This window comes from Rhodococcus sp. TAF43 (assembly GCF_052113525.1).
Lineage (GTDB): Bacteria > Actinomycetota > Actinomycetes > Mycobacteriales > Mycobacteriaceae > Prescottella.
On record NZ_JBFRDL010000003.1, the window covers coordinates 1 to 55,742 of the forward strand.

Here is a 55,742-nt window from a genome sequence, read left to right on the forward strand (position 1 = left end):
CGCGTTCATGAAGCTCACCGGTGACGACGTGCAGTACCACGCTCAGGTCGCCGGACAGCCCGTCGACGCTGCGCAGAACATGGGAGGTGCGCTCCGATGAGCGTGTTGAATGCAGAACGCATCAAGCTGACGACCACGAAGTCACCGATCTGGTGCACGCTGATCGCGGTCGCCGCCAGCATCGGTTTCGCTGCGTTGGTCGGTGTCGGGTACAAGTCGTCCGCCGACTCGGGCGACAACCCGTTCGGCGAGTTCACCGCCTCCGCCACCCAGGTCGGAGCCGTCCAGTTCGGTTCGATGCTGGTGATGATCATGGCGGCCCTCGCCGTCACCACCGAGTACCGGTTCGGTGTCATCCGCACCACGTTCCAGGCGATCCCGAACCGGACGCAGGTGATCGCCGGCAAGGCGCTCCTGCTGGCGGGGTTCGCGGCAGTGCTGGGCATGGTCATCGCGCTGGCGTCCTTCTATCTAGGGCAGGCCACCTCCGGCGTGAGCTTGTCGATCAGTGAGGGCGACAATGCTCGCGAACTGTTCGGGGTGCCGATCTACTTCGCGCTGGTCTCGGTGCTCGCGGTGGGCGTTGGAACGCTGATCCGCCAGTCGGCGGGCGCGATCTCGCTGCTACTGCTGTGGCCGCTGGTGATCGAGAGTATGGCGACGCTGATTCCCAAGGTGGGCAAGTACATCAGCGAGTTCGGCCCGTTCAACAACATGAACCACTTCCTCGGAAACGGTGGCAGCGTTGACTTCCACTGGGGTCCGTGGGGTTCGCTGCTCTACTTCGCGGCATTCGTCGCGATCGTGTTCGGCGCGGCCCTGTTCCTGGTGAACAAGCGCGACGCCTGACCGTTCCCGCCTACGACGAGGGTCCCGCACCGATACCGGTGCGGGACCTTCGTCGCGTTCGGCGGCACGGGGCGGCCGCGGCGGTTACGCTTCGCCGCATGCGAATGAGGGCGGCGTTCGTGACGGGCCTGGCCGGTGTGCTGATGCTGTCGGGGTGCAGCGATCCCGACGACCTGAGCTCTCCGATCGACGGCCCCGGGCTGGCGGCAGCGATCGACACCGACGCGGTGATCGGCGACCTCGAACAGCTCGAGCTGATCGCCACCGAGAACGGCGGCAACCGCGCGGCCGGCACACCCGGCTACGGCGCGAGCGTCGACTACGTGGTGGGGCAGCTCGAGCAGGCCGGATTCGATGTGGAGACACCGGAATTCGACGTCGACATCTTTCAGGTGACCACGCAGACACTGCAGGTGTCGGGCCGGGACGTGCCGGTGAAGGCGCTGACGTACTCGCCGGCCACCCCGCCCGGGGGACTGCAGGCCCGGCTGGTGCCGGTGCCGTCGGACGACACCCCGGGCTGTGAGGCCACCGACTACGACGGTCTCGATGTCACGGGCGCGGTGGCGCTGGTGGATCGCGGTTCGTGCCCGTTCGCGCAGAAGCAGCAGGTGGCGGCCGATCGGGGTGCGGCGGCGATCCTGGTGGTCAACAACGAGGACGGCCCGCTGACCGGTGGCACGTTGGGCGACAAGGACGCCGCGCGGATCCCCGCCGGTGGCATCGGCAAGGCCGACGGGGCGGCACTGCGTCAGGGCGGCGACGCGACGCTGACGATCGACGCCACCGTCGAATCCTCCAAGTCCCGCAACGTGATTGCGCAGACGAAGACCGGCGCCGACGACAACGTCGTCATGGTGGGGGCGCACCTGGACAGCGTCCGGGAGGGGCCGGGTGTCAACGACAACGGTTCGGGCGTCGCGGCGCTGCTCGAGACGGCGCGGCAGCTCGGCGCGACGCCGAACGTCGACAACGCGGTGCGGTTCGCGTTCTGGGGCGGTGAGGAGATCGGACTGCTCGGCTCGGAGGCGTACGTGAACGGTCTCGACGCCGCCGCACGCGGCGACATCGCGATGTACTTGAACTTCGACATGGTCGGCTCGCACAATGCCGGCTACCTCGCGTACGACGGCGACAACTCCGACAAGGCGGGCGAGGGCCCGGGGCCGGAGGGGTCGGCGGGCATCGAGCGCACGTTCGACGCGATCCTGCTGCAACTGGGCATCTCGCCGGACGGCACCGACTTCGACGGCCGCTCCGACTACGGGCCGTTCATCGCTGTCGGAATCCCGGCGGGCGGGTTGTTCACCGGCGCCGACGAGAACAAGACCACAGCTCAGGCCGAGAAGTGGGGCGGTGAGGCCGACACTATGTTCGACCCGAACTACCACACGTCACAGGACACGCTCGCGAACGTCGATCGTCGGGCGCTGGCCCTCAACGCCGAGGCCGTGGGGTACGGCGTCGGGCACTACGCACAGTCGATCGACGGTCCGAACGGGGTGCCGGCGGCCGGTGACGCGCGGACGGCGGCCCGTGCCGATGCCGGGAAGTAGGCGCCGAAAGCGGCGTCACGCGGCAGTTCTGCGAGATGACCGGCCCGCGATTATTCTTGCCGGGGTGAGTGACGACCCGCAGGGAGACGGCGCCACACCGGAACCGGTCGAGACCGATTCCGGCGCCGTGAGTGGGCATGCCAAGGTGACGGGCTCGGTCGCGAAATGGGTCCGTGACGCCGACCGGCAGCCCCAGCTGGTCGATGCCGTCCGGCGGATCCGGCAGGCGCTTCCCGGGGATCCCGCGTTCGGTGATCCGCTGTCGACGGCCGGTCCGGGCGGGGCCCGGGCGGCGGCCCGCATGATCGACACCGGGCCGGGTGCGTCCCGCGAGGTGAGCATGGCGGCACTCCAGGTGCTGCAGGCGATGCTCGAGAAGGCATGGGGCGGTCCGGCGAACGGCGAGGTCACGATCGTCTTCACGGATCTGGTGGGGTTCTCGAGCTGGTCGCTGGGCGCCGGTGACGGCGCCACCCTGGGTCTGCTGCGGGAAGTGGCGGCCACGGTGGAGCCGCCGATGATCGAACGCGGCGGCCGGGTGGTCAAGCGGCTCGGCGACGGGCTGATGGTGGTGTTCGACCATCCGGACAAGGCGATGGAGGCGGTGTTCGCGGCCCGCGCGGCGCTCGCGACGCTGGACCACCACGGTTACCGCCCGCGCATGCGCGTCGGCCTGCACACCGGGCTGCCGCAGCCCATCGGCGCGGACTGGTTCGGCGTGGACGTCAATGTCGCAGCCCGGATGATGGAGCTCGGCGGCAACGGGAACGTCGTGATGTCCGGCAACACCTACGACGCGATCGGGGAGGAGCGGCTCGCCGAGCTGGGCCTGGTGGCCAAGCGGTACCGCCGCGGTCTGCTGGCGGCGCCGCAGCGTGGGGTGCCGGAGGACCTGCGGGTGTTCGTACTGCGACCTGCGCCCGCACCGTGGTGACGCCGCAGCCGGACGATTCCGACGAGTTCGGGAAACGGTTGCCGCCCCCGTCACCCGGCGCGCACACTGAGGACGTGGCCGAGTCCGAGCATCCACAGCGAACACCCTTCTACGGGGTGCTGATGATCATCGCGGCGTTAGCGGCGGCGATCGCGGTGAGCTACTACGGGCCCACGTGGTTCCGGATTACCGTCTACATCCTCGCGGTGCCGGTGGTGGCGGTCGGTTTCGTCATGACTTTGCGCGACTATTCGCGCTGATCAGGCGTTTTCTGGATCCAGTCGCCACAGCGGCGAGACCGGACCGTGTCCGGCGCCGAGGTCGTACGACGCCTCGAGGCACTTGGTGACCCACTCCTTGCCGAATGCGACCGCGTCGGGCATCGCGTAGCCGTTGGCGAGCGCGCACGCGACGGCCGCGGCGAGGGTGTCGCCGCCACCGTGGTCGTTGCCGGTATCGATCCGCGGGCTGGTGAACTCGTGGAAGGTGTCGCCGTCGAACAGCAGGTCGGTGCTCGACGTCGACGAGCGCAGGTGCCCGCCCTTGACCATCGACCACTGCGCGCCGAGTGCGTGCAGGGCCTCGGCGGCGCGGCGGGCGCTGGCGTCGTCGACCACCTCGATGCCGGTGATGAGGCGCACCTCGTCGAGATTCGGTGTCACGAGCGACGCGATGGGGATGAGGGTGTTGCGGACGGCGTCGAGCGCCTCGGCGTGCAGCAGCGGATCGCCGTGCATGGACGCGCACACCGGGTCCACCACCAGCGGGATGGAGCCGTCGCGGCCGATGCCGACCTCGGCGCACACCTGCGCGACGGCCTCGATGATCGCGGTGGACGCGAGCATGCCGGTCTTGGCGGCGGAGACGCCGATGTCCAGGGCGACGCAGCGCACCTGCGCGGCCACCGTCTCGGGCGGGATCTCGTGAAATTCGCTGACGCCCACCGAGTTCTGCACCGTGACCGCGGCGACCGCGACGCACGCGTGTACCCCGCACATCGCCATGGTGCGCGAATCGGCCTGGATGCCCGCGCCGCCGCCGGAGTCGGTGCCGGCGATGGTGAGGGCGCGGATCGGGGTCTGGCCGGTCGGCGTCAGGGGCAGGTAGTTCACGGCCTCGAGCCTACCCATGTGACCGGGTGCGACGGACGGTGGTGTGAGGGGCGCGGTGAAGCTCGAGTGCTGGGACGTCCACGACGTGACTCGTCCCGGTGCCGGAGGGATGCCGGCACCGGGACGAGGTCAGCGGTGGATCAAGATGATGCGGGTGGATCAGGGTTCGACCAGCTCCCAGCCGGCCACGTTGTAGACGGCGCTCGTGGTGGACAGGGAGTTGCCCGTACCAGCGGAAGGCAGACCCGCCCGCAGGTTGACGGCCCAGTTCAGCGAGCCGAGCGATCCGCAACCGGTGGCGCCGGGAACGGCGAAGTCGGTGATGGTTTCGGCGGGGATTTGGGGTCGCTCGGGTCAGGCTCAAAAATGAACTGCAGTACAACTATTGGAGCGGATCGGCATACGTGTGTGCCCGGGCGAATCGGTCCGTGCCGGCCACGGCCAGGTCTGTCATGCCCGGATCGCCGGAGAAGTGGCCGGCCTCGTCCACGAGATGCAACTCGGCATCGGGCCACGCTGCGGCCAGCGCGCGGACGCTGTCCGCGGGGCAGCTGATATCGCGCATGCCGTGCACCAGGACGCCGGGGATGCCGTGGAGTCGGTGCGCGTCGCGCAGGATCTGCCCGTCGGGGAGGAAAGCCGCATTGCTCCAGTAGTGGGTGACCAGGCGCGCGAAGCACATTCGGAACGTCGGGTCGTCGTAGCGCGGATCGGCGCGGTGCTCGGGACGCACCCGCACATGGGCATCCTCCCACGCGCACCAGTCCCGTGCCGCCTGCTCGCGCACGGCCGGATCGGAGCTCTCGAGCAGCCGGCTGTAGGCGGCGGCGAGGTCGCCGTCACGCCACTCGGCGGGCACGCCGTCGCGATAGCGCGCCCACTGCTCCGGAAAGTGCACGCCTACACCGCGGGTGACCCATTCGACCTCCGTGTGCGAGGTGGTGGCGACGGCACCGAGGACGATCCCACGGACATGTCCGGGGTGACTCTGGGCGTACGTCAATCCCAGCGTCGAACCCCACGACCAGCCGAACACCAGCCAGCGGTCGATGCCGAGGTGGGTCCGCAACCGCTCGATATCGGCGATCAGATGCTGGGTCGTGTTGCCGTGCAGACTCGTTGCGGGGTCGCTCGCGTGCGGAAGACTGCGGCCGCAACCTCGCTGGTCGAACAACACGATCCGGTAGGCCGACGGATCGAAGAAGCGCCGCCACCCCGGTGCACATCCCGAACCGGGGCCGCCGTGCAGGACCACCGCCGGAATGCCGTCCGGATTGCCGCAGCACTCCCAGTAGATCCGGTTGCCGTCACCGACCTCGAGCATGCCGTGCACGTACGGTTCGATCCGTGGATACAGGGCCGTCATGCCTCTGAAGGTACAGGGCCACTGCGTGTTCGGGACTCCGCGTTCTTTCAGGCGCCGTAGAGGGCACGCTCGAGAGCCGTGGTCGCGAGTAGCAGTGCGGTCCGCGCGGCGTGGGTGTCGGCGAGGGCGTTGAGCATCATGAAGTCGTGGATCATCCCCTGGAACCGCACCGCGGTCACCGGGACGCCCGCGGCGCGTAGCTTGTTCGCGTACGCCTCGCCCTCGTCGCGCAGCACGTCGGCCTCGCCGTTGATCACCAGAGCCGGGGGCAGCCCCGCCAACTGCTCGGTGGTGGCCCGCAGCGGCGAGCACGTGATCTCGGCCCGATGCGCCGTGTCGGTGGTGTACTGATCCCAGAACCAGCGCATCGCCTCCACGGTGAGGAAGTAGCCGTGCGCGAACTGGCGGTACGAGTCGGTGTCGAACTCGGCGTTGGTGACCGGATAGAACAGCACCTGGTGGCGGAACTGCGGGCCGCCGCGCTGCTTGGCCAGCAGCGTCAGCGCGATCGTCATGTTCCCACCCACGCTGTCGCCGGCCACCGCGATCCGCGTCGGATCCAGGTCGGCGTCCGTGCCGTGGTCCGCGATCCAGATCGAGGTGGCGTAGAGCTCCTCGATCGCCGTCGGATACTTCGCCTCCGGCGAGCGGGTGAAGCTCGGAAACACCACGGCTGCATTGGATCCCACGGCCAGCTCGCGGATCAGCCGGTCGTAGATGTCGGCATCGCCGAACACCCACCCGGCCCCGTGGTTGTACTGGATCACCGGCAGCGGGCCGGCCGCGGCGCGCGGGCGCACGATCCGGATCGGGATCTGCCCGGACGGACCGCCGTCCACCACCCGGTCCTCGATCTCCACGGACGGCTTGGCGATGTCGCCGGACTGCACCTCGTCGAACTGGGCCCGGCCCTCCTCGACCGGGAGCTCGTACAGGAACGGGGGTTCGGCGGTGGCGTCGGCGAACTCCTGCGCGGCGGGTTCGAGGACCGGTTCGAGCGGCATCGGAACATCCCTTCCGGCGTGCAACGCGGTGTCCCTCGATTGTCTGCCCGGGCGCACCGGCGGCCAACGGCATTTGCCGGGAATCCGATCGCAAAACTTTCGGTCAAACGCCTGACAGGTGGGCCGGCCCGGCTGTACTAATAGTGGCGTGGATCACATTATTGCACCGAAAGCGTCCCGAGGAGGTGTCGTGTTCGCGGATTCGCCCCGTGCCGACGTGACCGACAATGCCGACCAGAACCGTTTCGAGCTGTGGCTCAACGGGGATCTGGTGGGAATCGTCGGCTACTACGACACCTCGCCGGTCGCCAAGAAACGCGCCGGCGGACGCCGCGCCGTCTCCCCGGTCGTGTCGTTCATGCACACCGTCGTCGTGGAGGATTTCGGTCACCGCGGCCTCGCCGCCGTCATGGTCCGGCGCGCGCTCGACCAGGCGCGGAACTACGGCTGGCAGGTCCGGCCGGTGTGCACGTACGTGCAGAGGTTCGTCGAGGCCAACCCCGAGTATCGGGACCTCATGGTTCCGCTCGACTCGATCTCCCTCAACTGATCGACCTCCGGCCACGGCGCGGTCAAGGAACTGCATCGAACCGCCACACTCGTCCCGAAACGGACCCGGTGCCGGCGGTTCGGCCGGTTTCATGGGGAACGTGAACACCGAATCCCCACGAACTGCGGGTGCCGTCGCTGACGCCGTCCGCATCGTCGACAGCCCGCCACACGAGCGCTACGAGCTGTGGGTGCGCGACGACCTCGTCGGCATCCTCGGCTATCACCGCGACAGTGCCGGGCCGTCCGGTGACGTGCTCACCCTGCTGCACACCGTCGTCCGAGAGGATCGAAGCGGTCGCGGCTGGGCGGCGGTACTGGTGCGGGCCGTGCTCGACCGGGCCCGCAGTGAGGGCACCCGGATCCGCCCGGTGTGCACCTACGTCACGCGGTTCCTCGGCACCCACACCGAGTACCTGGACCTGCTCGACGAGCGGCCAGCCTGATCAGTCCAGGTCGACCACGACCGGCGCGTGATCGCTCGCGCCCTTGCCCTTGCGCTCGTCCCGATCGATGTGCGCGCCGGTGACCCGCGCCGCGAACGCCGCCGAACCCAGCACGTAGTCGATGCGCATGCCCTGACGCTTCGGGAACCGCAACTGCGTGTAATCCCAGTACGTGTAGACGCCCGGACCGGGCGCGTGCGGGCGCACCACATCCGCGAACCCGGCCTCGGCGAACGCGTCGAACGCGTCCCGCTCCGGCTGCGACGTGTGCGTCTTGCCCTCGAAGAACGCCGGGTCCCACACGTCCTCGTCGGTGGGCGCGACATTCCAGTCGCCGACCAGGGCGATCTGCGCGTCCGGGTTGCCGGCCAGCCAGCCTTCCGCGTCCGCGCGCAGCTTCGCCAGCCACTCCAGCTTGTAGACGTAGTGCGGATCCGTCAGCTCACGGCCGTTGGGCACGTACAGGCTCCACACCCGCACCCCGCCCACCGTCGCACCGATCGCGCGCGCCTCCTGCGCGGCCTCCGCCTCCGGATCCTTGTTGAACCCGGGCTGGTCCGCGAACCCGATCTGCACGTCCTCGAGCCCGATGCGCGACGCGATCGCGACGCCGTTCCACTGGCTCAACCCGACGTGCGCCACCTCGTAGCCGGCCTCGGTGAACCGCTCGTACGGGAACTGCTCGTCCTTGCACTTGGTTTCCTGCATCGCCAACACGTCGGTGTCGGTGCGGGCCAGCCAGTCCACGATCCGGTCGGTTCGGGCACGGACCGAGTTCACATTCCACGTCGCGAGTCGCACACCCGTGAGGGTAGTCAGCTGCCCCGACAGTCGTCGGACCCGGTCCCGGACCGGCGCACCGGCTTGGGGCCGAGGGCCTTCAGGCGCACCACATCGCCCCGATCCACCTCGACGACCCGGTCGTCGGCGGTGCGGACCACCACCGTCGGCTCGAGCTGCTCGAGGGTGCCGATCACGTCGGTGAGCGGGTGGGTGCCACCGGGTGGCAGGCGATACCGCACCACCACCCGGCCTCCGAGCGTCGGCTGACCCTGAGGAGGGTCAGTCCTCGTCATCGTCCTCGTCGTGACCGAACGGGTCGTCCACCGTGCCCGGCGTCCAGCTCAGGTCCGGCACACCCCAGCCCGCGCGCTTGATCGTCTTCTTCGCGGCCCGGGCGTTGCGGCCGATCAGCACGTCCACGTACAGGAAGCCGTCCAGGTGTCCCGTCTCGTGCTGCAGCATGCGCGCGAAGAAACCGTGGCCCTCGATCTCGATGGCGTTGCCCTCGGCGTCCGTGCCGGTGACCTTCGCCCAGTCGGCACGGCCCGTCGGGAACTGCTCGCCGGGCACCGACAGACAGCCCTCGACGTCGTCGTCCTCGTCCGGCATGGTCTCCGGAATCTCCGACGTCTCGAGCACCGGGTTGATCACCTCGCCGCGGCGGCGGATCGCCTTGCCGGTCGTGTCGACGTCGGGGCAGTCGTAGACGAACAGGCGCAGCGGCACACCCACCTGGTTCGCGGCCAGGCCGACGCCGTTGGCGGCGTCCATCGTGTCGTACATGTCGCCGATGAGTTCGGCGAGTTCGGCCGGCGACTGGGTCACCGGCTTGGTCGGCTCGTGCAGTACCGGGTCGCCGACGATCCGGATCGGAAGAATTGCCATGGTCACCAAGGATAATGGGCGTGCGAATCGCGGCGCGCCCCGGCGGAACCCGGCCGCCGCCGCCGCGATCGTGGTTCAATGACCAGGAAGAACATCGGTGTAATTCGTGGTCGGGGGGTCGTTCGGCCGAGCGCCCGAACACGACGTTCGGCCTGATCCGATCGGGCCCACCAGGGGGCACGAGGTTCGCCGAGGCCGGGCGAGACAGCAGTCGAGGAGTGAGATGGAYGGCGCAGCAGYCCGGAACCAGTCTGAACGCAGCGACGGCGCGTCGAGCAACGACGTCGGCGAGGACGGCCTCACCCGACGCGAGCACGACATTCTCTCCTTCGAGCGGCAGTGGTGGAAGTACGCCGGTGCCAAGGAAGAGGCCATCAAGGAGCTCTTCTCCATGTCGGCCACTCGCTACTACCAGGTGCTCAACGCGCTCGTCGATCGTCCCGAGGCTCTCGCGGCCGACCCGATGCTGGTCAAGCGCCTGCGTCGCCTGCGGGCCAGCCGACAGAAGGCCCGCGCCGCCCGCCGCCTGGGCTTCGACATCTCCACGTAAGCCGCCATTCAACCCCCGGTCGTCGTCACCTCGTTACGAGAACAGTCCGACGTGCCGATTAAGGTCGGAACAGTGACCACCCCGAACCCAGAGTCGTCAGGCCCCCCGCTGCGAGCCCTCGCGATGGTGCTRATCGCCCTCGCGATCCTCTTCGCCGGGCTGGGCGCCGCCTCCCTGGGTGGCTCGGACTCCGACGAGGCCGCACCCGAGACCGTGGCCACCACGACCTCTGCGCCCGCCGCGGCCCCCGCCGCCGTGCGTACCACCACCGCCGCGCCCGCCACCACCTCGGCGGCCGAGGCCACGACGACGACGGCCACCAGTTCCGCGCCGTCCGGGTCCGCCACCACCTCCGCGTCGGCCACGTCCGCCCGCGTCGACAAGTCGATTCCGGTGCGGGTGTTCAACAACAGCACCGTCTCCGGTCTCGCCGGCCAGACCGCGAGCGAACTCACGTCGAGCGGCTGGAACGTCTCCGAGACCGGCAACTACAGCTACGGCCTGATCCAGAACACCACCGTCTACTACGGCGACACCGCCGCCGAGAAGCAGGCCGCACAGGCCATCGCGGCGGAACTGGGCGTCACCGCGGAACCGCGTTTCGCCGGCATCTCCAGCGCCTCGCCCGGCGTGATCGTGATCGTCACCTCCAACTAGCCCGCGAAAACCCGCTGGTTATGATCATCGGCAGATTTCAACCATCTCGAAGGAGCGGTTCGATGGCCTCGCATTCCACCCGTCGCAAGTCCTGGCGCGTCGTGACCCCGTTGGTCGCGATCGCCGCTCTGGGGCTGACCGCGTGCTCCAACAACGAGGAGCCCACCGACGTCCCCGGCACCACCCCGCCGGTGTGGACCGGTTCCGCTGCCCCCAGCGGCTCGCACGCCGAGAGCGGCTCCGAGAACACCTCCGGCCCCGCCGTGTCCGACACCGTCTCGGTGCAGCTCAAGGACGCGAAGGGCACCTCGGTCGGCACCGCCRCCCTCGCGGAGACCGCCGGCTACGTCGAGATCACCGTCGACGCGCAGGGCCTCGAGCCAGGCTTCCACGGCCTGCACGTGCACTCGGTCGGCAAGTGCGAGCCCAACTCCGTCGCCCCCACCGGCGGCGAGCCCGGCAACTTCCTATCCGCCGGCGGCCACTTCCAGGTCGAGGGCCACACCGGGCACCCGGCCAGCGGCGATCTCACCTCCCTCGAGGTCCGCGAGGACGGCAAGGGCTACCTCGTCACCACCACCAACGCCTTCACCCTCGCGGACCTGAAGAACGGCGGCAAGGGCACCGCGCTGATGATCCACGCGGGCGCCGACAACTTCGCCAACATCCCCACCCGCTACACGCTGCCGGACAACGCTCCGGTGCCGGACCAGGCCACCCTGGCGACCGGCGACGCCGGCGGCCGCGTCGCCTGCGGCGTCATCGGCGGCTGATCACGTCCGACCGACGCGAGAACTGACAACGGCGGGGCCATCACGGCCCCGCCGTTTCGCGTCCTGCGGGCGCTCGGACGCTGTGGTTGGATCGGTGATGTGGGAGTCCCTTTCGCCGGTTCGCCGCGTCCGACCCTCGGGGTGGAATGGGAAATCGCGCTGGTCGACCGGACCACTCGCGATCTGTCCAACACCGCCGCAGCCGTCCTCGACGGCGTCGGTGAACTCGCCGAGAAACCTCGGGTCACCAAGGAGTTGCTGCGCAACACCGTCGAGTTCGTGACCGGCATCTGCGACAACGTCGGCGAGGCCATGGACGACCTGTCCGAGACCATGTCGCTGGTGCGCCGGGCAGCTGATCCGCTCGGGGTCGACCTGATGTGCGCAGGCACCCATCCGTTCGCACAGTGGTCCACGCAGCTGCTCACCCGCACCCCCCACTACGACGAGCTGATCGAACGCACGCAGTGGTGGGGCCGGCAGATGCTCATCTGGGGTGTGCACGTGCACGTCGGGATCTCGACGAAGGAGAAGGTTTTCCCCATTCTCAACGCGCTGCTGCTGAAATATCCTCACCTGCTTGCTCTTTCGTCGTCGTCGCCGATGTGGACCGGCGTCGACACCGGCTACGCCAGCAACCGCGCGCTGATGTTCCAGCAGCTGCCCACCGCCGGCCTGCCGTTCCAGTTCGACGACTGGACGCAGTTCGAGGGCTACGTCCACGACCAGCTCACCACCGGCGTCATCGAGAACCTCGGCGGCCTGCACTGGGACATCCGGCCCGCGCCGCGCTGGGGCACCATCGAGGTCCGCGTGTGCGACGGCGTCTCCTCCCGCACCGAACTGAGCGCCCTCGTCGCGCTCATCCACTGCCTCATCGTCGACCTCGACACCCGTCTCGAGGCGGGGGAGACGCTGCCGTCGATGCCGCCGTGGCACGTGCAGGAGAACAAGTGGCGCGCAGCCCGATACGGCCTCGACGCCGAAGTGATCCTCGGCGCCGACAACCGTGAACGGCTCGTCACCGACGACCTCGACGACCTGCTCGAGCAACTCACCGCCACCGCGGTGAGGCTCGGCTGCGCCGAAGAACTGGCCCGCGTCGCCGACATCCCGCGCCGCGGGGCGTCGTACCAGCGGCAGCGCAAGGTGGCCGCGGCGACCGGTGGCGACCTGCGCGCCGTGGTCCGCTCGCTCGTCGAGGAACTGGACACGTAAGCGCGAATTCACCCGCCGTTTACTATGAACGGCGTGTTAGTGGACGGTGGCGCGCGGACGGAGCCGAGACGGCTCGACGGACGAACCCGAAGTCTCCTGCTCGGCGGCGTCGTTGCGGCAGGTCTCGCCATTCTGATCGCGCTGCAGATCTTCGCGTCGTCACGCGGCTTCGAGGGGCCGCTGACGAGCCTCTTCAACGATTTTGCGGGCACCCCCAAGTCGGCGTCCGTGCCGTGGGCCGGGCTCGCCCTCGCGATGGTGGGGCTGACCAACCGGCAGCGGGTGCTGGCGCTGTCGAGCGCCGTGGCTCTCGACGTCGTGATCGCCGCGATCCGCTACCTCGCCGGCGGGCCCCTCACCGTCGGCAACGGCGCGGTGATCGTGTTGACCGCGATCGGCGTGTACGCCGGTGCGAAGTGGCAGGGCGAACAGCGCCGCAGCGCCCTCATGGGCGTCGGCCTCGGCGCACTGCTGATCGTCGCCACCAAGTTCGGCGACGTGTGGCTGCACATCACCATCCTCGCCGGACCTCAGGTCCTCGACCAGTACGTCCAGCTCGCCGACCACGCCCTCGGCAACCCGTCCTGGGTGATGGGTGAGGTGGTCGACGCCCTCGGCTCCGTCGGCTACGGCGTCCTGCACTGGGTGTACATCGAACTGCCCGTCGCCGCGATCGTCGTCGCGCTGTACCAGCTGCGCAAGGGCTGGCCGTCACACCACCTGGTCCGGACGTTCCTGCTGATCGGACTCGTCGGACCGGTCTTCTACATCCTGTTCCCCGTCGTCGGACCGATCTTCGCCTTCGGCGCCGACGGCAACGGCTTCCAGGTCGGCGATTTCTGGCCGTCCGTCGTCCCGTTCGACCTGACGCCGTCGGCGATGCCGTTCGACGACGCCACCCCGCGCAACTGCATGCCCAGCCTGCACACCGCGTGGGCGCTCGCCATCTTCCTGCACTCCCGGCAGGGCCCGTGGTGGCTGCGCTGGGGCGGCATGTTCTGGCTGCTGTGCACCCTCACCGCGACCCTTGGCTTCGGCTACCACTACGGCGTCGACCTCATCGCCGGCGCCGTCCTGACCCTCACCCTCGAATCCGCGCTGCGCGCCCCCGAACGCGGCTGGGGCTGGTTCCGGCTGCGGCTCGTCGCGTCCGGCGCCGTCCTGATCGCCGCCCTGCTGCTCAGCTACCGATTCCTGGCCGTGGAGATCGCGGAGTACCCGGCCGTCTCGGCGCCGCTGCTCCTCGGCGTCCCCGCGCTCTTCGCCTACGGCTACTGGCGCACGTTCTACCGGGACCCCTCCTCCCCGCGTTTTGCGCACTTGTCGCTGTCGGAGGACGGCCCGTCCGCGCGATAAGTGCGCAAAACGCGAGCTAGCGGAAGGTCCCCGGATCCTCGTCGCGGTTGATCAGCAGCCCGTCGCGCCCGCGCTGTTCGCGGTAGGCGACGCGGCCGACGCTGTGCGCGATCACCGGGGCCGTCAGCAGCGTGAACAGGCCGATGAGCACGAGCATCCAGATGTCGACGTTGCCGTGCAGCCGGATCACCGCGCCGACGAGCACCAGCACCAGGCCGACGACCTGCGGTTTGGTGGCCGCGTGCATGCGGGAGAGGGTGTCGGGGAATCGGACGATGCCGATCGCGGCGGTGAGCGCCAGAAACGATCCGGTGAGGATGCAGATCGCCGCGAGGACGTCGAGGAAGGTGTTCACGAGTCGTCACTCACCCGGAATCGGGCCACACTCACCGAGCCGACGAAGCCGACCAGGGCGAGCGCGACGATGGCGGGCACGATCGTGGTGTCGCCGCTGTAGGCCGCCCACACCGACAGTCCGCAGATCGCGGTGGCGATGAGGGTGTCCATCGCGACCAGGCGGTCGAGGCTGCCGGGCCCGGCGAGCAGCCGGTAGGTGGTGAGCAACGCCGCCACCACCAGCATCACTCCGGCGATGATCATCACGGCTGTCATGCTCGATCCTCCCTACCCTCTTCGTGGTACTCGTAGTCCCGCAGGTGCCACGGAGCCGGCTGCCATTCCGAATCACGCTCGAACGACGCGATGAACAACCGCTCGAGCTCCCGCACCGATCGGTAGAACTGGTCGACGGCCTTGGTGGTGCCGACGTCGAGGACGTGCACGTACACCGCGCGCCGGGCCTGGTCCACCTCGAGCACCATCGTGCCGGGGATCAGGTTGAGCACGTCGACGCACAGCGTCAGCACCAGGTCGGACTTGATGCCGAGCTTGCAGCGCAGCACGCCGGTCACCGGCGGCGGCCCCGGCCGGATCGCCAGCCATGCCACCTGCGCGCTCGACTGCGCCGCGTAGAAGATGATCATCCAGACCAGCTTGATCATCGACAGCAGATGCACCCGGCCCTCGACGGGCACCCGGGGAAGCGGCAGCAGCCACATGATCAGCAGCCCCACCACGAGCCCGCCGAGCACATTCGCGATGCTGAACGTGCCCCACAGCAGGATCCACACCACCGTCAGCCACGCGAGGACGCCGACGCGGAGTACGCGTTCGCGGGTCATCGGTCACCTCCCTCGCCCAGTACGGCGGTGATGTAGACATCCCGATTCTGCAGGTCCTGCGCCGCGCGGTCACTGATCCCGATCATCGGGCCGGCGAAGAGCGTCAACGCCAGACCGACGCAGACCAGTCCGATCGTCGGCACCAGCATGAACACCGGCATCCGGCCCACGTCCTCGCGGTCGACGAACGCGATGTCCTCCTCGGACTCGTCGATCAGTGCCGACGGGCTCACGTCGGCGAGCTCGCCCTCGGGGGCGTCGGCGCGGGCCCGCCAGAACGCCTTGGTCCACACGCGGCCCACGACGTACAGCGTCAGGAGGCTGGTGACCGTGCCACCGGCGACCAGCAGCCACGACAGCACACTCGGGTGCGCGACACCGGCCTGCAGCAGCGCGATCTTGCCGATGAACCCGGAGAACGGCGGGATGCCGCCGAGGTTCAGCGCCGGCACCAGGAACACGATCGCGAGCACCGGGCTGGCGGCGGCGAGACCGCCGAGGCGGCGCAGCGACGACGACCCGGCCTGTCGTTCGATCAGACCCACCACCAGGAACAGCGTGGTCTGCACGATGATGTGGTGCGCCACGTAGTACACCGCCCCGGACAGACCCGACTGGGTGGACAGCGCGACACCGAAGATCATGTAGCCGATGTGGCTGACCAGGGTGAACGAGAGCAGACGTTTGATGTCGCTCTGCGCGATGGCGCCGAGGATGCCGACGATCATCGTCAACAGGCCGCACACCATCAGGACGTTGTCGAGCTCACCCTGCGGGAACAGCAGCGTGTGCGCGCGGATGATCGCGTACACACCGACCTTGGTGAGCAGGCCCGCGAACACCGCGGTGACCGGGGCCGGGGCGGTGGGGTAAGAGTCGGGCAGCCACGTCGACAGCGGAAACACCGCCGCCTTGATGCCGAACGCCACCAGCAGCACACCGAAGATCGCCATCCGGGTGCCGGCGGGGATGTCGTCGAACCGCAACGCCATCTGCGCGAGGTTGAGGGTGCCCGTCGCGGCGTACGCGAACGCGATACCGCACAGGAAGATCAGCGACGACACCATCGACACCATGACGTACGAGACGCCCGCCCGGACGCGGTCGGCGCTGGCACCGAGCGTCAGCAGCACGAAGCTCGCGGCCAGCAGCACCTCGAAGCCGACGTACAGATTGAACAGGTCGCCCGCGAGGAACGCGTTGCACACACCGGCCGTCAGCGCCAGGTACGTGGGCAGGAAGATCGACACCGGCTGGTGTTCGTGCCCGTCCCGGATGCCCTGACCGATCGAATAGATCATGACGGCGAGCAGCACGATCGACGACACCAGCAGCATCAGCGCCGACAACCGGTCCACGACCAGCGTGATACCGATCGGGGTGTCCCAGCCGCCCACCTGGATCGCGGTGGTGCCGTGCCGGTCGGCGAGATACAGCAGCATCGCCGAGACGCCGGTGACCGCGGTGAGCGCGGCCAGGGTGACCCAGCGCTGCGCGGTGGGCCGGCGGCCGAGGATGAGCGTGACCGCCGCGGCGATCATCGGGATGAGGACCGGCAGTGGGGCGAGGGTGCCGATGAGTGCGGGGGAGAGCGTCATCGCCGACCTCCCGGCGTCTCGGCGTCCACGGTCTCGGCGTCGCCGTCCCCTTCGAGAAGGTCCTCGAACGACTCGTAGTCCTCGGGATCCTCGAGCTGGTCGACGGGGATCGGGTTGCCTTCCGAGTCGAAGGCGTCGCCGCTCTTGCTGGGCGCGCCGGTGATCGGGTCGTCGGAGCGGTCGCGGTCCGGCGCCTCGGCCGGGGTGCGCCGCTTGGAGACCTTGGTGTCCTCGGGGTCGTCCTCGACCCGGTCCGCGGTATTGATCTTGAACGATCGGTAGGCGAGGGCCAGCACGAACGCGGCGATGCCCATCGTGATGACGATCGCGGTCAGGATCATCGCCTGCGCCAGCGGGTCGGCCATCTCCTCGTGCACCGACTCGCGACCCACGATCGGCGGGTTGCCGGAGCGTCCGCCGACCGTGAGGATCAGCAGGTTGACGGCGTTGCCGACCAGCAGCAGACCCAGCAGCATCCGCATGATGCTGCGTTCGATCAGCAGGTACACACCGGCGGCGGTCAGCACGCCGATGACGATCAGGGTGGCGAGGTCGGCGCTCATCGGGCGTTCACCTCGACCTGTGCGTCGAGTCGGGCTCCGAGGCTGCGGAGCACGTCGAGCACGAGACCCACCACGATCAGGTACACCCCCAGGTCGAAGAACAGTGCGGTGACGATTTTGATGTGGCCGAGCAGCGGCAGCGTCACCTCGAACACTGCCGACGACAGCGGCGGCGCGCCCAGGAACAGCGACGTCAGCGCGGTACCGGCGGCGAGCGCGAGGCCCAGGCCGAGGATCTTGCCGGCGTCGATGGGCACGGTCTCACCGAGTTCGTAGCGGCCGCCGGCGAGATAACGCAGCACCAGCGCCAGGCCCGCGGTCAGACCGCCCGCGAACCCGCCGCCGGGGGCGTTGTGGCCGGAGAAGAAGAAGTACACCGACAGCACCATGATCGTCGGGAAGATCAGGCGCGTGGTCACCTCGAGCACCAGCGAACGGTGTCGCGGATCGATGAGGTCGCCGCCGCGCAGCCACGTCGTCTCCGTGCTCGCCGACGCGGCGTCGAGCACGATGGACGGGGCGTCGGCGACCCGCGGTGCGGTACCGAACCGGCGGTGCCGGAACACCAGGCTCGCGACGCCGGTTGCCGCGACCAGCAGCACCGAGATCTCGCCCAGGGTGTCCCACGCGCGGATGTCGACGAGCAGCACGTTGACCACGTTGCGGCCGTTGCCGAGCAGGTACGCGGCGTCGGGCAGTTGGTGGTAGATCGGCACCGAATTCCGGGCGTTCATCGCGTACGCGGCGATGGTGGTGACCGCGGCGCCGACGCCCACCGCGAGGATCGCGCGCGGCAGCTTGAAGCCGATGGCCTGCCGCTCGTCCACCTCGGCGGGCAGCTTGCGCAGCACCAGCACGAAGATCACCAGGGTGAGGGTCTCGACGAGGAACTGGGTGAGCGCGAGGTCGGGGGCGCCGTGCAGCGCGAAGATGACGCCGCAGCCGTAGCCGCTGAGCCCGACGAGGATCACCGCGGCCAGGCGGTTGCGCAGCACGGTGGCGGCCAGCGCGGCCGCCATCATCATCAGGCCGACGGTGAGCTGCAGCGGCGATTCCCACAGCCGGATGTCCGCCCACACATCGGTGCGCAGGGCCAGCAGGATCACCGGCAGCAGCACCAGCGTCGCGAGGATCGTCGACTGCGTCAGCGGCAGCGAACCGCGCTGGGTGAAACCGGTCAGACGCATCGACAGCGTGTCCATGCCACGCAGGGTGGCGTCGTACACGCGGTCGGCGTTGCCGAGCGGCGGATGCTGGAACCGCAGCCGCGCGACGGCCCAGCGGTGCGCCACGAACAGCAGGGCACCGACCACGATCACGACACACGTCAGCAGCAGCGGCAGGTTGAAGCCGTGCCACAGCGCGAGGTGGTAGTCGGCGTTCGGGCCGGCGGGCAGCGTCGTCGAGTACGGCGTGAGCAGCTTCTCGAGCTGCGGCGACAGCGGACCGGCGGCCAGACCCGCGACCGCGAGCAGCGCGGGCGGCGCCAGGAACAGGGCGCCCGGGGCGTGCATGTTCGCGACCGCGGCGCTGGGCTTGCGCAGCCGCTTGCGACCGAACGCGCCCCACACGAACCGGATGCTGTACGCGACGGTGAGGATCGAGCCGAGCACCATCGCGACCACGATCGTGGTGCTTGCCCACGGCTCGAGCACGCTCGCGTCGAGGATCGATTCGAGGGCGGCTTCCTTGCCGACGAAGCCGAGGAACGGTGGCAGGCCGGCCATCGACGCCGCCGCCAGCGCCGCGATCGTCGCCAGCCACGGCGCGCTGGGGCCGAGCCGGGCGAGCTTGCGGATGTCGCGGGTGCCGGTGGTGTGGTCGATGATGCCGACCACCATGAACAGTGCGGCCTTGAACATCGCGTGCGCGACGACCATCGTCATGCCGGCCAGCGCGGCGTCGCGGGAGCCGACGCCGACGAGCACCATGAGGAAGCCGAGCTGGCTGACGGTGCCGAACGCGAGCACGAGTTTGAGGTCGAACGAGCGGAGCGCGCGCCAGCCGGCGAGCAGCATCGACGCCAGCCCGAGCGTGATGATCGTGACCCGCCACGGCGGCGAGTCCGCGTAGCCGGGGGCCAGGCGGGCCACCAGGTAGATGCCGGCCTTGACCATCGCGGCCGCGTGCAAGTACCCGCTGACCGGGGTGGGTGCGGCCATCGCACCGGGCAGCCAGAAGTGCAGCGGCACGATCGCCGACTTCGACAGCGCGCCGATCAGCACCAGCACGATCGCGACGCTCGCAAGCCAGCCGCTCGCCGGGTTCGCGACCACGTCGGACAGGTTGTAGCTGCCCACCTGCTGGCCGAGCATGATGATGCCGACCAGCATCGCCAGTCCGCCCGCCGTGGTCACCAGCAGCGCCTGGGTCGCCGCGCGGCGACTGGTGGCGCGCTCGGCGTAGTGGCCGACGAGCAGGAACGACAGGACCGTCGTCAGTTCCCAGAACGTGTAGAGGATCAGCATGTTGTCGCTGGTCACGAGGCCGAACATGGCGCCAGCGAAGGCGACCATCTCCGCGGCGAAGATGCCGAGGCGGGGTTCGTCGTCCTTGAAGTACCGCGCGCAGTAGACCAGGATCAGTGCGCCGACACCCAGGACCAGCACCGACATGATGGCGGCCAGCGAATCGAACCGCATGTCGATGTCCATGGACAGGCCGGGCGCCCACTGGATGTGCAGGGACTGCTCGGTGCCCCAGTTCGCGATGACCCAGCCGAGGCTCGCGAGCGGTACCAGCGCGAGCGGGAAGAACGCGTTGCGTCCTATTGATCGCACGACGAGCGGAGCCAGAACGGCGGCTATCGCGTGGGCGATCAATACGACTAGCAAATGGCACTCCGTCGGGTTGTCGGGCGGCGGGGTGACGAATCGGTAGAACCGAGAGTCGGGTAGACCGTTCGCTTAGCTAGCGAAGGGGACTACGGGGTCTATCTTACTAAGTGTCCAAATCGAAGTTTCAATCGGTACAAAGCGGACAAACCGTGGTAGATGGGTGGTCGAACCCAGACGGGGGTACGTTGCGACAGGTGTCCGACGAGAACCCCACCGTGATCCGAACCGCCGCCCTCGCGCATATCCGGGACCGCCGCATGCTGCAGGCCAGATCCGCCGGCAAGACCGCCTTCTACATGGCCGGCGGCAAGATCGACCCGGGTGAGACCCCCGAACAGGCCCTGCACCGGGAGGTCCGTGAGGAACTCGACGCGGGGATCGTGGACGGGACGCTCATTCGGTTGGGTGTGTTCGAGGCGGAGGCCTTCGGGCACCAGCCCGGTACCCGCCTGCACATGACGTGCTTCCTCGCCGACCTCACCGACGAGCCGCAGGCCACCAGCGAGGTCGCCGAGATCCGCTGGTTCACCGAGGCCGAGTACGCCGCGATGCCCGAGACCGCGCCCGGTTCACGGCTCGTCTTCGCGCGGCTCCGGGAACTGGACCTGGTCGACTAGTCGCGCCCGGAGTCCCCGAATCGCGAGCGCGCAGAACACCACGACCAGCAGCAGCGCGACGCCGGCGCCGCGGTCGAAAGTGACGTTCGACGGCCACGGATCGCTGTCGACGAAAATCTCGATTGCCTCCGACGTGGACAACCCGTTGGGCATGTTGAACGGGACGTCCGGCAGCGGCTCGTAGCTTCCGCTGTAGACCACGAACGAGGTCGTGACGCCCACCAGCGTCGTGAACACCAGCGACAGTAGCGGCACGACCAGGCCCAGCGCGGCGACGGCTCCGCCGTCGGGCAGGGTCGAGCCGAGGGCGAGTCCGATCCCGACACCGAGGACCGCGAGTTCGACGAGGAACCACGCTCGGCTGTCGGTCGCCGTCGGGTCGACGGCGGTCCACAGCGGGATCACCGCGAGCAGGCATAGGCCGATCAGCGGCGACGGTCGGCGCAGCGCGATCGCGACGCCCGCGGCCACCGCCGTGACTCCGACGGCTACTGGCAGCCAGGGCTGCAGCCGGAGATGATCGTCGGCGAGGAGCGTCGTGACCATCGGTGCGGTCGCCGCGACGGCGGTGGCGGCGAGCAGGAACGGCGACTCGAGGCGCCGCGCCCAGAACTCGGTGAGCGCGACGACCAGCACGAGGCACAGCCCGACGACGATCCACAGCCGGAACCGTGACCCGCTCTGGCCGTCGATCCACGCGCTGAGGAGGCGGTGCCCGACGGCGAGCGTCGACACCGCCGCGATCGCCTCGCGCACAGTCCCGGCGTCGGCGCGTGCGGGTGTGTCGGTGTCGACCGCCGCACACACGGCCGCGAGGACGATCGCGGGAACCAGCACCCACCAGAACGGCTCGCCGAGCATCGACGTGCTCGGTGTCCAGTCGGAGTGCGCGGTGTGGGCGACGACGAACGTCGCGGCGACGGCGATCGTGAGGGCAAGCCGGGGGAGGGCCCGCGACCACGCCGCGGCCACGACGGCACCCAGCAGGACGCCGCCGGCCACGCACTTGGTGTAGTACAGCACCGTCAGCTGGTCGAGATCGCTCACGCCCGACACCGCCAGGCGCGCCGCGATCAGGACAGCCGTCGCCACGACCGCCGTGATCCACGGGGGTCGAGCCGAACCGGCGCGCTGGAGCGCCCCGTACGCGAGTACGGCGACGACGCAGCCGACGGCGACACCGGTCGGCAGGGCGGCGTTCCAGTCGTCCAACTGGCGCTCGGACGCACTGAACAGCGGTCCCCACTGGGGGCGGCTGATGAGGACGAACGTCCCCAGCACTCCCGCGAACGCGGTGGCGACGGCCGTCAGCGACAAGCGGGCGTTCGTGGTCATCGGCCCGACGTTACCTGCAGCTCAGCGGTTCTCGGTGCAGGCCTTCGGGTGCCCACCCGGTCCGGCGGCGACCGCCTCGTGGACTGACGCGCGGCGTCATTCCGCCCGGGAGGCGGGACGGGTGCGCAGCCTGCGGATCGCGACGGCGCAGTAGAGCACGACGATCAGGAGCGCGACTCCGGCGAGGTGGCTGACGGGCGCGTAGGGCTCGACGGCTCCGAACAGGCCGCCCTCGGTGTGCGGGGGCCGTTCGTGCGTGCCGCTGTAGATCGCGATCGCGCCGTCGGACTGTGCGACGTACGTGAACACCAGCGACAGGAGCGGCACCGCGAGACCGAGCGATGCGAGGGCACCGTCGTCGGGCAGGGTCGAGCCGAGGGCGAGGCCGATGCCGAGTCCGAGAACCGCAAGTCGTGCCAGGAGCCAGGCGCGGCCGTCGCCGACGTCCGGATCGATCGCGGTCGAGAGCGGGATCAGCGCGAGCAGCGCGAACCCGAGTGGGGGCGACGAACGTCGCACCGCGACCGCCAACCCGCCGGCCACCGCTGCGACGCCGACCGAGACCATCAGCCACGGCTCGAGCGTGAACTGTCGAGCAATCTGCGGTGTGACCAGCGCGGCGGCCGCGGCCACCGCGGTCGCCGCGAGCAGGAACGGGCTGTCGACGCGTCGTGCCCAGAATTCGGTGAGGGCCGTCACCAGCACGAGGCAGACACCGATGAAGACCCACACCAGCAGTTCGGAGTTGGTGGTCTGACCGTCGATCCATGCCCCGAGCGTTCGGTGGGCGAACGCGAGGGTGGTGGCGGCGGCGATCGCCTGGATCATGATCCGGCCGGTCCCGGCGGTCGTTACGTGGGCCGTATCGATCACCACGCACACCGCGGCGAGGACGAGCGCCGGGATGAGCAACCACCAGAACGGCGGACCCAGTGTCGACACGCTGGGTTCATTGGTGGCGTGCGCGGTGTGTGCGACGACGAGTGTCGAGGCGACCGCGGTGGCGAGGACGAATCGTGCGAAGGGGCGCATCCACACTGCGGCGACGGCCGCACCGAGCAGCAGCCCAGCGGCTACGCACTTGGCGTAGTGCAGGGTCGTCACCTCGACCAACCCGCGTACGCCCGGGACCGCGATCCGGGCCGCGATCAGCGTGCTCGCTGCTACGACGGCCGCGGCCCAGGCCGGCCGCAGCGAATGCGCGCGTCGCAGGGCCACGTATGCCGGTACCGCGAGGGCCGCGCCGATCACGGATCCGGTGGGCAGGGCGTCGAGCCACCACTCCAGCTGGCGGCCGGTCACGTTGATCGTCCCGCGCCACTCGGGCGGGTTTGCGAGCACGAACGTGGCCAGGGTGCCCGCGAACCATGCGGCTACGGCGGGCACCCACACGCGGACGGTCGGGGCCACGCCTCGACGCTAGCCCCTCACCGGTTCTCCGCGTAGGCCTTGAGGTGCGCGACCTGATCGGGGTCCAGGGACGGCCGCACCTTCTCCCGCGCCGCCGCGACGTCGTCGGCGGTCACGTCGGCGGCATCGACACTGCGTCGCATGGCCGCGAGGGCGGCCTCGCGCAGTAGCGCCGCACAGTCGGCGGCCGAGTAGCCGTCGAGGTCCTGTGCCAGCGCGTCCAGGTCGACATCGTCCGCGAGCGGCACCGACTTGCCCGACGTCCGCAGAATCTCCTTGCGCGCGTCCGCGTCCGGCGGCGGCACGAACACCAGCCGCTCGAGCCGGCCGGGACGCAGCAGGGCGGGGTCGATCAGGTCGGGACGGTTGGTGGCACCGAGCACCACGACGTCGCGGAGCGGTTCGACGCCGTCGAGTTCGGTGAGCAGCGCGGCCACGACCCGGTCGGAGACACCCGAGTCGGAACTCTGCCCGCGGCGTGGGGCGAGGGCGTCCACCTCGTCGAGGAAGATCAGCGACGGCGCCGAATCGCGGGCGCGCTGGAACAATTCGCGCACCGCCTTCTCCGACGAGCCCACCCACTTGTCCATCAGCTCGGCGCCCTTGACGGCGTGAACGCTGAGTTGACCCGAACTGGCAAGGGCGCGAACGAGATACGTCTTGCCGCAGCCGGGCGGCCCGTACAGCAGGACGCCGCGCGGCGGGTCGACGCCCAGGCGTGCGAACGAATCCGGGTGCTGCAGCGGCCACAGCACCGCCTCGGTGAGGGCTTGCTTGGTCTCGACCATGTCGCCGACGTCGTCGAGGGTGACGCTGCCGATCGCGAGTTCCTCGGTGCCCGACCGCGACAGCGGCCGGATCACCTCGAGGGCGCCCACCAGGTCGTCCTGCGTCAGCCGGGGCTCGGCCTTGGCGCTGCTCGCCCGCGACGCCGCGCGCAGTGCCGCCTCCCGGCACAGGGCGGCCAGGTCCGCGACGACGAAACCTGGAGTGCGTGATGCTATCTCGGTGAGATCGAGATCGGCGGTGGGAACCTTGCGGAGCAGCAGTTCCAGCAGTTGCCGGCGCCCGGTACCGTCGGGCAGTGACAGCGACAGCTCGCGGTCGCACAGGTCCGGTCCGCGCAGTCGGTCGTCGAGGCTCTCGGGGTGTGCGGTGGTGGCGACGAACGCGACCGACTCGGTGTCGACGGCGCGGCGCAGTTGGTCGATGATCATCGTCGAGACCGGTTCGCGCACGGCGGGCAGCAGCGCATCGATGTCGGTGATGAGCAGCACGCCACCGGACCGGACGGCGTCGACTGCCGCCGTGACCTGCTGGAGCCGCGACTGCGCTTCGGCCGCACCGGCTCCCGGACCGTCGAGTTCCACGACCCGACGCGACGCCAGCACCGAGCGGGCCAACATCGACTTGCCGACCCCGGCCGGTCCGGTGACGAGGACCCCGAGGTGCGGTGAGGCGCCGAGGGTGTGGAGAAGTTCGGGCTCGTCGAGTGCGAGTCCCAGCCACTCGGTGAGCTTCGCGGCCTGGGCGTGGGCGCCCACCAGGTCCTCGACGGGGACCGTCGAGCCGGTTCGCGGTTCGGTGACGGTCGGCGCCGCGGTCGGCGTGCCCGAGACCGGCGCCGGTGTCGCGTCCGGCACCCCGGACCCCCAGCTCACCGCCGAATTCGGTTGCACGCTCACCGGTCCGCCCGACGGGTCGACGCCGGTGACCGTCAGCAGCTCCGACGTCCACGTCACCGCGAACGTGCGCGACAGCGCCTGTGTCGCCGACGCGGTGCTGGTGCCGGGGCCCAGGTCGCGCGGCAGCAGCGACACGGCGTCACCCACGGTGAGGACCTTGCCGAGCAGCGCCTGTCGCAGTGTGGTGTCGGAGACGGAATGCTGCGCCATCGAGGAACCGCTGACGGTGACCGTCCGTGCGCCGTACACCGTGACGGGGGTGACCACCACCGTCGCGTTCTCGCGTAGCCCGACGTTGGAGAGCGTGACGTCGTCGAGTAACGCGGTGCCGGTGGGTGTTCCGGCCGGTGCTCGTCCCGCGACCGCGGCCGTGCGCCGGGCCCCGACGAGGGCGATCGCGTCCCACTCCCGCAGCCCCAGCGCCGCGAGGGCCTCGGGGTGCAGTCGCACCACACCGCGTCGGGCGTCCGCGGCGGACGTGTTGAGTCGGACCGTGAGCGTCAGTTCGGGGGAGGTCACGTCTGCCAGCCTAGTGCGGCCCGACGCGTCCCCTCCCTCCCCGCGATTTGCGCACTTATCGGTGCCGTCGGGGCCCCGGGAACACCGATAAGTGCGCGAATCGCGGGACGGCGGTTGTGGATAAGTCGGTGCGAGGACGGATTCGGGCCCGGTCGGTCCGGCAGGGTGTCCGAACATGAGGAGACCGGAACTGCCCGAGGTGTTCCTGGGCGTGGACGCGGTCCGCGACGGGGCCCTGACGGCGATGGAGCTTCGCGGCCCGCGCGTGCGGCGGCTGTTTCGCGGCGTGTACTGCCCGAGCGTCGTCCGCGACAGCCACGAGCTCCGGTGCCGGGCGGCCGCGCTCACCGGGGAGGGGACGCTGGTGCTGACCGGACGGTCCGCGGCGGTCGTGCGGGGCGTGCCGCTCGCCTCGACGTCGGACCCGGTGGAGGTGATCGCGCTGCCGGGGCACCGTGTCAACCGGCGTCCGGGGCTGCAGGTGCGCCGCGTCGCCATCGATCCGTCCGACCACGAACCGTGGGATCGCATCGCGATCGCCCGGCCCGAGCGGATGACGTTCGACGTCCTCGCGACCGGTGCGCTGGTCCGCGCGGTGGCGGACGCGGACCGGATCCTGGGCGCCGGGATGACGTCCCGCACGGGCATGGAGCGCTACCTGGACGGCCGACGCGACCACGGCGTCGTCCGAGCGCGTGAGGCGCTGGCCCTCACCGACCCGCGCGCCGAGTCGCCCAAGGAATCGGAGTTGCGGGTCCGCCTGTGTCTGGCCGGTCTGACACCGACTCCGCAGGTGGAGATCCACGTCGACGGGCGGTTCGTCGCGCGTGTCGATCTCGGCTTCGAGGAGGAGCGGGTGGCCGTCGAGTACGACGGGCGCTGGCACGGTGAGAAGTTCGCCCTCGCCCGGGATCGCGACCGTCAGAACCGGCTGCGCGCGGCCGGATGGGAGATCGTGTTCGTCACCGCCGAGATGCTCGTGGATCCGGTCGCGGTCGTCGACCTCGTCGACGGCGCCCTGCGTCGTGCACGTCGACGGCACTGACGGCCGACGTTTTGCGCACTTATCGGTCTTCCCGGGGCCTGCCCGAGACCGATAAGTGCGCAAAACGCGGAGGCGACTACCGCGGCCGGCGCAGGCCCAGGCGGGCGGCGGAGCGGCGGTTGCCGCCGGGGGCGCGGCGGATGGCGCGGCGCTCGGACGGCTTGATGTCCCAGGTTTCGGGGCGCGCGGCGACCCAGCGCTTGGACCGGACCGCGAAGGGGATGTGCACGAGGTAGACGGCGACGAGGACCATCAGCAGCATGTACGGGTAGGTGACCAGGGCGGCTGCGGCGAGGGCGACGAGCGCGAGCAGTCCGGCGGCCATGCGGCCCGGCACCGATACGGACTTCATCGCCAGGGTGGGGATGCGGCTGACGATCAGGGCCGCCGACAACAGGGTCCACACCGTGACGACACCGATCGACGACCACCAGCCGTCGCCCCACTGGATGTAGGCGGCGAGCGGGGTGAGGGCGATCAGCGCACCGGCCGGTGCGGGGACGCCGACGAAGAAGTCCTTCGTGTACGCGGGCACGGTGTCGTCGTCGAGCAGGGTGTTGAACCGTGCCAGGCGCAGCACGATGCTCACCGCGTACAGCAGCGCGATGATCCAGCCGAAGTTGTTGCCGTCGAGCAGTGTCACGTACAGCACCAGGGCGGGGGCGACGCCGAAGGAGATGGCGTCGGCCAGCGAGTCCAGTTCGGCGCCGATCTTGCTGGTGGCGTCGAGCATCCGGGCGATGCGTCCGTCGAGCGAGTCGAGGACGGCGGCCGCCCCGATCATCGCGAGCGCGGTGCCGAGTTCGCCGTCGAGCGCGAACTTGACCGCGGACAACCCGCTGCAGAGCGCGAGGATCGTGATCATGCTCGGCAGTAATCGGACCGCGTTCCGTCCGCTGGGGCGGGGCGGTCTCACGACAGTTGCGCGAGGACGGTCTCGGCGCCCACGGTGCGCTGGCCGCGCTCGACGAGCAGCGTGGTGCCGGCCGGGAAGTACGTGTCGACCCGCGAACCGAAACGGATGAGTCCGTACGTGTCGCCGATGGTGAGCTTGTCGCCTTCCTTGGCGTCGCACACGATGCGGCGGGCGAGCAGGCCGGCGATCTGCACGACGGCGACGTCGTGGCCGTCGGCGGTCTCGAGGAGCATGCTGTTGCGCTCGTTGACCTCGCTGGCGTCGGCCAGGTCCGCGGACAGGAACTGTCCGCGCTGGTGGACGACCTTCTTCACGAGTCCGGCGACGGGCGTGCGCTGGACGTGGACGTCGAGCACCGACAGGAAGATGCTGACGCGGGGCAGCGGCTGGTCACCCATGCCGAGTTCGGCGGGCGGAACCGCGCTGTCGACGAGCGCGACCTCACCGTCGGCTGGGGCGACGACGACACCGGGCCGGTTGGGCGGCACTCGGTGCGGGTGACGGAAGAACGTGGCGCACGCTGCCGCGGAGGCGAGGCCGGCGCGGCGCACCCACTTGCGGTTGCGCCCCACCGCTGCGACCGCGAGCGGGGCGAGCACGAACGGCAGGCCGGCGGGGTGCAGCGGCGGGACGGCAGCCTTGACGAGGCCGATGACGTGGCCGACGCCGGTGGGCTGGGGGGTACCAGGGGGTGTCGGTCGACGTGCCACGAGCTCCTCTTACCTGTTCGGGTGATGCGGCGTTCGCCGCACGTGCTGGTACAGGCTACGTGAGTGCCGCGAACCGGTGGGTCGCGATGTGCTAGCGGGGCCCGACGGCGATTGCCTCGGCCTCGCTCTTGATGCGCGCGAGCGTGGTGTTCATGCCGACGATCATGTCGGCCTCGAAGGCCTCCGCGCCGCCGAGGACGGTCTTGATCAGGAACTGCGACAGCTGGCTCGTGCCGGTGGGGGCTTCGCGGCGCTCGACGACGCGGGTGCCGGTCTCGGTGGCCTCGAGGGTGTACGACCAGATGGTGCGGTTCTCGGCGATCCGGAACGCGATGGCCTTGTTGGGCTCGAACCGGATGACCTTGGCGGTGGTGGGCCACACCAGGAAGCCCTTGCGGTTGAGGTTGAACGTCTTGGTGCCCTCGCGGACCTCGCCGGAGACGCGCATCTTGCGGCACTGCGGGCTCCACTCGCCCATGCGCTTCAGGTCGGAGACGATCGTCCACACGTCCTGCGGGGTGGCGGCGATCTCGATGGTTGCTTCGAGGGTGTTCGTCACGGTCCGGCTCTCCAGTTCGAATTAGGTGGTACAGGAGGTCACGCGTACCCGTGGATCCTAGGCCCTGACACCGGCGGTGTGTGCGGCAGGTCACTCACGGGCCTGGATTTCGCATCCCCGGCGCGGCCCGGCGCTCGGCCGATACCCTCGAATCCATGAGCCGTGTCGAGGGCGTTCTGTTCGACATCGACGGTGTGCTCGTCACCTCGTGGCAACCGGTGCCCGGTGCCGTCGAGGCGCTCGACGAGCTGCGTCGCCGCGGAGGTGTTCGTGCCTTCCTCACGAACACCACATCGAGGACGTGCGACGAGATCGCATCCGAGCTCGCGACCGCGGGGTTCGACGTGCGGCCCGACGAGATCGTGACCGCGGTCCGGCTCACGACGGAGTACCTGCGGTCGACCTATCCGGGTGCCCGCGTGATGCTGCTCAATCACGGCGACATCCGTGCCGACATGGAAGGCGTCGAGTTCGACGACGTCGATCCCGAGGTGATCGTCCTCGGCGGGGCCGGAGCCGAATTCACGCACGAGGCCCTCAGTCGGGTGCTGGACTTCATGGTCGCGGGCGTGCCGGTCGTGGCGATGCATCGCGCGCTGATGTGGTCGGAGTCCGACGGCCTGCGGCTGGACACGGGCGCGTATCTGCCGGGGCTGGAGGAGGCGTCGGGCTCGCGGATCGTGGCGGTCGGCAAGCCGTCGCTCACGGGCTTCCTCACCGCGGCGGAACTGATGGGTGCGGATCCGGCGGCGACGGTGATGGTCGGTGACGACTTCCGCGGCGACGTGCTGCCGGCGCAGCGGGTGGGCATGGCGGGGGTGTTGGTGCGGACGGGGAAGTTTCGGCAGCCGGTCCTCGATCTGGCGGTCGATCGGCCCGACCATGTGATCGATTCGGTGGCCGATCTGCCGGCGCTGCTGACCGAATTCGGGTGACGCGCCGACCTACTTCGGTTCGCTATCGAAATCCCTGGCATCCGGGACGTGAACGGGTACTGTCTCGGGCACGCCCGGCGGCACTCCCGGAGCCTGCCCGGCGCTCCCTTTTCCGTTCGTGAAGGAGTCTCGATGTCGACCGTTTCCCGCCTGCGTGCAATTTCCGATCTCGGTCGCCGGATGACCCGGGCTGCGGTGATCGCTGCAGCGGGAATCGGTGTGGCAGCGGGTGTTTCGATGATCGGCGCGGGTACGGCTGCGGCGGCGCCGGTGGCATGCCTGTCGCCGGGCACGCCCAACGACATCCAGGTCTCGGACTACGCGAGCTGTGGCGCCCAGGCGTTCGAGCAGGGCGTGGCCCGCTCCGCCGCGATGGACAGCGGCACGGCGGTCTCCGTCGCGCAGGACCTCGGTTCGTCGAACAGCCTCGCGACCGGTTTCGGCACCGCGCTCAGCGCCTCGCGCGGCAACGGTCAGTCGCTTGCGCTGGCGATCGGCGGCGGCATCGCGCACTCGTGGGCCGACGACGGCTACGCGACCTTCGCGGTCGCCGGTTGGGGCTCGGGCGCGACGGCCGAACAGGGCGGCGTCAACTGCGTCGGACCGCTGTCGTTCGCGTGGAATCTGAAGACCGGCCAGACCTGCCTGGGGTAGACGCGACGCAGGGGTGACGGGCGGGTGGTGTTCGCCGTCGGCGGAGACCTCCCCGCGACGTTGCACTCACCCCCCTCGAGTGCTAAGAATGCACTTGGCACTCGCGACTCGTGAGTGCCAGGTCGGGACGGTGAGACCGGGAACCTAGACACCCCTGGTCGTCCGTCGCGGGCACCGAGCCTGGCCGGAAGCGTAAATAGGGCGATCCGACGAGCGATCGTCCTGTGTGTCACCCCCAATCCGGAGGATCACTTCGCAATGGCCAAGATCATCGCGTTCGACGAAGAGGCACGTCGCGGCCTCGAGCGTGGCCTGAACAGCCTCGCTGACGCCGTCAAGGTGACGCTGGGACCCAAGGGTCGCAACGTCGTGCTCGAGAAGAAGTGGGGCGCCCCCACGATCACCAACGACGGTGTTTCCATCGCCAAGGAGATCGAGCTCGAGGACCCCTACGAGAAGATCGGCGCCGAGCTGGTCAAGGAGGTCGCCAAGAAGACCGACGACGTCGCTGGCGACGGCACCACCACCGCCACCGTCCTCGCTCAGGCGCTCGTCCGTGAGGGTCTGCGCAACGTCGCTGCCGGCGCCAACCCGCTGGGTCTGAAGCGCGGCATCGAGAAGGCCGTCGAGGCCGTCACCGCCAAGCTGCTCGACACCGCCAAGGAGGTCGAGACCAAGGAGCAGATCGCTGCCACCGCCGGTATCTCGGCTGGCGACTCCACCATCGGTGAGCTCATCGCCGAGGCCATGGACAAGGTAGGCAAGGAAGGCGTCATCACCGTCGAGGAGTCCAACTCCTTCGGCCTGCAGCTCGAGCTCACCGAGGGTATGCGCTTCGACAAGGGCTACATCTCGCTGTACTTCGCGACCGACGCCGAGCGTCAGGAAGCGGTCCTCGAGGATCCGTACATCCTGCTGGTCAGCTCCAAGATCTCCACGGTCAAGGACCTGCTGCCGCTGCTGGAGAAGGTCATCCAGGCCGGTAAGCCGCTGCTGATCATCGCCGAGGACGTCGAGGGCGAGGCCCTCTCGACCCTGGTCGTCAACAAGATCCGCGGCACCTTCAAGTCCGTCGCCGTCAAGGCTCCGGGCTTCGGTGACCGCCGCAAGGCGCAGCTCGCCGACATCGCCATCCTCACCGGTGGCGAGGTCGTCAGCGAAGAGGTCGGCCTGTCCCTGGAGACCGCCGGCATCGAGCTGCTGGGCCGCGCCCGCAAGGTCGTCGTCACCAAGGACGAGACCACCATCGTCGAGGGTGCCGGCGACGCCGACGCCATCGCCGGTCGCGTCAACCAGATCCGCGCCGAGATCGAGGCGTCGGATTCGGATTACGACCGCGAGAAGCTGCAGGAGCGCCTGGCCAAGCTGGCCGGTGGCGTTGCTGTCATCAAGGCCGGCGCTGCGACCGAGGTCGAGCTCAAGGAGCGCAAGCACCGCATCGAGGACGCCGTCCGCAACGCGAAGGCTGCCGTCGAGGAGGGCATCGTCGCCGGTGGTGGCGTGGCTCTGCTGCAGTCCGCTCCGGTCCTGGACGACCTGAAGCTGGAGGGCGACGAGGCCACCGGTGCCAACATCGTCAAGGTTGCCCTCGAGGCTCCGCTCAAGCAGATCGCGTTCAACGCCGGCCTCGAGCCCGGCGTCGTCGCGGAGAAGGTCCGCAACCTGCCCGCCGGCAGCGGCCTGAACGCCGCCACCGGTGAGTACGAGGACCTGCTCGCTGCGGGCATCAACGACCCGGTCAAGGTCACCCGCTCGGCGCTGCAGAACGCTGCGTCGATCGCGGCTCTGTTCCTGACCACCGAGGCTGTCGTCGCCGACAAGCCGGAGAAGGCCGCTGCTCCCATGGGCGACCCGACCGGTGGCATGGGCGGCATGGACTTCTGATCTGACGATCGGAAAGCCTGAGCTCAGGTAAGACGAAGAAGCCCGGGACACCTTCACGGTGTCCCGGGCTTCTCGCATTTCTCGATCACTCGCCCGGCATGAGCATCCACGCCGCGAGGTAGATCAGGGCGACGGTGCCGAACGAGATGAACGCGCCGACGACGGCGGCAACGCGAACGAGGTTGACGTCGATGCCGAAGTACTCGGCAACGCCGCCGCACACGCCGGAGAGCATGCGCTGGCTGCTGGAACGGACGAACTGTCGGGGCGAGTCGCTGTAGGTCATGACATCGAGTCTGGTTCGCGCAGGCGCCGGAAACCATCGGGATTCCCCCGGATCTGCACCCTGATCTTTGCTCTCGGGGTCACCCCCGGTGGGCCCGGATCGCGGCGATGACCGGTGCGAACGTGTCGGCGTGGGGTTCGTGGACGGTGAAGTGGTTGAAGCCGTAGCGGTCGCGGTTCGCCGCGACCTGCCGGGCCATCTCGTCGACGGTCCCCAGCAGGACGAAGGGCGTCTCGAGGATGTCCTCCACCGCCATGACGTCCCCGAACCTCCGGGCGAGTTCGGCTGCGGCCGAGGCCCGGTCGTCGGTCTCGATCACCACCTGCACCAGGATCTGCCATTCGATCCGGGCAGCCCGGTCGCCGGCGCATCCACGCGCGTAGCGGACGCGCTCGTCGGTCTCGGCGGCGGTCGCGATCCGGAACGTGCCGGGTGGTTGCCCGGCGATCTGGAAGGCCCCGGCGACCCCGACGACGTCGGCCTGCTGCGCCGCCAGACGCAGGACACGATCGCCGGTACCTCCGACGATCAGCGGTGGCCCGGAGCCGTCGAATCCGCGGCGCTGCACGGGCCGCAGCACGGGCATGCCGAAGTTCGCCCGCATCGCGGCCTGCTGCTCGAAGCCGTCGGACCGGAACCGGCGACGCAGTTCCTCGACCGTGCCGGCCAGCCGTTCGGTGCGGACTCCGAACGGCTCCCACGCGATGCCGGCCTCGTCGAACTCCCACTTCATGTGCCCGGCCCCGAGCCCCACCTCGAGCCGGCCACCGGTGAGGATGTCGGTGGTCGCGATCTCGCGTGCGAGCAACGTGGGATTCCAGAAGCCGACATTGAGCACGAGGGTGCCCACCCGGAGGCGGTCGGTGGCGGCAGCGGCGGCGACCAGGAGCGGGAACGGTGACGGCGCCCCCAGATGGTCCGCGGCGAAGATGGCGTCGTAGCCGTTGTGCTCGGCGCGCCGGCACGTGGCCACGAACTCGTCCCGTGAAGCGATGCCGAAGACGTTGTGCGAAAACCGAAACCCGGTCATCTCGTCAGGATGCCAGCGCGCAGTCGTTCGCGGGCCGGACCCGCGGGAGATCCGTTTGCCGGGCCCCGCGGGCCGAGGGGGCATAGGCTCGGACTCGTGGCGGAGACCGTGCCGATCCAGATGCCCGACGGGACGACGACGCCGGTGCGGCTGTTTCCCGGACCGGAGGGTGCGCCGGTGGTGGTGATCGTGCCGGGTCTCGGCATTCCCGGCGCGTTCTACGACCGGTTTGCGAATTCTCTGGTGGAGCAGGGCTTCTGCGCCGCGACGTGCGAGCTGCGGGGCCAGGGCGACAGTCGGCCGCGGCCGAGCGCGTCGAGCACGTTCGGTTACCAGGAATTGGTGGCGGTCGATCTGCCGGCGATGTTCGAGGTGGTGCGCGAGCGGTTCGACGAGAGCACGCCGTTCCTGTTGGGCCACAGCATGGGCGGGCAGCTCGGGGTGATGTATGCGGCGCGGATACGGGGACGCCTCGGCGGGCTGATCCTCGTGGCGTCCGGTTCGCCCTACTATCGGGGATTTCCCGGAACCCGGTCGCCGGGTGTGCTGCTGGGGTCGACGGCCATGTCCCTCACCGCGAGCGTGGCCGGGTTCTGGCCCGGCGACCGCTTGGACGTCGGGGGGTTCGGGCGGCAGTCGCGGGTGCTGATCTCGGACTGGTCACGCTTCGCGCGCACCGGACGAATCGAACCGTCAGGGTCGGATATCGACTACGAGGAACGTATCGGACGATTGAAGCTGCCGGTGCTGTCCATTTCGATCGAGGGTGACGAACTGGCGCCRCGCAGTTCCTCGAAGAACCTGTTGGACAAACTGTCCGGCTCCGACGTCACGACCTGGCACCAGCCGGAAGAACTGGGACATAACGGGTGGATTCGGACGCCGGACAGCACTTCCGAGCGGATCGCGCGGTGGATTCGGGATCACTCTTGATTTCACCCTCATATTTCATCCCGGGTATGTGTCAATGTGGTGCTGTTGCCGTGTCCCGACCGTTATATTGACCGCAGCGCTTTCGCTCCGGGGGCGCCACACCACAAGAACCGCAGGGAGTTTTCCATGGGCTCGACTGAGATCCTCACCGTCCTCAATGCCGTCACCTCGATCGTGAAGGCTCTGAACTCGCTCGGCACGGCCAGCTCCTCTGGCACCGGCGCCTCCGGCTCGCTCGACACCGCCTCGCTCAGCTCGCTCAGCGCCTGAGTTTCGCTCTCGAACGTCGAGAAGGCGGCGACGGTGCATACGCACCGTCGCCGCCTTCTTCGTGTTCGGAGTGTCGCGGCGGCTCAGACCCCGAGCGAGGCTGCGAGCGTCGGCCACGACTTGGGTAGTTCGTCGCGCCAGTACGCCCAGGTGTGGACTCCCACCGGGTTGTAGACGAAGGTGGCCGGGATCCCGAGGGAACGCAGCCGGTCGTCGAGTTGGTGGGTACAGAAGTTGGTGACCGCCTCGATCGGTCCGCCCTGTGTGACGAGCGGGATCAGGTCGGGGTTGCCCAGGTTCTCGTTGGGGCCGGGCAGCCCGGTGGCCGTCGAGACGTACATCGTGGTGCCACGCAGCTTCTCGGCATTGATGACGACGTCGTGCTCGGCCCACTTCGGATCGGTGAACGGGCCCCACATGTTCGTGATGTCGCCGCCGTAGCTGGAGACGACGAGCCTCATCTGGGTCTGGCCGAGATCACCGGTGGTCTCGTAGCAACCGCTGTAGGCGGCCACTCCGCGGTACAGGCCGGGCGACCGCATCGCGAGCATCATCGCGGACTGCGCACCCATCGACAGTCCGGCGATGGACTGGATGCCGTTGCCGTCGAACCGATCGTCGATCAGTGGGGGAAGTTCCTCGGTCAGGAACGTCTCCCACTTGTAGTTGCCGAGGGCGGGGTCGGGCTGGTCCCAGTCGGTGAAGTAGCTGGCGCGGCCGCCGGTGGTCAGGACGACGTTCACCGGCTTGTCCTCGAAGAACTCGACCGCGTTGCCCTGTGTGGTCCAGTTGCTCGTTCCGGGTGCGGCGGACCGTCCGTCGAGCATGTACAGGGTGGGCCGGGACGCGGAGGTATCGCGGGGCAACAGCACCTGCACCTCCTGCTCGGACTGCATCGCCGGGGAGTACACGAACACCCGCACCCAGCGATCGGTGATGTTCTCGATGCGGGTGATGTAGGCGCCGTCGGACCGATCGGCGGACGCTGGATCCGTCTGCGCCGCAGCCGGATTCGGAATGCCTCCGGCCGTCGCGGTCGGCGCGACGCCCAGCAGTGCGCCCACGACCGTGGCGGTGACGAGGGCCCCTGCTCCCAGTTGCCGCAGCGACGGGCGTGTGATCGCGTCGGATCTCATGTGGCAGCTCACTTCCGGTTGTTCGATTCCGGGCGCATGGTAGCCGAGGAAGGGAAACGTTCGGAGGTCATCGGGCAAGCCTGTCCCACAGGAACGTGTACGTGAGGGCCGACTTGAATGCGGCCTGCGCGTTGTCGGCGGCGCCGCCGTGTCCGCCCTCGATGTTCTCGTAGTAGTGGACGTCGTGGCCCTCCGCCTCGAGTCGGGCCGTCATCTTGCGGGCGTGCCCGGGATGGACGCGATCGTCGCGGGTGGAGGTGGCGATGAGGATCGGCGGGTACGACCGGTCGGCCTCGGTGTTCTGGTACGGCGAGTACTCGGAGATGAAGGCCCAGTCGTCCGGGTTGTCGGGGTCGCCGTACTCGGCCATCCACGACGCGCCCGCGAGCAGCAGGTGGTAGCGCTTCATGTCCAGCAACGGCACCTGACAGACGATGGCGCCGAACAGCTCCGGGTACTTGGTGAGCATGATGCCCATCAGTAGTCCGCCGTTGCTGCCGCCCTGCGCGCCGAGCCGGTCGGCGGTGGTGATGCCCCGAGCGACGAGGTCGCGGGCCACCGCGGCGAAGTCCTCGTGCACCTTGTGCCGGCCGTCGCGCACCGCCTGGGTGTGCCACTGCGGGCCGTACTCGCCGCCGCCTCGGATGTTCGCGACCACGTATGTCCCACCGCGCTGGAGCCACGCGGTGCCGTTGATGCCGCTGTAGCCGGGTGTCATGGAGTTCTCGAAGCCGCCGTAGCCGTACAGCAGTGTCGGGCCGGCGGGCGTCCCGTCGCGGCGCACCACGAAGTAGGGGATGCGGGTGCCGTCGGCGGACTCGGCGAAGTGCTGCGCGACAGTCAGTCCGGTGGGATCGAAGAACGCGGGCGCCGACTTGAGGGCCTCGAGCGGGCTGCCGACGGTGCCGGAGAACAGGGTGGCAGGGGTGAGATAGCCGCTGGAGTTGAGGAAGAAGTCGTCACTCTCGCGCGGGTCGGTGTCGATGATCTCAGTGGACGTGAGCTCTGGGAGACCTTCGAGCGGGGTGTTCACCCAACCGCTCTCGCCCGGGGTGAGCACGTACACGTGCGACTGGACGTCGGAGAGCGTCACCATCAGCAGGTGGTGCCGCGTCCATGCGTACTGCTCGAGCGACGTGTGGTCGTCGGGCAGGAACAGCGTGGTGAGCTCACGCGAGCCGGCGAGATAGTCGTCGTACTTCGCGGCCAGTAGTGCGCCGGCCGGGTAGGTGACATCGCCGACGGTCCACTCGGAGCGGGTACGGATCAGCAGCCACTCCCGGTACGCCGAGATCCGCGCGTCCTCGGGGGTGTCGATGCGGACGAGGGTGTCGTCGCCGCGCACCTGGAAGCGCTGCGACGTGTAGAAGTCGATCGCCCGCTCGACGAAGCTGCGCTCGAATCCCGGCGTGCTGTCGTGCCACGCGGAGATCGCGACGTCGGACTGCTCACCCTCGAAGATCGTGACGGCGTCGGCCAGGGGGGTGCCGCGGTGCCACCGCTTCGCGAGGCGGGGGTAGCCGGAATCGGTGAGGGTTCTGTCACCGAAGTCGGTTCCGACGTAGACGCGCTCGGCGTCGATCCACCCGATGTCGGTCTTGGCCTCCTCCACCCGGAATCCGTCGGCGGTGTCGTCGAAGGCGAGGGTGGTGAGGTCGAATTCGCGGACGACGACGGCGTCGGCGCCGCCGCGGGACAGACTGATCAGTGCCAGGTTCTGTTCGGGCCGCAGCACCTGCGCACCGGACCACACCCAGTTCTCACCCTCTCGCGCGGCGAGTTCGTCGACATCGACGAGGATCTCCCATTCCGTTGTGTCGCTGCGGTATCGGTCCATCGTCGTGCGGCGCCACAGGCCACGGACGTGTTCGGCGTCGCGCCAGAAGTTGTAGAGGTACTCGCCGCGTCGGCGGGAATACGGAATGCGCGCATCGGTGTCGAGAATTGATCGAATGTTTGATTCAAGTTGCTCGAATTCGGTGGTGCCGGAGAATTCGGCGACGGTCTTGTCGTTGTGTTCGCGGACCCACGAGAGTGCGTCGTCGCCGGTGACGTCCTCGAGCCACAGGTTTGGGTCGTCGGCCGGCTCGGGCGTGGAAGGGGAGTGCGTCATGGGTCCATTGTGATCGGTACTGCGACGTGCTCTGCGCGACGACGAGCGGTCGCTCCCGAAGTGCCTGCCAGCGGCCTTGTCGGTGGACCGGTGGCGGGTCGGACGGCGGCTCGGAGCTGATCGGATTACGACGTGACCGCAGCTGGYGGACGTCCTGGACCTGGCACGCCCGGGGGGTGACCGTGGGGGTGAATTTTCAGACATCCTGGACGGCTGACCAGATGAGGTAACGAAAACGCGTACAGAACGATGCCTCCTAGTTTATCTTTCGATCACGGTCGAATAAAAGCGATCGTCTTCCCGGCCAGACGCCAGGAGGGGCGGCACACCACGGCCGCGCCGCCGACGGAGTCGCAATGGGCGGGTTGTCTTGGGAGTTCGAAGGTCCGGGGTAGCGGGGTCCCCCGGCGCCGGCGAAGTCCCAACCCCGATCTGAACAAGATCACGCACCAATCACAATGCAAGACACAAACTCCCTCGAAAGGCACTGAGAATGAACCTCGAGCAGATCATCGCCCTGATCACCGGCTTCATCGGCAACGTTGTGAACGCCGGCTCGGTCACCGACATCAGCTAGTTCGTCGCACTAGCTGTCACACAACCACCACGAAAGTAAGGAAACAGAATGAACCTCGAGCAGATCCTCTCCGCCATCACCCTCTTCATCGGCAACATCGTGAACTTCGGTTCGGTCACCAACCTCAGCTGACGCTGAAGTTCCGAGAGAACCAAGAAAGGCGACTGCAATGAATCTGGACGCAATCGACCTCGGCTCGCTGGCCGGGGCGGCCACGGGTTCCATGTCGGGCCTGCTCGACGTTCTCCTGAGCCTCAGCCGGGGCAGTGTCTTCGGCGGAAGCACCATCGGGGACCTCGGGAGCGCTATCTCGTTCAGCTGAGCATTCGCATCTTCGACCCCAGTCGCCACCGGCGGCTGGGGTCGCAGGTGTGTTCGGGGTCATCCCCCGCAGATAGTGAACTTACTTCGGAGTAAGCACCATTCCGGGACACGGATTCGGGGCGGGACTAGGCTAGGGCCTCGTGACCTCACACTATGACGTCGTTGTCCTCGGAGCCGGTCCCGGTGGGTACGTCGCTGCTATCCGCGCGGCACAACTGGGCCTCAAGACCGCCATCATCGAAGAGAAGTACTGGGGCGGTGTCTGCCTGAACGTGGGCTGCATCCCGTCCAAGGCGCTCCTCCGCAACGCGGAGCTGGCACACATCTTCCATAACGATGCCAAGACCTTCGGCATCTCGGGAGACGTGACCTTCGACTTCGGCGCTGCGTTCGACCGCAGCCGCCAGGTCGCGGACGGCCGCGTCAAGGGCGTTCACTTCCTGATGAAGAAGAACAAGATCACCGAGTACGAGGGTCGCGGCAGCTTCACCGACGCCAAGACCATCGTGGTGAGCAAGGCCGACGGGTCCACCGACACCGTCACCTTCGACAACGTCATCATCGCCACCGGCACCAAGACCCGGCTGCTGCCGGGCACCTCGCTCAGCGAGAACGTCGTCACCTACGAAGAGCAGATCCTCACCAAGGACCTGCCGGGCTCGATCCTCATCGTCGGTGCCGGCGCCATCGGCATGGAGTTCGCCTACGTCCTGCACAACTACGGCGTCAAGGTGACCATCGTCGAGTTCCTCGACCGGGCCCTGCCCAACGAGGACGAGGACGTCTCCAAGGAGATCGCCAAGCGCTACAAGAAGTACGGGATCGACATCAAGACCTCCACCGGGGTCCAGACGATCACCGACAACGGCGCTGCCGGCGTCACCGTCACCATGGCCAAGAACGGCAGCGACCAGGTCGAGACCGTCGTCGTCGACAAGGTCCTGCAGGCCATCGGCTTCGCCCCGCAGATCGAGGGCTTCGGCCTCGAGAACACCGGCGTCCAGCTCGAGCGCGGTGCCATCGCGATCGACGAGCGCATGCGCACCAACGTCCCCGGCGTCTACGCCATCGGTGACGTCACCGCCAAGCTGCAGCTCGCGCACGTCGCCGAGGCGCAGGGCGTCGTCGCCGCCGAGACCATCGGCAACGCCGAGACGATGGAGCTGGGCGACTACCGGATGATGCCGCGCGCCACGTTCTGCCAGCCGCAGGTCGCCAGCTTCGGTCTCACCGAGGCGCAGGCCAAGGCCGAGGGCTACGACGTCAAGGTCGCCACCTTCCCGTTCACCGCGAACGGCAAGGCGCACGGCCTGGCCGATCCCAACGGCTTCGTCAAGCTGATCGCCGACAAGAAGTACGGCGAGCTGCTCGGCGGCCACCTCATCGGCCCCGACGTCTCCGAGCTGCTGCCCGAGCTGACCCTGGCCCAGAAGTGGGACCTCACGGTCAACGAGCTCGCGCGCAACGTGCACACGCACCCCACGCTCAGCGAGGCGCTGCAGGAGGCCATCCACGGCCTCGCCGGCCACATGATCAACTTCTGACGGTTCACCCGCCGCAGAAGCTAGTCCGCGAGAAGCCCGCACAGGATTGTGCGGGCTTTCTTGCCCTCCGGGATCGGGAGCAGCGGGTAGACGTGGATCATCTCCGGCTCCTCGTGGAAGTCCAGTGACAGCCCGGCGTTCGCAGCGAGCGGGGCGAAGCGTCGCGCGTCGACGTTGAGGATGTCGCGGGTGCCGGTGAACAGCGTGATCGGGCCGAGGCCGGTGAGATCCCCGCCGAGTGGGCTCACCCACGGATGGTCGCGGTCCAGGTCGCCGCGGTAGGCGTCGGCGGCCACGGTGAACCCGTCCGGATGCAGCCACGGGTCCCGCGGCGCCACCTCGAGGATCTCCGGGTGCGAGCCGGTCGCGTCGAGCCACGGGGAGATCAGCGCGGTGTGGGCGGGGGAATCCACGCCGCGGTCACGCAGCGCGAGGGCGACCGCCAACGCGAGCCCGCCGCCCGCCGAGTCGCCGGCCACGATCACCGGCTCGCCCCGCGCCGCGAGCAGTTCGGCCAGGTCCGCCGACGCCGACACCACGTGCTCCGCTGTCCCCCGCGGCGCGAGCGGGTAGATCGGCACCGTCACCGACGCCCCCGCGGACGCCAACTGGCCCACCAGTTTCCAGTGGTGCCGGGTGATCTCCCGGATGTAGGCGCCGCCGTGCAGATACAGCACCCGCGCCGACGGCGCCCGGCCGCGCGGCGCCACCGTGAACATCGGCCAGCCCGCCATCGAGGTGGAGGCGGCGACGTCGAGTGTGCGTCCCAGCGACGACGGGGGCGCGAACGGCTTCGGCTGGGCCTGCAGCGCCGCGATCTCCCGGCAGATGTCGTCGGCGCTTGGGCGACGTCGGCCCAGCAGCGCGATCGCCAGCGGCGTGGCCCTGCTGGTCAGGCTCGGCATCGGCCACCCCTTGGTCTCGAGCTCAGTGTCGTCGAATCAGCGCGCGTCGTACCGATTCTGGGCCGCGGTGATGTCCGGCAAGTGCGATTCGAGCAGATCGATGAGACCGGTGAGGCGTTCGGCGATCTGCTCGCCCAGGGGGGTGAGGCTGTATTCGACGTTCGGGGGGATGGTCTCGCGTACCTCCCGGTGTACCAGGCCGTCGCGCTCGAGCTGTTGCAGCGTCTGCGCCAGCATCCGTTCGCTCACCCCGTCCACCCGGCGGCGCAGGGCCCCGAACCGGTACGGACCCTCCGCGAGCGCGGCCAGCGCGAGCGTTCCCCACCGCCCGGTGACGTTGAGCAGTGCGCCGCGCGAATGGCAGCCGCGCGCGAAGACGTCGGCCTCGAGGGTCGGGTCGTCGAAGGGCTGGTCGGCGGTACTCACGACGTCGAGGTTACTACCAGCCCGAACCTCAGTGCTGACAAAAACGCTTGCACTTACGAAAAATAAGTGCATCATGGTGGGTGAACAAATCATTGAAGGTTCAACCCTGGGAGTTCTCATGACCATTGCCGTCACAGGCGCCACCGGACACCTCGGCCGGCTGACCATCGACGCCCTTCTGCGCCGCGGCGTCCCGGCGTCCGACGTCGTCGCCGTCGTCCGTAATCCGGCCAAGGCCGCCGAACTCGCCGGACAGGGAGTGCAGGTCCGGACCGCCGACTACGCCGACCGTGCCGCGCTCGAGACCGCACTCGCCGGCGTCGACAAGCTGCTGCTGATCTCGGGCAGCGAGGTGGGCAGCCGCGTGCCTCAACACATCAACATCATCGACGCGGCGAAGGCCGCCGGTGTCGGCCTCGTCGCGTACACCTCCATCCCGGACGCGCCGAACAACACGCTCCAGCTGGCGCAGGAGCATCAGGTCACCGAGCGTCTGCTCGCCGAGTCGGGTCTGAACCACGTGCTGCTCCGCAACGGCTGGTACTGGGAGAACTACACCAACGATCTCGCCGGCACCGCCGAGCGCGGTGTCCTCGCCGGCAGCGCGGGAGACGGCCGGGTCGCGGGTGCCGCGCGTGCCGACTATGCCGACGCCGCCGCGGCCGTCCTCACGTCCGACGAGAACCAGGCCGGCAAGGTGTACGAGCTCGGCGGCGACGAGCACCTGACGTATCCCGAACTGGCCCGGGCCATCTCGGACGTCACCGGCAAGCCCGTCGAGTACCGGGACCTGCCTGTGGAGCAGTACCGGGGGATCCTCGAGTCGGCCGGGCTGCCCGCGCCCGTCGCGGCGGTCCTCGCCGACGCCGACGCCGGCGTCGCGACCGGTGTCCTCGATGTCACCGGCGGCGACCTGCAGCGGCTCATCGGCCGCGCCTCCACCCCGCTCGAGACCGTGCTGCGCGCGGCGCTCTGAGCCGCCCGCTCAACGGCTGAAGGGTCCCTTCGCGCGCGCGCCGGCAGCGCGTGAAGGGACCCTTCAGCTTCGGGGCGGGGAGGTCAGTGCATCCCGACGGCGCCCTCGGTGGGCAGGTCGCCCTTCTTGGCGCGCACCAGGATCACGACCAGCGGGCTGATGATCGCGATCAGCACAGCGGCCCAGCCGAAGGCGTGCGCGTAGCCCGACACCTCGGTGCCGAACACCCAGTCCATCACCTTGCCGACGAAGTCCTGCGCGGGCTGCGGCAGGGCCGCGATCTGCTCGGGCGTGAGCGGCGTCGCGTTCGACAGGTCCGTCGGGATGGCGTCGGCCGGGAAGCCGGGCGGCGGAGTGGGTGCCGGGTTGTCGGCCTGGAACGCACTCTTCGCGGACGCGTACACCGTGGTGAACAGGGCCGTGCCCAGCGCGCCACCCACCTGCAGCGTCGCGTTCGCCAGGGCGCTGGCGGCACCGGCGTCGTGGTTGGGGACGCCGAGCAGCGCCAGGTTCTGCATCGGCACCATCAGCAGGCCCAGGCCGAAGCCGAAGATCGCCAGACCGGGGAACACGTGGGTCCAGTACGAGGTGTGCACCTCGATCTGGGTGAGCATCAGCAGGCCGACGGCCGCGACCAGCGGGCCGACGGTCATCAGCGGCTTGGGGCCGATGCGGGTGGTGAGCTGAGCCGCAATGGTGGACGCGATGACGATGAAGACGGCCATGGGCAGCGAGCCGACACCTGCCATCACCGGGCTCAGACCCATCACGATCTGCAGGTAGAACGTGAGGTACAGCGTGCCGCCGAGGAGTGCAGACCCCACCAGCGCCGATCCGATGAACGCGGCGCCGCGGTCCCGGTGCCACGGAACACTCAGCGGCAGCAGCGGATTCGCGGTGCGCCGCTCGACCAGTACGAACGCGACGAGCGCGACCAGGCCGATGCCGATGAACAGCAGGGTCTGGGTCTCGAGCCAGCCGTGCTCGGCCTTGGTGAAGCCGTACACCAGCGAGCCCAGGCCGATCGCGACCAGGACGGTGCCCGGCAGGTCGTAGCTGGTGTCGCCGTGCGCCTTGGTCTCCTTGACGATCGGCAGCGTGACCGCGATCGCGAAGAGCGCGACGGGCACGTTCACCAGCAGGCACCAGCGCCAGTCGACGTACTGGGTGAGCACGCCGCCGAGCAGCAGGCCGATCGCGGCGCCGCCGCCGGAGATTGCACCGAACACCGCGAACGCCTTGGCGCGTTCCTTCTCCCCGACGAACGTCGTGGTGAGGATCGCCAGCGCGGCCGGCGCGAGGAGAGCCGCGAAGACGCCCTGACCGGCGCGCGCGGCGAACAGCTGCATCCCGTTCTGCGCGAAACCGCCGACGGCCGACGCCACCGCGAAGCCGGCCATGCCGACCATGAACGAACGCTTGCGACCCCAGTAGTCGGCGATGCGTCCGCCCAGGAGCAGCAGCGCGCCGAACGCGAGCGCGTAGCCGGTGACGACCCACTGGCGGTCGAGGTTGCTGATGCCCAGTTCCTTCTGGGCGTCGGGCAGTGCGATGCTGACGATCGTGCCGTCGAGGACGACGGTCAGCTGCGCCAGCGCGACGATGCACAGCACGAGCCAACGGCGCTCGTGATTGGGGTTGTCAGTCGGATTGCTGCTGAGGGGTGCGTCGGGACTCGAGGTCACCTGGACGTCTTGGGACATGCGGTTCCTACCGGATCGGGGCACGGACGACTGTCACGGCCGAACGGGGCGACGTTACCGGCGTCCGCGGGCCCGCGGCAATCGAGTTCGCGACCATCGTCGGAATCATCACAACGGGAGGTCAGCGGCTTGCCGCGGCCGCGGATCTGTGAGCTCGACGGGAGTTTCGTCCGCCGGTCGCAGTCGCGATCGGTACCGTCGGCCACCATGAGCGAACAGCGTGAACGAATGCTGCGGGGAGACCTGTACCGGGACAACGACATCGACCTGGTCGAGAGCCGCAAGTCCTGTCAACGACTCCTCGATCGGTTCAACGCGACCCTGGCGGACGACGACGCGGTGCGTCGTGACCTGTTGGACGAGCTCCTCGGGGGAGTGGGCGAGGGATCGTGGATCATGCCGCGGTTCCAGTGCGACTACGGGACCTACATCCGCATCGGATCGAACAGCTTCCTCAACTACGACGCGATTCTGATGGACTGCGCACCGATCACGATCGGCGACGACGTCTCGATCGGTCCCCGAGCGCAGCTCCTGACCGCGCTGCACCCGATGGCAGACCATGAGGCGCGTCGACAGCGTTGGGAGACCGCGGCACCCATCACGATCGGCAACAACGTCTGGATGGGAGGCGGTGTCATCGTGTGCCCCGGTGTGACGATCGGCGACAACACGGTGATCGGCGCCGGGAGTGTCGTGACCAAGGATGTGTCGGCACACGTCTTCGCCGCCGGGAACCCCTGTCGAGTCGTCCGGCCGCTGCCGTAGGGCGGACGCTAGTTCTGCAGTCGCAGATCGAGTGCGTCGAGCAACTGTGGCGGCACGGTCAGCTCCGGGGGCTCGTCGGCGACACCCTGCTGGGCCCGGAGGTTGGCGAACTCGTCGTTGAGCCGTTCCATCTTCACGTCGAGCCGGTGCGCGGTCTCGGCGGCCTCGGTGAGCTCGGCGAGCAGTTCGGCCGGCACCTCGCGGTTGAACTTGTAGTAGATCTTGTGCTCGAGGCTGGCCCAGAAATCCATCGCGATCGTGCGGATCTGAAGTTCGATCGGAACCGTCTGCACCCGGTCGCTCAGATACACCGGCACCTCGACGATGAGATGCAGGCTCTTGTAGCCGTTGGGCTTGGGGTTGGCGATGTAGTCCTCGACCTCGCGCACCTCGATGTCCGGCTGGCTCGTGATCATGTCGGCGATCCGGTAGGTGTCGGAGATGAAGCTGCACGTGATCCGCACCCCCGCGATGTCGAGGATGTTCGCGCGGACGTCGTCGAGGGTGAGCGGGCACTCGATGCGCTGCGCCTTGCGGATGATGCTCTCCGGCGTCTTGACGCGGGACGTGACGTGCTCGATGGGGTTGTATCGATTGATGTGGGTGAACTCGTCCTCGAGAACCTTGACCCTCGTCATCAGCTGAGCGATACCGAATCGGTACGACATCATGAAGCGGGAGAAATCGGTCCGTAGTTGCTCAGGGTCCACGGACACCAGTGTGCCACCGGTCGGGTGGTCAGAAGTCTGGTTGGATCCGCAGGGCGTCGATCGTGGTGGCCAGGCCGTCGTACTGCGTCACCAGCAGACAGAACTCGACGAGCCGGCGGTCGTCGAGGTGCGCGGCCAGCGCCGCCCAGGTCGGCTCGTCCAGGTTCTTGCTGGTCAGGAGCTGATCTGTGGCCGCGAGCATTGCTCGGTACCGCGGCGACCAGTCCGGGTCGGTGGGGCCGACGAGGATGCGGTCGAGGATCTGCGGGGTGATCCCGGCCTTGCGGCCGAGCCGGATGTGGTGATCCATCTCGTACCGGGACTCCCGCAGGTGTGCGACGCGCAGCACCACCAACTCGATCTCGAACCGCGACAGTTTGGTGCCGGGCAGCAGCATCAGGACACCCGAGTAGTGCAGCCAGCCGCGGAACAGCCCGCCGGTGCGGCCGAGGGTGCTGAAGAGCTTGGCGTCCTTCGTGCCGGAGCCGAGCGACAGGACTCGCCACACCGCCCAGTTGGCCGGCCCGAGTTCCCGGAACCGTCCCGGCGGTACCCGCGGTGCGGTGTTCTTGCCCGTCTTCTCGTCGTATGCGGTCACTCGGCCTCCCCGGCTCGGTCCGGTAGTTCGGTGGTCAGCCGTGCGTGCTCGGTGCGGGCCACGTCCAGGGCCTGCGCGATCCGCGGCTGGGGGCGCAGTTCGATCAATCTCTGGACGAGCATACGAAGCCGCATCGTCGTCGCCACCCAACGCGGCGCGTAGACGCGGCGGCGACGCCCGGCGATGCCGCGCTCGAACGCGTCGACCGCCACCGACAGAGGCACCACGCGGGTGAACGGACCCAGCTGTCCGACGCTGCGGGCGGCCTCGGTGCCGAACCCGATCGCCGTCATGTCGGTGTCGATCTCGGCGAGATACGCGACGCCGACCCGCATCCCGAGGTGTCGCGTCTCGATCCGCAGCGTGTTGCCGAGCGCCTCCACCGCCGCCTTCGAGGCCGCGTACGCGCCCATCATCGGCAGTTGCACGCCGGCGGCGGCGGATGCCACCAACAGGGCATACCCGCCGGGATGCGCGACGTGCGGGCCGGCGGCACGCACCGTGTTGTACGCGCCCAGCAGATTGACCTCGACGGTCCGGTCCATGACGGCGGGATCGCCGCCGAGCAGGGGGAGTTGCGCCGCGACACCGGCGTTGACGACGACGACGTCCAGTCCGCCCAGCTCGTCGACGAGCGCGGCGACGGACGCCTCCATCTGCTCGCGGTCGCGGACGTCGCAGACCCGCCACGGCGCCCCGCCGCACATGGTCGCGACCTGTTCGAGGAGTTCGGGTTCCAGGCCCAGGAGTGCGACGCGGGCGCCGCGCCCGTGCAGCCGCCGGGCCAGGGACGCCCCGATGCCGCGGGCCGCGCCGGTGATGAGCACCCGACGACCCGTCAGCTGCTCTTCCAGTCCCCGCCGCTCACCTGCACTGATCATCGTGACCGCCCAACCCCACCCTCGGTTACTGCTCGGTAGGAAAAAGCTAACATCGCCGGTCGGATCTGTTCGGCAATACGACCGGCCGTGTACCATACCGGCGTCAAGCAAGCGTTCGATCGGTGTCGGATGAGGACTGCATCCGTGCCGCGAAGAGGGGAGACGTCAGGTGGCATCGACCCGACGGGAAGAGATTCTGTTCCACGCGGCGAAGCTGTTCAGCGAGCGTGGCGTCGCGGGAACCACCGTACGGGACATCGCCGACGAGGTCGGCATCCTCTCCGGCAGCCTCTACCACTACTTCGGCTCCAAGGACGCGATCGTCTTCGAGATCGTGATCGCGTTCGTCGACGACCTCAACGAACGCTACGAAGCGGCGATGGTTCCAGGCGAGACCGGACGTGAGCGCCTCGACCACATGGTCGCGGTCTCGTTCGAGGCCGCCGCCGACCACCCGTTCGCCACGGAGATCTACCAGAACGAGAGCGCGCTGTCGTCGCAGCCGGCGGACAGTCCGATCTCCACCGCGGTGCGCCGCGCCCACAACTACTGGGCCGAGGCCATCGCGTTCGGCGTGGAGTCCGGAGAGTTCCGCACCGACATCGACCCCCGGCATTTCCATCGCATGCTCCGCGAATCCGTGTGGTCCACGGTGCGATTCAACCGCGCCTCGCTGGCGCAGGATGCCGAGCGGTTGCGCCACGACCTGATCGCGGTGTTCCTCGACGGCTTCGCCGCCGGCGGGCCCGCCGGTTCGGCGTCGGCCAAGGCCGCCCCGGGCCCGGTCCGCTCGTCGGAGGTTGCGGAGCGGGCTGCGGTGGCCTCGGCGGGGGCTGCGGGCACCGCGGCCGCCGTCGATGCGGTGGATGCGGTGGATGCGGTGAACGTCTCGGAGCTGGCCGACCTGCAGCGCGACGTCGACGAGCTCAAGGAAGCGATCCGCGAACTGCGTCTGCTGCGGGGCAACTGACCTCGGTCTCCATCAGGGGGATCTCCCCGCATTGACTTCCGAATGTGACCCGGGGCATACTTCTGCCCCGAATCGTCAATCAAGCACTTGCTTGATTGACCAAACGCTTGAAGGTCTGGCGGGCGAGACGGGAGTCGGTTGTGAGAATCGGAAGGGTCGTCGCGTTGGCGGTGGCCGCCGCAGTGGGAACGCTGGGCGTGGCGGGGTGCGCGTCCGCGGGTGAGATGTCGCCCGACGAGATCGTGATCGGCCTCGACGAGGATTCGACGGGTCCGGGTGCGTCGTACAGCACCATCGCCGGCAGCACGGTCCGGCTCACCGTCGACCTCATCAATGCCGCAGGCGGCATCAACGGCAAGCCGGTCCGGCTGGTGGTCGAGAACGACGAGTCCAGCCCCACCAAGACGCCGTCGATCATCCGCAAGCTGGTCGACCAGGGCGCGAGCGCGGTGCTCCTCGCCACCGGCTCCGGCTCGGTGATCCAGGCCAAGTCGGTGCTGCAGCAGTCCGAGATCCCGGCCATCGCGCCCGTCGTCCTGTCCGACGCGTTCGCGAACGCGCCGGACAACGGCTACGCGTTCATGATCCCGAACTCTCTCAAGCAGTACGCCGAGGTGTACTGCGGCGCGTTCGAGACGATGGGCTACAAGACGCTCGGCATCATCGGCGACGCCAGCGCCTCGATCGACGGCATCATCAAGACGCTGCGGCCCGCGCTCGAGAAGTGCGCCGACGTCACCGCCGTCGAGAAGGCGCCGGTCGACGCCGCCGACCTCACCGCACAAGCCTCGCGCGTGACCGGGACCAAGCCCGACGCGATCCTCGTCGCCAGCATCGGCGGGCACTTCGAGATCCTCGCGCACAACACGCTCGCGAAGATCTATCCGCAGGCGCAGCGCTTCTCGCTCGCGTCGATCGGCAACCAGCCCAAGTCGTGGGCGCTGGCCGACCCCGGTGCGCTCACCGGCATGGTCTACATGGGCAGCCTCAGCGAGAACAACACGCGCACAGCCGCGTTCACCGAGCAGGTGCGCAGGGTCAAGGGCGCCGACTATCAGCTCACCGCGTACGACGCACAGGCGTACGACGCCGTGATGATGCTCGAGAGCGCGTTCGAGATCGCCGGCGACCACACCGACCGCAACAAGGTGCGCGACGCACTGCAGCAGGTGTCGGGGATCCCCGCGACGTTCGGACAGGAGGGCCTGACGCTGTCGTACGGCCCCGACGACCACCTCGCGCCCGACAGCCTGTGCGGCCTGGTGCTCGTCGAGTTCGGGCCCGACAACAAGCCCGACGGGCCGTGGGCGTCCTACCAGCCTCCGTGCGGCTGACGAAGGAGACACAAGCATGACTGACGCACAACTCTGGCTCGCCGCTCTCGAGATCGGCGCGTTCTTCTCACTCATCGCCCTGGGTATGTATCTCGTGGTGGTGGGGGCGGACTTCTTCAACTTCGCGATGGGCCCGTACGCGATGGCCGCCGCCATGGCCTGCAGCTTCGTGGTGGTCGACTACGGTGTCCCGCTGTGGCTCGCGCTGCTGCTCGGCCTTGCAGTCTGCATGGCGCTGTCGGTGATCACCGAGAAGCTCGTGGTCCAGCAGGTCCAGAAGCGGTCCGGCCGAGGTGAACTGCCCGCACTGGTCGCTGTCACCGCGGTGCTGTTCGCGGTGCAGCAGCTGGCCGGCACCATCTTCGGCCGCACCCCGCTGCCGGGGCAGAAGCTCTTCGACTTCCAGGCCGTCACTGTCGCCGGCGCCACCGTCGACAGCTCGTCGATCGTGCTGATCGCCGGCACCGCGATCGTGTTCGTCGCGGTCGGTGTGTGGCTGCAGACCTCGCAGACCGGACGGCTGCTGCGCGCGGTGGGCGACAACCCGGAGGCGGCTCGCGTGCTGGGGCTGCCGGTCAACCGGGTGCGTCTGGTGGCGTTCACCGTCGCGGGCCTGATCGCTGCGATCGCCGGACTGTTGTTCGCGTCCAAGGCCGGTGTGCAGTTCACCAGCGGTCTGTCGTGGACGCTGACGGCGTTCATCGCCCTGGTGATCGGCGGTACGGGCCGCAGTTGGGCGCCGCTGATCGGCGGCATGCTGCTGGGCTTCGTCCAGGTGTTCGCGCCGTACTACTTCGGTGCCAGCGCCGCACAGACCGCGATCCTGCTGATCGCGTTGGTGTTCTTCGCCTTCCGGCCGGAGGGCATGCTCTCGAGGAAGGTGCGCGTCTGATGCTGACCGACACGTCACGGAAGTCGGAATCGGCCGCGCCGGCCCGATCCGCGCGGACCAACCGCTCACTGAAGAACATTGCCGTCGAAGTGGGCATCACCCTCGCGGTGGTCGCCGGCGTCCTGCTGTGGATGGGCCCGAGCCTGTACCGGCAGGACCTGGTGTTCCTCGCCGCGACGTACTCGCTGATCGCACTGGGCATGTACATCCCGTTCGTGATGGCCGGCTCGCTGTCGATGGCCTACAGCGCGTACGCCGCGATCGGCGCGTACGCCGTCGCGCTGATCTCGGTGAAGACCGGGCTGTCGATGTGGTGGGGCTGGGTGATCGGGTCCCTGGTGGCCGCGGTGGTCGCGGTGATCCTGGCGCTCGCGACGCAGAAGCTGTCCGGCTTCTACCTCGCCGCCGTGACGCTGCTGTTCGGAATCGCGTTCGAGCACTGGCTGATCGACGGGCCCAGCTTCACCGGCGGCTCCGCCGGCATCTCGGGTGTGGAGGCGGTCACGCTGTTCGGCTGGCAGCCGCCGCGGTACACCTTGGTGGTGCTCGCGATCCTGTTCGTCTGCGCGATCGCGGTGATCGTCGACCGACTTCGCACGTCGGTGTGGGGTCTGACGCTGCGCGCGGCGCGCGACAACAAGAACGCGGCGCGCTCGTCCGGCGTCAATCCGGCACACCTGACGGTGATCGCGCTGGCGATCGGTGCCGCCATCGCGTCGACCGGCGGCTCGCTGTTCACCGTCTCGGTGCAGGCGGTCACGCCCGAGACGTTCACGCTGAGCATCGTGTTCCTCGCGATCTTCATGCCGATCATCGGCGGTCGCAACAGCGCGTGGGGTGCCCCGCTCGGTGCGCTGATCGTGGTGATCGTGACTCTCAACATGCCCGGCTACCAGGGCAGTGGCGAGCTGCTGCTGGCGATCGCCGTGCTGCTGATCCTCGTCATCGCCCCCGGCGGCGTGATCGGTTGGGTCTCCGCTGCATTCGGTCGTCTCACCGGTTCCACGAAGTCCGGCTCGGTCGAGGAAGGAAGTGATCGCTCATGACCGGCAGCGCGCTGCTCGAGGTCTCCGGGCTCACCAAGAACTACGGCGGCGTCCGCGCCGTCGACAACGTCTCGTTCACCGTCGCGCCCGGTGAGGTCGTCGGGCTCGTCGGCCCCAACGGCGCCGGCAAGACCACGCTGGTGGACTGCATCTTCGGCACGCAGAGGGCCGACGCCGGCACCGTCACGCTGGCAGGTCGGACGCTGACCGGTGCCAGTGAGAAGCGGGCGCGGCAGGGACTGTCGCGCACCTTCCAGCACCCGCAGTTGGCCCTGGAGTTGAGCGCGGTCGAGAACATCGTGCCCGCGCTGTACGGGCGGCGGATGCGCACGCCGCTGCACTCGCTGTGGTGGGCGCTCAAGGGTCCGTTCGAGAACTGGGACGCCACCGGCGACCGTGCCCGCGCCGTTGCGCACGAATACGCGATCGACGACACCACCAGTGCGTGCGGCGAACTGAGCCTGGGCGGCCAGCGTCTGGTCGAGGTGGCACGCGCGATGGCGACCGACCCGCAGGTCCTGCTGCTCGACGAGCCGTTCGCGGGTGCAGACCACACCGGTATCGCCGCAATCGCCGGCGCGGTGCGCAAGATCCAGGCGCAGGGCCGCGGCGTGGTGCTGGTCGACCACAACGTCGATCTCATCGCCGAACTCGCGACCACCGTCGTGCTGCTGGACTTCGGCTCGGTCGCCTTCCACGGCGCACCCGCCGAATGTCTCGCGAGCGACGCGATGCGTGAGGTGTACTTCGGGGCAGGAGAGGAAAACTCATGACCACGCTCGACGTGAAGGACCTGCGGGTCCGGTACGGGTCGGCCGTCGCGGTCGACGGCGTCTCGTTCACGGCCACGCCCGGCACGGTGACCGCGATCGTCGGACCCAACGGTGCCGGCAAGTCCAGCCTGTTCGGGGCCGTCTACGGCTCGGTGCGCGGGACCGGTGAGGTGGCGGTGGACGGTCGCCGGGTCGACTCGATGTCGGCGCTGCAGCGGGTGCGGGAGGGCTTCGCGTACGTCCCGCAGGGCCGGCAGCTGTTCATGAAGATGTCGGTGCTCGAGAACCTCCAGGTGGGCGCCGACCTGCAGGGCCTGAAGAAGGACGCAATCGAGTCGGCGTTCGAGCGGTTCCCGGTGCTGCGTGAACGTGCGCGCAGCTACGCGGGTGTGCTCAGCGGCGGCGAGCAGCAGATGCTGGTGCTCGGCCGGGCACTGCTGTCGACGCCGAAGGTCCTGCTGCTCGACGAGATGATGACCGGTCTCGCTCCGAAGATCGTCGCCGAACTGCGGTCGCTCGTGGGCGATCTCGCAGCGGACGGCGTCACGGTGCTGGTCRCCGAGCCCGCGCTCGCCGCGCTCGAGTCGGTGGTGCAGCGCGGCTACGTGATGCAGCGCGGCCGGATCATCGACACCCGGTCCGATGCKGACTCGCTCGACRCCGCCTACAAGCAGTCGATGGGCCTCCTGGAAACGACGGTGGGAAAGTGAGTCCGATGGGGAACATCACCACGACACTCGACATCGCGGTCGGCGAATTCGCCACCGCTCCCGAGAAGTTCGCCGACCTCAGCGTCAGTGAGCTCGTGCGGCACTGGGCGCTCACCATCCCCGACCACCTCGCGTTCATCACACCCGACGCCCGCATCTCGTGGGCCAGCTACGACGCGACGGCCGACCGGATCGCGTCCGCGCTGGCGGCGCTGGCCGACCGTGACAGCGACGGCGAACCAGGCGCGGTCGCGCTGTACCTGCCCGACACCATGGTGTTCCACGCCGCGCTGTGCGCCGCGTACCGGACCGGCCGGATCGCCGTGGGCATCGGATCGCGTTCGGGGATCAAGGAAGTGGCGCACCTGACGACCCGCGCCGACTGCCGGGTCCTCGTCACCGCGCGCACGATGCGCGGCCAGGACATCGCCCCGCTCGTCACCGAACTGCGCGAGCGCACCGGCGGGCCCGAGTATGTCGTCTACGTCGACGATCTGGGATCGGTGGTGGTCGAGGACGCCGCCGGGCGCCCGATCGCGGTGGGCGAACGCCGGTTCGACGCCACCAGTCCGCGTTTCGGCATCCGGGACGTGTCGATGCTCAACTCCACGTCCGGCACGACCGGTCTGCCCAAGCTGGTGACGCAGACCGAACACCGCTGGATCGCGTTCTCGGAGGTGGCGGGGCGCGCCGGCAACATCACCGGCGACGACGTCTTCTTCGGGGCGGTCCCGGCGCCGTTCGGATTCGGACTGTGGACGTCGCACTTCCTGCCGACGCTGCTCGGCGCACCCAATGTGGTGCTCGAGCGGTTCAACGCGGACACCATGATCGACCTGCTCGAGCGGGAACGGGTGACCGTCTTGAACTGTGTCAGTACGCAGTTCAAGATGCTGCTGCGCTCCGACCGCGGCCGCGAGGCGGACCTGAGCGCACTGCGGGCGATGTTCACCGGCGGTGAGGCGGTGCCGTACTCGGAGGCCCTGGCGTTCGAGGAGCGCACCGGGGCGGCGGTACTGCAGTTCTACGGCTCCAACGAGACCGGCGCGGTGAGCGTCACCACCGTCGACGACGACGCCGACACCCGCCTGCGCACCTGCGGGCACCTGCTGGACAACATGCAGGTCCGGGTATTCGACGACGCCGGCGTCGAGGTGCTGGGCGACGAGCGACGCGGCCAGCCCGGCGTGAACGGTCCGCTCATGTGCCACGGCTACTGGGACGACGACGCGGCCAACACCGAGCTGTACACCGACGACGGCTGGATGCTGCTGGGCGACATCGTCGAGATCGATGCCACCAGACGGGTCCGGGTCGTGGGTCGCAAGGCGGACATCATCATCCGCGGCGGCAAGAACATCTCGGCGGTCGAGGTCGAGGAGTTCGTGCGCGCCCACCCGGCGATCGTGATGGTGGCCGTGGTCGGTGTGCACGACGCGCTGTTCGGCGAGAAGGTGTGTGCCGTGGTGGTCACCGCCGACGGCAGCGCGCTCGCCGCGACCGAGCTGTCGTCCTGGCTCGCCGAGCAGGGCGTGACCCGCGAGTACATCCCCGAGCACGTCGTCACCGTCGACCATCTCCCCTTGGCGCCCGGCGGAAAGGTCGCCAAGGGGGAGGTCAAGGTGCTGGCCGAGGAGCAGCTCAGCCGATGACGGCCAGCGGTGTCCCGGGCGCCACCTTGGCGCCCGGCACCGTGAGCACCTGCAGGACGGTGCCCGACCCGGGGCAGGGGACCGGCATCTCCAGCTTCATCGCTTCGAGGATCACCGCCGGCTGACCGGCCGAGACCTGCTGTCCGGGTGACAGTTCCACCCGCCACACGTTGCCGACCATCGGCGCCTCCACCACCACCGCACCCGGTGGGACGTCGACGGTGGCCGGTTCCGGCTCGGGCGCCGGCGCGGTCTCGGTCCGGTCGAACTCGCCGGCCGCGTGCCACGCACGCTTCTCCGTCTCGAAGGCCGCGCTCTGCCGCGCCTCGAACTGCGCGATCGAGTCGGCGTTCGCCTCCAGGAATCGCAGATGGTCGGCGAGCGCGAACGTGCCCTCGCTGATGTCGGCGTCGAACCGGCCCGCTCGCGACTCGGCCCGGGCCTCCGTGAGCTGTTCGGATGTGACCGGCTCCCACACGATCCGGTCGAAGAACCGGAACAGCCACGGCTTGCCCGCCTCGAACGGAGCGTGCTGCCGGTAGCCCGACCAGATCGGGACGGTCCGCCCGATGAGCTGATAGCCGCCGGGCGACTCCATGCCGTACACGCACAGATACTTGCCGCCGATGCCCACCGCGTCCGACGGCGTCCACGTGCGGGCCGGGTTGTACTTGGTGGTCACCAGGCGGCGCCGTGGAT

58 protein-coding genes (1 of these 58 running past the window's edge) are annotated in these 55,742 nt (G+C 69.0%); 29 read left to right on the forward strand and 29 right to left on the reverse strand.

The window, feature by feature from the left end:
- Positions 1-96 precede the first annotated feature (96 nt).
- The 4 genes from AB4Z09_RS02485 to AB4Z09_RS02500 all read left to right on the forward strand — a co-directional run bounded on the left by AB4Z09_RS02485 (position 97) and on the right by AB4Z09_RS02500 (position 3,599).
- Positions 97-849 (forward strand): ABC transporter permease, encoded by a 753-nt coding sequence (locus AB4Z09_RS02485; protein WP_442239119.1) that lies wholly within the window; start codon positions 97-99, stop codon positions 847-849.
- Positions 850-947: 98 nt separating this feature from the next.
- Complete coding sequence (locus AB4Z09_RS02490; RefSeq protein WP_442239120.1) at positions 948-2,405, forward strand: M20/M25/M40 family metallo-hydrolase; 1,458 nt, start codon at positions 948-950, stop codon at positions 2,403-2,405.
- A 64-nt stretch (positions 2,406-2,469) separates the two neighbouring features.
- The gene (locus AB4Z09_RS02495; protein WP_442239121.1) at positions 2,470-3,339 is read left to right on the forward strand and encodes an adenylate/guanylate cyclase domain-containing protein; all 870 of its coding nucleotides are present in this window, start codon (positions 2,470-2,472) and stop codon (positions 3,337-3,339) included.
- Between the two features lie 74 nt (positions 3,340-3,413).
- The gene (locus AB4Z09_RS02500; protein ID WP_114718949.1) at positions 3,414-3,599 is read left to right on the forward strand and encodes a hypothetical protein; all 186 of its coding nucleotides are present in this window, start codon (positions 3,414-3,416) and stop codon (positions 3,597-3,599) included.
- On the opposite strand, the gene thiD is transcribed toward AB4Z09_RS02500, so the two are convergent.
- The 3 genes from thiD to AB4Z09_RS02515 all read right to left on the reverse strand — a co-directional run bounded on the left by thiD (position 3,600) and on the right by AB4Z09_RS02515 (position 6,821).
- Positions 3,600-4,451, reverse strand: a complete 852-nt coding sequence (gene thiD, locus AB4Z09_RS02505) for a bifunctional hydroxymethylpyrimidine kinase/phosphomethylpyrimidine kinase (RefSeq protein WP_442239122.1) — start codon at positions 4,449-4,451, stop codon at positions 3,600-3,602. It abuts the gene before it with no gap.
- 382 nt (positions 4,452-4,833) lie between these two features.
- Positions 4,834-5,817: a prolyl aminopeptidase gene (gene pip, locus AB4Z09_RS02510; RefSeq protein WP_174912833.1), complete on the reverse strand. Its 984-nt coding sequence runs from the start codon at positions 5,815-5,817 to the stop codon at positions 4,834-4,836.
- A gap of 47 nt (positions 5,818-5,864) precedes the next feature.
- A complete protein-coding gene (locus AB4Z09_RS02515) occupies positions 5,865-6,821 on the reverse strand; it encodes an alpha/beta hydrolase (protein WP_442239123.1) in 957 nt (318 codons plus the stop codon).
- 190 nt (positions 6,822-7,011) lie between these two features.
- Between AB4Z09_RS02515 and AB4Z09_RS02520 the strand changes: the two genes are divergently transcribed.
- Both AB4Z09_RS02520 and AB4Z09_RS02525 read left to right on the forward strand, forming a co-directional pair.
- A complete protein-coding gene (locus AB4Z09_RS02520) occupies positions 7,012-7,371 on the forward strand; it encodes a GNAT family N-acetyltransferase (protein WP_114718591.1) in 360 nt (119 codons plus the stop codon).
- 91 nt (positions 7,372-7,462) lie between these two features.
- Positions 7,463-7,816, forward strand: coding sequence for a GNAT family N-acetyltransferase (locus AB4Z09_RS02525; protein WP_114718592.1), 354 nt, complete (start codon positions 7,463-7,465; stop codon positions 7,814-7,816).
- Here the strand turns inward: AB4Z09_RS02525 and AB4Z09_RS02530 are convergent, their stop codons facing one another.
- From AB4Z09_RS02530 to AB4Z09_RS02540, 3 genes are read right to left on the reverse strand one after another with little or no spacing between them, the layout of a single operon-like run.
- Positions 7,817-8,617 (reverse strand): exodeoxyribonuclease III, encoded by an 801-nt coding sequence (locus AB4Z09_RS02530; RefSeq protein WP_174912827.1) that lies wholly within the window; start codon positions 8,615-8,617, stop codon positions 7,817-7,819. It abuts the gene before it with no gap.
- A 14-nt stretch (positions 8,618-8,631) separates the two neighbouring features.
- A complete protein-coding gene (locus tag AB4Z09_RS02535; RefSeq protein WP_114718594.1) occupies positions 8,632-8,892 on the reverse strand; it encodes a putative acetyltransferase in 261 nt (86 codons plus the stop codon).
- Positions 8,879-9,484, reverse strand: coding sequence for a peptide deformylase (locus AB4Z09_RS02540; protein WP_174912821.1), 606 nt, complete (start codon positions 9,482-9,484; stop codon positions 8,879-8,881). The genes AB4Z09_RS02535 and AB4Z09_RS02540 overlap by 14 nt, the downstream gene beginning before the upstream one ends.
- A gap of 223 nt (positions 9,485-9,707) precedes the next feature.
- On the opposite strand from AB4Z09_RS02540, the gene AB4Z09_RS02545 reads away from it, so the two are divergent.
- The 5 genes from AB4Z09_RS02545 to AB4Z09_RS02565 all read left to right on the forward strand — a co-directional run bounded on the left by AB4Z09_RS02545 (position 9,708) and on the right by AB4Z09_RS02565 (position 14,038).
- The gene (locus AB4Z09_RS02545; protein WP_442239124.1) at positions 9,708-10,034 is read left to right on the forward strand and encodes a DUF3263 domain-containing protein; all 327 of its coding nucleotides are present in this window, start codon (positions 9,708-9,710) and stop codon (positions 10,032-10,034) included.
- A 72-nt stretch (positions 10,035-10,106) separates the two neighbouring features.
- Positions 10,107-10,691, forward strand: a complete 585-nt coding sequence (locus AB4Z09_RS02550; protein WP_174912815.1) for a LytR C-terminal domain-containing protein — start codon at positions 10,107-10,109, stop codon at positions 10,689-10,691.
- A gap of 62 nt (positions 10,692-10,753) precedes the next feature.
- Positions 10,754-11,464 (forward strand): superoxide dismutase[Cu-Zn], encoded by a 711-nt coding sequence (sodC, locus tag AB4Z09_RS02555; RefSeq protein ID WP_442239125.1) that lies wholly within the window; start codon positions 10,754-10,756, stop codon positions 11,462-11,464.
- 99 nt (positions 11,465-11,563) lie between these two features.
- The gene (locus tag AB4Z09_RS02560) at positions 11,564-12,682 is read left to right on the forward strand and encodes a glutamate--cysteine ligase (protein ID WP_442239126.1); all 1,119 of its coding nucleotides are present in this window, start codon (positions 11,564-11,566) and stop codon (positions 12,680-12,682) included.
- Positions 12,683-12,706: 24 nt separating this feature from the next.
- Entirely contained in the window at positions 12,707-14,038 is a 1,332-nt protein-coding gene (locus AB4Z09_RS02565) for a DUF5933 domain-containing protein (protein WP_442239127.1), read from the forward strand.
- Positions 14,039-14,054: 16 nt separating this feature from the next.
- Here the strand turns inward: AB4Z09_RS02565 and mnhG are convergent, their stop codons facing one another.
- Genes mnhG through AB4Z09_RS02595 form a run of 6 tightly spaced genes read right to left on the reverse strand, consistent with a single transcriptional unit; the run spans position 14,055 to position 20,214 of the window.
- Complete coding sequence (gene mnhG / locus AB4Z09_RS02570; RefSeq protein ID WP_114718601.1) at positions 14,055-14,393, reverse strand: monovalent cation/H(+) antiporter subunit G; 339 nt, start codon at positions 14,391-14,393, stop codon at positions 14,055-14,057.
- The gene (locus AB4Z09_RS02575) at positions 14,390-14,650 is read right to left on the reverse strand and encodes a monovalent cation/H+ antiporter complex subunit F (RefSeq protein ID WP_114718602.1); all 261 of its coding nucleotides are present in this window, start codon (positions 14,648-14,650) and stop codon (positions 14,390-14,392) included. The genes mnhG and AB4Z09_RS02575 overlap by 4 nt, the downstream gene beginning before the upstream one ends.
- Entirely contained in the window at positions 14,647-15,219 is a 573-nt protein-coding gene (locus AB4Z09_RS02580) for a Na+/H+ antiporter subunit E (protein ID WP_114718603.1), read from the reverse strand. The genes AB4Z09_RS02575 and AB4Z09_RS02580 overlap by 4 nt, the downstream gene beginning before the upstream one ends.
- The gene (locus AB4Z09_RS02585; RefSeq protein WP_174912807.1) at positions 15,216-16,817 is read right to left on the reverse strand and encodes a Na+/H+ antiporter subunit D; all 1,602 of its coding nucleotides are present in this window, start codon (positions 16,815-16,817) and stop codon (positions 15,216-15,218) included. Before AB4Z09_RS02585 ends, AB4Z09_RS02580 begins: the two co-directional genes overlap by 4 nt.
- Positions 16,814-17,380 carry a Na(+)/H(+) antiporter subunit C gene (locus AB4Z09_RS02590; RefSeq protein WP_114718605.1) on the reverse strand — a complete coding sequence of 189 codons (567 nt, stop codon included), beginning with the start codon at positions 17,378-17,380 and terminating at the stop codon, positions 16,814-16,816. The genes AB4Z09_RS02585 and AB4Z09_RS02590 overlap by 4 nt, the downstream gene beginning before the upstream one ends.
- The gene (locus tag AB4Z09_RS02595; RefSeq protein ID WP_442239128.1) at positions 17,377-20,214 is read right to left on the reverse strand and encodes a Na+/H+ antiporter subunit A; all 2,838 of its coding nucleotides are present in this window, start codon (positions 20,212-20,214) and stop codon (positions 17,377-17,379) included. The genes AB4Z09_RS02590 and AB4Z09_RS02595 overlap by 4 nt, the downstream gene beginning before the upstream one ends.
- A 260-nt stretch (positions 20,215-20,474) precedes the next feature.
- On the opposite strand from AB4Z09_RS02595, the gene AB4Z09_RS02600 reads away from it, so the two are divergent.
- Positions 20,475-20,834: an NUDIX hydrolase gene (locus AB4Z09_RS02600; protein WP_254623040.1), complete on the forward strand. Its 360-nt coding sequence runs from the start codon at positions 20,475-20,477 to the stop codon at positions 20,832-20,834.
- Here the strand turns inward: AB4Z09_RS02600 and AB4Z09_RS02605 are convergent.
- The 3 genes from AB4Z09_RS02605 to AB4Z09_RS02615 form a co-directional block, all read right to left on the reverse strand.
- A complete protein-coding gene (locus tag AB4Z09_RS02605; RefSeq protein WP_442239129.1) occupies positions 20,787-22,169 on the reverse strand; it encodes a hypothetical protein in 1,383 nt (460 codons plus the stop codon). The two genes, AB4Z09_RS02600 and AB4Z09_RS02605, sit on opposite strands and share 48 nt — an antisense overlap.
- A gap of 96 nt (positions 22,170-22,265) precedes the next feature.
- On the reverse strand, positions 22,266-23,579 hold the full coding sequence (locus AB4Z09_RS02610) for a hypothetical protein (RefSeq protein WP_174912795.1): 1,314 nt from the start codon (positions 23,577-23,579) through the stop codon (positions 22,266-22,268).
- A gap of 17 nt (positions 23,580-23,596) precedes the next feature.
- Complete coding sequence (locus AB4Z09_RS02615; RefSeq protein WP_442239130.1) at positions 23,597-25,783, reverse strand: AAA family ATPase; 2,187 nt, start codon at positions 25,781-25,783, stop codon at positions 23,597-23,599.
- Positions 25,784-25,958: 175 nt separating this feature from the next.
- On the opposite strand from AB4Z09_RS02615, the gene AB4Z09_RS02620 reads away from it, so the two are divergent.
- On the forward strand, positions 25,959-26,828 hold the full coding sequence (locus AB4Z09_RS02620; RefSeq protein ID WP_174912790.1) for an endonuclease domain-containing protein: 870 nt from the start codon (positions 25,959-25,961) through the stop codon (positions 26,826-26,828).
- A 76-nt stretch (positions 26,829-26,904) separates the two neighbouring features.
- Here AB4Z09_RS02620 and AB4Z09_RS02625 read toward each other — a convergent pair whose 3' ends face one another.
- The 3 genes from AB4Z09_RS02625 to AB4Z09_RS02635 all read right to left on the reverse strand — a co-directional run bounded on the left by AB4Z09_RS02625 (position 26,905) and on the right by AB4Z09_RS02635 (position 29,013).
- Positions 26,905-27,693: a CDP-alcohol phosphatidyltransferase family protein gene (locus tag AB4Z09_RS02625; protein WP_114718611.1), complete on the reverse strand. Its 789-nt coding sequence runs from the start codon at positions 27,691-27,693 to the stop codon at positions 26,905-26,907.
- 47 nt (positions 27,694-27,740) lie between these two features.
- The gene (locus AB4Z09_RS02630; RefSeq protein ID WP_174912785.1) at positions 27,741-28,454 is read right to left on the reverse strand and encodes a phosphatidylserine decarboxylase; all 714 of its coding nucleotides are present in this window, start codon (positions 28,452-28,454) and stop codon (positions 27,741-27,743) included.
- A 91-nt stretch (positions 28,455-28,545) separates the two neighbouring features.
- Positions 28,546-29,013, reverse strand: a complete 468-nt coding sequence (locus AB4Z09_RS02635; protein WP_114718613.1) for an SRPBCC family protein — start codon at positions 29,011-29,013, stop codon at positions 28,546-28,548.
- Between the two features lie 155 nt (positions 29,014-29,168).
- Between AB4Z09_RS02635 and AB4Z09_RS02640 the strand changes: the two genes are divergently transcribed.
- The 3 genes from AB4Z09_RS02640 to groL all read left to right on the forward strand — a co-directional run bounded on the left by AB4Z09_RS02640 (position 29,169) and on the right by groL (position 32,486).
- The gene (locus tag AB4Z09_RS02640) at positions 29,169-29,948 is read left to right on the forward strand and encodes an HAD-IIA family hydrolase (RefSeq protein WP_114718614.1); all 780 of its coding nucleotides are present in this window, start codon (positions 29,169-29,171) and stop codon (positions 29,946-29,948) included.
- A 132-nt stretch (positions 29,949-30,080) separates the two neighbouring features.
- Complete coding sequence (locus AB4Z09_RS02645) at positions 30,081-30,602, forward strand: DUF6764 family protein (RefSeq protein ID WP_442239131.1); 522 nt, start codon at positions 30,081-30,083, stop codon at positions 30,600-30,602.
- A 258-nt stretch (positions 30,603-30,860) separates the two neighbouring features.
- Positions 30,861-32,486, forward strand: coding sequence for a chaperonin GroEL (gene groL, locus AB4Z09_RS02650; protein ID WP_114718616.1), 1,626 nt, complete (start codon positions 30,861-30,863; stop codon positions 32,484-32,486).
- A gap of 85 nt (positions 32,487-32,571) precedes the next feature.
- On the opposite strand, the gene AB4Z09_RS02655 is transcribed toward groL, so the two are convergent.
- Entirely contained in the window at positions 32,572-32,772 is a 201-nt protein-coding gene (locus tag AB4Z09_RS02655) for a PspC domain-containing protein (RefSeq protein ID WP_174912779.1), read from the reverse strand.
- Positions 32,773-32,851: 79 nt separating this feature from the next.
- Entirely contained in the window at positions 32,852-33,802 is a 951-nt protein-coding gene (locus AB4Z09_RS02660) for a TIGR03621 family F420-dependent LLM class oxidoreductase (protein WP_174912776.1), read from the reverse strand.
- A 120-nt stretch (positions 33,803-33,922) separates the two neighbouring features.
- Here AB4Z09_RS02660 and AB4Z09_RS02665 point away from each other — a divergent pair, with 120 nt between their 5' ends.
- Together AB4Z09_RS02665 and AB4Z09_RS02670 are read left to right on the forward strand one after the other, a co-directional pair.
- The gene (locus AB4Z09_RS02665; protein ID WP_114718952.1) at positions 33,923-34,735 is read left to right on the forward strand and encodes an alpha/beta hydrolase family protein; all 813 of its coding nucleotides are present in this window, start codon (positions 33,923-33,925) and stop codon (positions 34,733-34,735) included.
- A 126-nt stretch (positions 34,736-34,861) separates the two neighbouring features.
- Positions 34,862-35,005 (forward strand): hypothetical protein, encoded by a 144-nt coding sequence (locus tag AB4Z09_RS02670; protein WP_174912773.1) that lies wholly within the window; start codon positions 34,862-34,864, stop codon positions 35,003-35,005.
- 83 nt (positions 35,006-35,088) lie between these two features.
- Here AB4Z09_RS02670 and AB4Z09_RS02675 read toward each other — a convergent pair whose 3' ends face one another.
- Together AB4Z09_RS02675 and AB4Z09_RS02680 are read right to left on the reverse strand one after the other, a co-directional pair.
- The gene (locus tag AB4Z09_RS02675) at positions 35,089-36,141 is read right to left on the reverse strand and encodes an alpha/beta hydrolase (protein ID WP_174912770.1); all 1,053 of its coding nucleotides are present in this window, start codon (positions 36,139-36,141) and stop codon (positions 35,089-35,091) included.
- Positions 36,142-36,208: 67 nt separating this feature from the next.
- A complete protein-coding gene (locus tag AB4Z09_RS02680; RefSeq protein WP_174912767.1) occupies positions 36,209-38,254 on the reverse strand; it encodes a prolyl oligopeptidase family serine peptidase in 2,046 nt (681 codons plus the stop codon).
- A 746-nt stretch (positions 38,255-39,000) separates the two neighbouring features.
- Between AB4Z09_RS02680 and AB4Z09_RS02685 the strand changes: the two genes are divergently transcribed.
- Both AB4Z09_RS02685 and lpdA read left to right on the forward strand, forming a co-directional pair.
- Positions 39,001-39,153: a hypothetical protein gene (locus AB4Z09_RS02685; protein WP_174912764.1), complete on the forward strand. Its 153-nt coding sequence runs from the start codon at positions 39,001-39,003 to the stop codon at positions 39,151-39,153.
- Positions 39,154-39,295: 142 nt separating this feature from the next.
- Positions 39,296-40,699, forward strand: a complete 1,404-nt coding sequence (gene lpdA, locus AB4Z09_RS02690; protein WP_174912762.1) for a dihydrolipoyl dehydrogenase — start codon at positions 39,296-39,298, stop codon at positions 40,697-40,699.
- 20 nt (positions 40,700-40,719) lie between these two features.
- Here lpdA and AB4Z09_RS02695 read toward each other — a convergent pair whose 3' ends face one another.
- Both AB4Z09_RS02695 and AB4Z09_RS02700 read right to left on the reverse strand, forming a co-directional pair.
- Positions 40,720-41,604 (reverse strand): alpha/beta hydrolase fold domain-containing protein, encoded by an 885-nt coding sequence (locus AB4Z09_RS02695; RefSeq protein WP_442239132.1) that lies wholly within the window; start codon positions 41,602-41,604, stop codon positions 40,720-40,722.
- Between the two features lie 36 nt (positions 41,605-41,640).
- Positions 41,641-42,030, reverse strand: a complete 390-nt coding sequence (locus tag AB4Z09_RS02700; RefSeq protein ID WP_114718623.1) for a winged helix-turn-helix transcriptional regulator — start codon at positions 42,028-42,030, stop codon at positions 41,641-41,643.
- Between the two features lie 118 nt (positions 42,031-42,148).
- Here AB4Z09_RS02700 and AB4Z09_RS02705 point away from each other — a divergent pair, with 118 nt between their 5' ends.
- Positions 42,149-43,006 (forward strand): SDR family oxidoreductase, encoded by an 858-nt coding sequence (locus tag AB4Z09_RS02705; protein WP_442239133.1) that lies wholly within the window; start codon positions 42,149-42,151, stop codon positions 43,004-43,006.
- A gap of 83 nt (positions 43,007-43,089) precedes the next feature.
- Here the strand turns inward: AB4Z09_RS02705 and AB4Z09_RS02710 are convergent, their stop codons facing one another.
- A complete protein-coding gene (locus AB4Z09_RS02710) occupies positions 43,090-44,709 on the reverse strand; it encodes an MFS transporter (protein WP_174912753.1) in 1,620 nt (539 codons plus the stop codon).
- Positions 44,710-44,916: 207 nt separating this feature from the next.
- On the opposite strand from AB4Z09_RS02710, the gene AB4Z09_RS02715 reads away from it, so the two are divergent.
- Complete coding sequence (locus tag AB4Z09_RS02715) at positions 44,917-45,477, forward strand: sugar O-acetyltransferase (RefSeq protein WP_442239134.1); 561 nt, start codon at positions 44,917-44,919, stop codon at positions 45,475-45,477.
- Between the two features lie 8 nt (positions 45,478-45,485).
- On the opposite strand, the gene AB4Z09_RS02720 is transcribed toward AB4Z09_RS02715, so the two are convergent.
- From AB4Z09_RS02720 to AB4Z09_RS02730, 3 genes are read right to left on the reverse strand one after another with little or no spacing between them, the layout of a single operon-like run.
- Positions 45,486-46,187: a GTP pyrophosphokinase gene (locus tag AB4Z09_RS02720; RefSeq protein WP_114718953.1), complete on the reverse strand. Its 702-nt coding sequence runs from the start codon at positions 46,185-46,187 to the stop codon at positions 45,486-45,488.
- A gap of 28 nt (positions 46,188-46,215) precedes the next feature.
- Entirely contained in the window at positions 46,216-46,785 is a 570-nt protein-coding gene (locus tag AB4Z09_RS02725; protein ID WP_174912747.1) for a carboxymuconolactone decarboxylase family protein, read from the reverse strand.
- Positions 46,782-47,666: an SDR family NAD(P)-dependent oxidoreductase gene (locus AB4Z09_RS02730; RefSeq protein WP_114718628.1), complete on the reverse strand. Its 885-nt coding sequence runs from the start codon at positions 47,664-47,666 to the stop codon at positions 46,782-46,784. Before AB4Z09_RS02730 ends, AB4Z09_RS02725 begins: the two co-directional genes overlap by 4 nt.
- A 169-nt stretch (positions 47,667-47,835) precedes the next feature.
- Here AB4Z09_RS02730 and AB4Z09_RS02735 point away from each other — a divergent pair, with 169 nt between their 5' ends.
- From AB4Z09_RS02735 to AB4Z09_RS02765, 7 genes are all read left to right on the forward strand, one after another.
- Positions 47,836-48,636 carry a TetR/AcrR family transcriptional regulator gene (locus AB4Z09_RS02735; RefSeq protein ID WP_114718629.1) on the forward strand — a complete coding sequence of 267 codons (801 nt, stop codon included), beginning with the start codon at positions 47,836-47,838 and terminating at the stop codon, positions 48,634-48,636.
- Between the two features lie 140 nt (positions 48,637-48,776).
- A complete protein-coding gene (locus AB4Z09_RS02740) occupies positions 48,777-49,970 on the forward strand; it encodes an ABC transporter substrate-binding protein (protein ID WP_174912741.1) in 1,194 nt (397 codons plus the stop codon).
- A gap of 16 nt (positions 49,971-49,986) precedes the next feature.
- On the forward strand, positions 49,987-50,862 hold the full coding sequence (locus AB4Z09_RS02745) for a branched-chain amino acid ABC transporter permease (protein ID WP_442239135.1): 876 nt from the start codon (positions 49,987-49,989) through the stop codon (positions 50,860-50,862).
- On the forward strand, positions 50,862-51,908 hold the full coding sequence (locus AB4Z09_RS02750; protein WP_442239136.1) for a branched-chain amino acid ABC transporter permease: 1,047 nt from the start codon (positions 50,862-50,864) through the stop codon (positions 51,906-51,908). Before AB4Z09_RS02745 ends, AB4Z09_RS02750 begins: the two co-directional genes overlap by 1 nt.
- Positions 51,905-52,681 carry an ABC transporter ATP-binding protein gene (locus AB4Z09_RS02755; protein ID WP_174912733.1) on the forward strand — a complete coding sequence of 259 codons (777 nt, stop codon included), beginning with the start codon at positions 51,905-51,907 and terminating at the stop codon, positions 52,679-52,681. The genes AB4Z09_RS02750 and AB4Z09_RS02755 overlap by 4 nt, the downstream gene beginning before the upstream one ends.
- On the forward strand, positions 52,678-53,391 hold the full coding sequence (locus tag AB4Z09_RS02760) for an ABC transporter ATP-binding protein (protein WP_442239137.1): 714 nt from the start codon (positions 52,678-52,680) through the stop codon (positions 53,389-53,391). The genes AB4Z09_RS02755 and AB4Z09_RS02760 overlap by 4 nt, the downstream gene beginning before the upstream one ends.
- A 5-nt stretch (positions 53,392-53,396) precedes the next feature.
- Complete coding sequence (locus AB4Z09_RS02765) at positions 53,397-55,043, forward strand: class I adenylate-forming enzyme family protein (RefSeq protein WP_174912727.1); 1,647 nt, start codon at positions 53,397-53,399, stop codon at positions 55,041-55,043.
- On the opposite strand, the gene uca is transcribed toward AB4Z09_RS02765, so the two are convergent.
- A protein-coding gene (uca, locus tag AB4Z09_RS02770; RefSeq protein ID WP_442239138.1) for an urea carboxylase crosses the window boundary here: on the reverse strand, positions 55,033-55,742 show its final stretch. The gene runs 2,878 nt beyond the window's last position; only the last 710 of its 3,588 coding nucleotides appear in the window; its start codon lies off the right edge, out of view — the gene reads right to left on this strand; the stop codon is at positions 55,033-55,035. The two genes, AB4Z09_RS02765 and uca, sit on opposite strands and share 11 nt — an antisense overlap.

Bases quoted from the DNA above. Each gene is read 5' to 3' on its own strand.
- AB4Z09_RS02755 (WP_174912733.1), top strand. From the start codon at position 51,905: ATGACCGGCAGCGCGCTGCTCGAGGTCTCCGGGCTCACCAAGAACTAC.
- AB4Z09_RS02620 (WP_174912790.1), top strand. From the start codon at position 25,959: ATGAGGAGACCGGAACTGCCCGAGGTGTTCCTGGGCGTGGACGCGGTC.
- AB4Z09_RS02745 (WP_442239135.1), top strand. From the start codon at position 49,987: ATGACTGACGCACAACTCTGGCTCGCCGCTCTCGAGATCGGCGCGTTC.
- pip (WP_174912833.1), bottom strand. From the start codon at position 5,817: ATGACGGCCCTGTATCCACGGATCGAACCGTACGTGCACGGCATGCTC.
- AB4Z09_RS02685 (WP_174912764.1), top strand. From the start codon at position 39,001: ATGAATCTGGACGCAATCGACCTCGGCTCGCTGGCCGGGGCGGCCACG.
- AB4Z09_RS02525 (WP_114718592.1), top strand. From the start codon at position 7,463: ATGGGGAACGTGAACACCGAATCCCCACGAACTGCGGGTGCCGTCGCT.
- AB4Z09_RS02515 (WP_442239123.1), bottom strand. From the start codon at position 6,821: ATGCCGCTCGAACCGGTCCTCGAACCCGCCGCGCAGGAGTTCGCCGAC.
- AB4Z09_RS02715 (WP_442239134.1), top strand. From the start codon at position 44,917: ATGAGCGAACAGCGTGAACGAATGCTGCGGGGAGACCTGTACCGGGAC.
- AB4Z09_RS02580 (WP_114718603.1), bottom strand. From the start codon at position 15,219: ATGACCCGCGAACGCGTACTCCGCGTCGGCGTCCTCGCGTGGCTGACG.
- AB4Z09_RS02585 (WP_174912807.1), bottom strand. From the start codon at position 16,817: ATGACGCTCTCCCCCGCACTCATCGGCACCCTCGCCCCACTGCCGGTC.
- AB4Z09_RS02695 (WP_442239132.1), bottom strand. From the start codon at position 41,604: ATGCCGAGCCTGACCAGCAGGGCCACGCCGCTGGCGATCGCGCTGCTG.
- AB4Z09_RS02485 (WP_442239119.1), top strand. From the start codon at position 97: ATGAGCGTGTTGAATGCAGAACGCATCAAGCTGACGACCACGAAGTCA.
- AB4Z09_RS02670 (WP_174912773.1), top strand. From the start codon at position 34,862: ATGGGCTCGACTGAGATCCTCACCGTCCTCAATGCCGTCACCTCGATC.
- AB4Z09_RS02590 (WP_114718605.1), bottom strand. From the start codon at position 17,380: ATGAGCGCCGACCTCGCCACCCTGATCGTCATCGGCGTGCTGACCGCC.
- AB4Z09_RS02605 (WP_442239129.1), bottom strand. From the start codon at position 22,169: ATGACCACGAACGCCCGCTTGTCGCTGACGGCCGTCGCCACCGCGTTC.
- AB4Z09_RS02675 (WP_174912770.1), bottom strand. From the start codon at position 36,141: ATGAGATCCGACGCGATCACACGCCCGTCGCTGCGGCAACTGGGAGCA.
- AB4Z09_RS02645 (WP_442239131.1), top strand. From the start codon at position 30,081: ATGTCGACCGTTTCCCGCCTGCGTGCAATTTCCGATCTCGGTCGCCGG.
- AB4Z09_RS02705 (WP_442239133.1), top strand. From the start codon at position 42,149: ATGACCATTGCCGTCACAGGCGCCACCGGACACCTCGGCCGGCTGACC.
- AB4Z09_RS02655 (WP_174912779.1), bottom strand. From the start codon at position 32,772: ATGACCTACAGCGACTCGCCCCGACAGTTCGTCCGTTCCAGCAGCCAG.
- AB4Z09_RS02680 (WP_174912767.1), bottom strand. From the start codon at position 38,254: ATGACGCACTCCCCTTCCACGCCCGAGCCGGCCGACGACCCAAACCTG.
- AB4Z09_RS02625 (WP_114718611.1), bottom strand. From the start codon at position 27,693: ATGATCACGATCCTCGCGCTCTGCAGCGGGTTGTCCGCGGTCAAGTTC.
- AB4Z09_RS02710 (WP_174912753.1), bottom strand. From the start codon at position 44,709: ATGTCCCAAGACGTCCAGGTGACCTCGAGTCCCGACGCACCCCTCAGC.
- AB4Z09_RS02535 (WP_114718594.1), bottom strand. From the start codon at position 8,892: ATGACGAGGACTGACCCTCCTCAGGGTCAGCCGACGCTCGGAGGCCGG.
- AB4Z09_RS02565 (WP_442239127.1), top strand. From the start codon at position 12,707: ATGAACGGCGTGTTAGTGGACGGTGGCGCGCGGACGGAGCCGAGACGG.
- AB4Z09_RS02730 (WP_114718628.1), bottom strand. From the start codon at position 47,666: ATGATCAGTGCAGGTGAGCGGCGGGGACTGGAAGAGCAGCTGACGGGT.
- AB4Z09_RS02490 (WP_442239120.1), top strand. From the start codon at position 948: ATGCGAATGAGGGCGGCGTTCGTGACGGGCCTGGCCGGTGTGCTGATG.
- AB4Z09_RS02600 (WP_254623040.1), top strand. From the start codon at position 20,475: ATGCTGCAGGCCAGATCCGCCGGCAAGACCGCCTTCTACATGGCCGGC.
- AB4Z09_RS02575 (WP_114718602.1), bottom strand. From the start codon at position 14,650: ATGACAGCCGTGATGATCATCGCCGGAGTGATGCTGGTGGTGGCGGCG.
- AB4Z09_RS02750 (WP_442239136.1), top strand. From the start codon at position 50,862: ATGCTGACCGACACGTCACGGAAGTCGGAATCGGCCGCGCCGGCCCGA.
- AB4Z09_RS02765 (WP_174912727.1), top strand. From the start codon at position 53,397: ATGGGGAACATCACCACGACACTCGACATCGCGGTCGGCGAATTCGCC.
- AB4Z09_RS02640 (WP_114718614.1), top strand. From the start codon at position 29,169: ATGAGCCGTGTCGAGGGCGTTCTGTTCGACATCGACGGTGTGCTCGTC.
- AB4Z09_RS02660 (WP_174912776.1), bottom strand. From the start codon at position 33,802: ATGACCGGGTTTCGGTTTTCGCACAACGTCTTCGGCATCGCTTCACGG.
- groL (WP_114718616.1), top strand. From the start codon at position 30,861: ATGGCCAAGATCATCGCGTTCGACGAAGAGGCACGTCGCGGCCTCGAG.
- AB4Z09_RS02540 (WP_174912821.1), bottom strand. From the start codon at position 9,484: ATGGCAATTCTTCCGATCCGGATCGTCGGCGACCCGGTACTGCACGAG.